Raw genomic sequence first — 56,983 nt, 5'->3', positions numbered from 1 at the left:
TTCGTCGACGTCAGTCACACCGTCGAGATCTTCGGCACCTGCCGCGAGTGCGCGGCCGCCGAGCCCGCGACCACCCGCTGAGCGGCCGACCCTCAGCGGCACCCGCAGCCGTCGCAACCGCACCCGCCCAGTAGATCGAGGGCCTCGTCGCCCGGCTCGTCGAACACGCACGCCCGCCCGCCGAGCCGCGTTGCGAGGTCGGGAGCCGACGGCACGAGTGCCGCCACCACCGCGACCGCGCGCGCCAGGTGCGCCGGCACCAACGGGTGCGCCGGGACGCGCTGCACCGCCGTCACCCGGTCCTGATGGAGCTCGAGCGTCGCGTCCGGCCACTGCGCCTGCAGGTCGACGAGAACCTCGGCCGCGCGGGTACGACCGGAGATCCGCTCCACGAGGTACGTCGTCAGCTCCACCACCCCGGCTCGTGAGTCGACGACGACGTAGGTGAGCACATCGTCGACCCAGATCGGCACGTCGCCGTCCGTGTCCGGTTCGATCTCCTCGGCGAGGACCGTCGACAGGACGCGCAGCACGGCCGCGCGCAGCGCGTCGTCGTCTCCGGTGGCGATCGGGAAGTCCCAGTCGAGTTCGCTCACTCGGATCCGCCCGTACCCGCGACGGCCGAACGCGCGTCGCCGGCGCCACCGAGCACGAGCAGCAGCATCGTCGTCAGGGGCGAATCGTCGAGGCCGGTGGCAGGAAAGGAGTACCGCAGCACCACGTCCGCCTCGGCGTCCCGCTCGACGAGATGGATCGACCCGAACTGCAGGGCGTCCGCTGCCGTGGCGACGCGCGTGCGCAACGCGTCGTCGAGGGGCAGGTCCCACGCGAGGATCCCGGTCAGCGACACCACGTCGAGACCCTCGGTGAGGGTCACCACCCGCACGGCGCAGGGCACGCCCGCGTAGTCGAATCCCAGCGCGTCGTCGCCGTTCGTCCTGGGTTCGTGCAGGGCGACGAACCCCGCCAGCGCGGACGCGATCCGCTCGCGCAGGCTCAGTCCGCTCGGGTCCGTCCCGCCGGGGTCGGGTACCCGGTCGCCCCGCCCGGTCCCGGCGTCCGTCACTTCACACCCCCGAATCGACGGTCGCGCGAGGCGTATTCCACACACGCGGCCCACAGGTCCCGACGGTCGAAGTCGGGGAACATCTTGTCCTGGAACACCATTTCGGCGTAGGCCGACTGCCAGAGCAGGAAGTTCGAGGTGCGCTGCTCACCGGACGGCCGCAGGAACAGGTCCACGTCCGGCATGTCGGGTTCGTCGAGATACCGCGCCACCGTGGCCTCGGTGACACGATCCGGGTCGAGCTGTCCGGCGGCCACCCGGTGCGCGATTTCCCTTGCAGCGTCGGCGATCTCGGCTCGGCCCCCGTAGTTCACGCACATGGTGAGAGTCATCACGTCGTTGTCGCGGGTCAATTCCTCGGCGATCTCGAGTTCCTTGACGACACTGCGCCACAGCTTGGGCCGTCGTCCGGCCCAGCGCACGCGCACCCCCATCTCGTGCATCTCGTCGCGCCGGCGCCGGATCACATCCCGGTTGAAGCCCATGAGGAAGCGCACCTCGTCCGGGCTGCGCTTCCAGTTCTCGGTGGAGAACGCATACGCCGAGAGCCACTTGACGCCCATCTCGATGCAGCCGCACACGGTGTCCATCAGCACCGCCTCGCCGCGTTCGTGGCCGGCGGTGCGGGGCAGGCCGCGTTCCTGTGCCCAGCGTCCGTTGCCGTCCATGACCAGGGCGACGTGCCGCGGGATCAGCTCGGGCTGCAGCCCCGGTGGGCGGGCGCCGGACGGATGCGGGTCGGGCGGCCGGATCTCGCGGTCACGCGATGGTTGCGGGGTGCGGCGTCGAATCACGCCCCCCATCCTGCCCGACCGTCTCCCCGTCCACAGCCACGGCATGGGGACGACTGCGTTCGATGAGTGGCAATGTCCGCAACTGCCGCTCCAGATGCCACTGCAGGTGGGCGGCGATCAAGCCACTGGCCTGCCCGCGCGTGGCCGCCGGCACCGTTTCGGTGCCCTCCCAGCGACCGTGGAACAACGCGTCCATCAGGTCCAGCACCCCCGCACCGGGGGTCGCGGCACCCGGCGGACGGCACTGCACGCACACCGCTCCCCCGGCCGCGACATGGAACGCGCGGTGCGGGCCGGGCTCGTCGCAGCGGGCGCAGCGGCCGATCGCAGGTGCCCAGCCGGCGTAGGCCATCGCGCGCAGCAGGTACGCGTCGAGAATCAGCTCCGGCGGCCGGATCCGGTCGGACAGCGCGCGGAGCGCACCGACGGTGAGGCGGTGCAGTTGCGGGACGGGGGCGCGTTCCTCACCGGCGAGCCGTTCGGCGGTCTCGAGGACGGCGCACGCGGTGGTGTAGCGGCCGTAGTCGTCGACGATGTCGGCACCGAACGCGTCGACGGTCTGGACCTGCGTGACGATGTCGAGGCTGCGGCCCGGATGCAGCTGCACGTCGATGTGCGCGAACGGCTCGAGCCGGGCCCCGAACTTCGAGCGGGTGCGCCGCACACCCTTCGCGACGGCCCGCACGAGTCCGTGGCGACGGGTGAGCAGGGTGACGATGCGGTCGGCCTCGCCCAGCTTGTGCTGGCGCAGCACCACCGCGTGATCCCGGTACAACCTCACGATCCGAGTCTGTCACGCCCGGCCGACACCCGCCGCACGCCACGTCCGGGTTCGCTCGGTCGGCTCAGGTGGCGCTGCGCTCGTCGGCACCCATCGCCCCGAGCACGGCCTGCCGGGTAGCGGGACCGCCGGTGATCCGGCGCTCGCCGGCGCCGTTGACGAGCAGCCGGCCCCAGCGCTGCTCGTCGAACTCGGCGGGGGCGGTGGAGCCGAGGAATTCCTCGACGACCCGGACGAACCGGATGGGGTCGTCGCGGAACGGGAAGTGACCGGAGTTGCGGAAGATCTCGAGCCGGGAATGCGGCATCGCCGAATGCGCCAGGTGCGCGTGCCCGACGGGGATCACGCTGTCGTGCTCACCCCAGATCAACTGCACGGGCAGGTCCTCGGTCAGGTAGCAGCGGTCGAGCATCGTCACCGCCTGACCACGCCAGTCCACGACGGCCCGCAGTGTGCGCAGAAACGCCTCGCACGCCGTGGGATCGGGCAGGCCCCCGAGAACCCGGATCAGGTCCGAGGTGTCGTGCAGCAGGACACCGGGACGCAGCGGCGTGTCGTGCCAGCGGCCCAGCAGACCCCCGGCGATCCGCACAGCGGGCATGGCGCCCGGGAGCCGCAGCAGCTTGAGCGCCTCGCTCAGTCCCGGCACGGACAGCAGCCGCAGGGCGGGGTGCACATCCTTGGTGACACCACCGGCCGAGACCAGCACGAGCCGCTCGACCAACTGCGGGAACTGGTACGCGAACTGCATCGCGACGCCCCCGCCGAGGGAATGCCCGACCACCGTGACGCGGTCGATGCCCAGCACCGACAGCAGATCTCGCACACCGTTGGCGTATCCGGCGACCGAGTAGTCGCTGCGGGGCTTGTCGGAGCGCCCGTGGCCGAGCAGGTCGGGCGCGATGACCGTGTACCTGCGGGCCAGGTGCGGGATGACCTCCCGCCAGGTCGAGGAGTTGTCGCCGATCCCGTGAATCAGCAGCAGCGCGGGTCCCTCACCGGCAATCCGGAACGCGCGGCGGTAGCCGTGGATGGTCCGGAAGACCACCCGCGTCTCCGTATCCGGTACGCGCCGGAGGTTGCGTGTGCGTGATGAACCCATGTGTAACTCCTGACAGCCGATCTCTACGACATCCCGGTAGGCGCCCGCGATATCCCCGGGGGCATACCCAGCGCCCCACCACACATGCCCTCAATGTGACGAGCATCACACTTCCGAACTCGAACACTCGACCTGACGTACTGGAACAAGTTACTGTTCGCTCGAACGAACAGCTACCGGAGGATGCCGCCGCATGACCACACCCCAGGCCGACACCCGAGCGCCGGGGCTCGCCGCCGAGGCCGCCGCGCTGGCCGCGGGCGCCACCACGTCCGTCGCCGCGACACGGGCGGCCCTGGACCGCATCGCGACCGCCGATCCCGCCCTCAACGCCTTTCGGAGCGTCCGCCGCGAGCAGGCCCTCGCCGAGGCCGAGCAGGCCGACCGGCGTCTCGCCGCCGGGGTCCGCCTCCCCCTGCTCGGCGTGCCGGTCGCGGTGAAGGACGACACGGACATCGCGCAGGAGGTCACCGCGTTCGGATGTGCCGGCGAGTTCACCGCCTGTGGGCAGGACGCGGAAGTGGTGCGACGACTGCGGGCAGCCGGCGCCGTGATCGTCGGCAAGACGAACACCCCCGAACTGGGCCAGTGGCCGTTCACCGGTGGCAGCGCCTTCGGGCACACCCGCAACCCGTGGCACCGCGACCACACCCCCGGCGGGTCCTCCGGGGGCAGCGCTGCGGCGGTGGCGGCGGGCATGGTGTCCGCGGCGCTGGGCTCGGACGGCGCCGGGTCGGTCCGTATCCCGGCCGCCTGGACCAACCTCGTGGGGATCAAGCCGCAGCGTGGCCGGATCTCGATGTGGCCCGACCCCGAGGCGTTCTACGGCCTGACCACGCACGGCACCCTCGCCCGTACGGTCGCCGATGCCGCGCTGTTGCTCGACGCTGTCGCCGGCGGCCACGTCGGCGACCTGCACGAAGCCGAGTCCGTCACGGTGTCCGACGCCGTGGGCCGCGATCCGGGCCGGCTCCGCATCGCGCTCTCGTTCGCCCTGCCGTACACCGCTACCCGCGCCCGCCTGCACGACGAGATCCGGGCGAGCGTCGAATCCCTCGCCGGCACCCTGCGCGCCCTGGGTCACGAGGTCACTCTCGCCGACCCCGCCTACGGAAAACTGCTGGGCCTGAACTTTCTGCCCCGGTCCATGGCGGGAATCGACGACTGGGTGCGGCGCCTGCCGGACCCCGCCCTGGCCGACCCCCGGACCCGCGCGAACGCGCGCACCGGCCGATTGCTCCGCGGCCGCCCGCTCCGTGCCGCGCGGGCCGCCGAACCACGCATACGCCGGCGCATCGGCTCGATCTTCGACCGGTTCGACGTCATCCTCGCCCCCACCACGGCCACTCCGCCGCCGACGGTGGACGCAATGGACGGTCTCGGCGGCTGGGCCACCGACAAGGTGATCACTGCCGCCTGCCCCTACACCTGGCCGTGGAACGTCCTGGGCTGGCCGAGCGTGAACATCCCGGCGGGCTTCACCGGAGCGGGCCTGCCGGTCGGCGCCCAGCTCATGGGGCACGAGAACGCCGAGCCCGTGCTGATCTCCCTTGCCTCGCAGCTCGAGTCGGAACTGCGCTGGGATCGTCACACGCCGCGGCGATGGTGGTGAGCTCGATGGGCACGGATGTCCGCAGCAGGATCGTCGCCGCGACCCTGCACCTGATCGGCACGGACGGCATCGCCGCAGTCACCAACCGCCGCATCGCCGCCCGGGCGGAGGTCTCGCTCGGGTCGATCACCTACCACTTCCCCACCCAGTCCGATCTGCTGCGCTCGGCGCTCACGACATTCGTCGCCGACGAGACCACACGACTGCGCGAGCTCGCACAGGAGTACCGGGGCCGGGATCCGAGCCTGGTCGACGCCGCAGCACTCACCGAGCAGGTTGCCGAGGACTTGTCGTTCTCGGCCGAACGGATCGCCCCGTTCGAGCTCTACATCCAGGCGGGCAGGGATGCCCGGCTGCGGGACGCCGCGGCACAGTGCTGGTCCGCCTACGATGCGCTGACCGCAACGATCCTCACCGAACTCGGCGTACCCCGAGCGGAATCGATCGCGCCGACGCTGGTGGCCACGATCACGGGCCTGCAGCTGCGGCGCCTCGCCACCGGCGGTGCGGTGGACATCGCGACCTCCGTGCTGCACCTGGTCCGCAGCGCGGTCTCCCCGGACACCGCGGGAGGTGACCCGGGCACCGGTCACACCACGGTGGCGACGACGAAGATCACGTAGGCCGCGAGGGCGCTCCGCACGACGACGTCGACCGACCGGCGCGGGGCCCGCACCGCGAACAGGACGGAGGCCGTCGCCAGCAGCGCCCAGCACGCCGGATGTCCGTAGCGGATCGCCGCTTCCTGCACACCGGTCGTGGTGCCGGCCTTCGCGGGCACCACGAACAGCCAGAGCACGGCGAGCCCGAGACACAATGCCGCCAGGACGACGCCGACGGCGACGCGATTCCGCGTCACCACCGCCCGTACACCGCTCGCCGAATCACCGTTCACGGCTGTCTCTTCCGCGTTCGCAGCCCGGGGCCGTGGCCCCCGAGACCTCTCGGGGACCACCGTAGATCAGAAGCCGAGGCGGCCGAGTTGCTTCGGATCACGCTGCCAGTCCTTGGCGACCTTGACGTGCAGATCGAGGTAGATCTTCACACCGAGCAGCTTCTCGATCTGCGACCGGGCGGCGGTACCGACCTCGCGCAGGCGCGCACCACCCTTGCCGATGACGATGCCCTTCTGGCTCGGCCGCTCCACGTACAGCAGCGCATGCACGTCGAGCAGTTCGCCCTGCTTCTCGGTTCGGCCCTCCCGCTCGGAGATCTCCTCGATCACTACCGCGAGCGAATGGGGCAGCTCGTCGCCGAGCCCCTCGAGCGCGGCCTCGCGGATCAGCTCGGCCATGAGCGTCTCCTCGGGCTCGTCCGTCAGCTCCCCGTCGGGGTAGAACGCCGGCCCGGGTTCCATGTGCGAGGCGAGAACGTCGACGAGGACCTCGAGCTGTTCCCCCGAGGTGGCGGACACGGGCACGACGTCCACGTCGGGCCCCAGCAGCTCGGACACGGCGAGCAGCTGCGGTGCGAGCCGTTCCTTGCCGACCTTGTCGATCTTCGTGACGATGCCGATCAGCTTCGTGCGGGGGGCGACCTGCCGCACCTGTTCGACGATCCAGCGGTCGCCGGGGCCGATCTTCTCGTCCGCCGGGATGCACACGCAGACGGCGTCGACCTCCGAATAGGTGTCGCGCACCAGGTCGTTGAGGCGCTGCCCGAGCAGGGTCCGCGGCCGGTGCAGGCCGGGAGTGTCGACGAGGATGATCTGTGCGTGTTCCCGGTGCACGATGCCCCGGATGGTGTGCCGGGTGGTCTGCGGGCGCGACGAGGTGATCGCGATCTTGCTGCCCACGAGCGCATTCGTCAGCGTCGATTTGCCGGTGTTGGGGCGGCCGACGAAACACACGAAGCCGGAACGGAAGTCGGGATCGGTCAATGCAGAGCTCCTCGTCTGTGGTGCCGCCGGACGGATCGGCACGGGGTGTGGGGCCTCGGCGACGAGGTCACCCGTCGACCGGCTCCTCGGCGACCGCGGCGGCCTCCTCGGTCGCGGGAACCCGTTGCACGTACACGGTGTTGATGCGGACCCGGCCGCGGGCGTCGCGGCCGCCCTCGCCGCGCAGCCGCAAGCCGTGGATCTCCACCTCCGAGCCCGGCAACGGTACCCGGCCGAGCACGAACCCGAGCAGTCCGCCGACGGTGTCGACCTCGAGATCGTCGAGCGCGACGTCGAACAGGTCACCGAGGTCCTCGACGGGCAACCGAGCGGAGACCCGGAAGGTGTCGTCGCCGAGATCCTCGACGGGGGCGATCTCTGCGGTGTCGTACTCGTCGGCGATCTCGCCGACGATTTCCTCGATGATGTCCTCGATGGTGACGAGACCGGCGATGCCGCCGTACTCGTCGACGAGCAGCGCCATGTGGTTGCGGTCGCGCTGCATGTCGGCCAGCAGATCGTCGAGACGCTTGGAATCGGGGACGAACACCGCCGGGCGCATCACCTCGGCCACGGTCACACTCCGGCCGCCGTCGCGTGAATAGTAGGTCTGCTGCACCAGATCCTTCAGGTACACGACGCCACGGATGTCGTCGACGTTCTCCCCGACCACGGGGATGCGGGAGTGCCCGCTGCGTACCGCGAGCGAGGTGGCCTGGCCGGCGGTCTTGTCCGCCTCGATCCACACCATCTCGGGACGCGGCACCATCACCTCGCGCGCGGTGGTGTCACCGAAGTCGAACACCGACTGGATCATTCGCCGTTCCTCGGCCGCGACGACGCCGCGCTCCTGGGCCATGTCCACCAGCTCGCGCAGCTCGATCTCGTTGGCGAACGGCCCGTTCCGGAATCCGCGACCGGGGGTGATCGCATTGCCGATCAGGATCAGCAGTCTGCTCAGCGGGCCGAGCAGCACACCGATCACGCGCAGCGGCACCGTCGCGCCCAGGGCGATGGAATACGCGTGCTGGCGGCCGAGGGTGCGCGGACCCACGCCGATCACCATGTAGTCCACGAGCACCATGACCACGGCAGCGGTGACCAGCGCCCAGGTGTGGTCCATCCGGTCGAGCAGCGCCGCCACCAGCACGACCGTCGCGGTGATCTCGCACAGAATGCGCAGCAGCACCATCAGGTTGACGTACCGGGGGCGGTCTCCGAGGATCACCAGCAGCTTCTGCGCGCTGGGCCGTTCGCCCTTCGCGAGTTCCTCCACCCGGGCCGGGGAGACGGTGTTCAGCGCCGAGTCGACCGCCGCGAACAATCCGCCGAGCGCCACCAGCACGACGGCGGCGACGACGAGCGCGGGGGCACTCATGCCGATGCTCCGAACACGACGCCGCTACCGCTCGGTCGGGTCGAAGAACCCGGCCTTGCCGAGGAGCTGCTGGTCGCGGGCGGCGAGCCGGGCCTCGTGCTCGGCGCGCCGCAGTTCCTCGTACCACTCCTCGAGGAGCTGATTCTGCAGACCGAACATCTCCTTCTCCTCGTCGGGTTCGGCGTGGTCGTAGCCGAGCAGGTGCAGAACGCCGTGGACCGTGAGCACGGCGAGTTCGTGCGCGAGTGAATGGCCGGCCTTGTCGGCCTGTTCCGCAGCGAAGGACGGGCACAGCACGATGTCGCCGAGCATGGAGGGGCCGGGCTCGGGAGCGTCGGGGCGGCCGCCGGGTTCGAGCTCGTCCATGGGGAAGGACATCACGTCGGTGGGGCCGGGCAGGTCCATCCAGCGCATGTGCAGATCGGCCATGGTGCCGGAGTCGACGAGCACCATCGACAGTTCTGCGGCCGGATGCACGTCCATCCGGGCGATGACGAACCGCGCGATGTCGATCAGGTCCTCCTCGGCGACGTCCATCCCCGATTCGTTCGAGATCTCGATGCTCATCTGTGCAGTTCCTTCTGGGCAGGTGCGGACACGGCGGGTGCGAGGCTGGAGGGGCCTTCGATCGCGGTCACCGGCGTGGCACCCGGTTCTGGGCCGCCGCCCGCCGTTGGGCGCGGTTGCCCATCGCCACGCCGGTCGGCCGATCGGCCTCGAAGCGCTCGTAGGCGTCGACGATGTCGGAGACGAGCCGGTGGCGCACGACGTCGCTGCTGTCGAGGACCGCGAAGTGGATTCCGTCGATGCCGTCGAGGATCTCGGCGGCGGCGGCCAGTCCGGAGCGGGCACCACCGGGCAGGTCCACCTGCGTGGTGTCGCCGGTGACGACGATCTTCGATCCGAAGCCGAGCCGGGTCAGGAACATCTTCATCTGTTCGGCGGTCGTGTTCTGGGCCTCGTCGAGGATGATGAACGCGTCGTTGAGGGTTCGCCCGCGCATGTACGCCAGCGGTGCGACTTCGATGACTCCGGCCTGCATGAGCTTCGGGATGGCTTCCGGATCCATCATGTCGTGCAGCGCGTCGTGCAGCGGGCGCAGGTACGGGTCGATCTTCTCGTGCAGCGTGCCGGGCAGGAAGCCGAGGCGCTCCCCCGCCTCGACGGCAGGACGGGTGAGGATGATGCGGGTGATCTGCTTCGATTGCAGGGCCTGCACGGCCTTGGCCATGGCGAGGTACGTCTTGCCGGTGCCCGCGGGCCCGATACCGAACACGATCGTGTTGGTGTCGATGGCGTCGACGTAGCGCTTCTGGTTGAGGGTCTTGGGCCGGATGGTCTTGCCGCGCCGGGACAGGATGTCGAGGCTCAGGACGTCGGCCGGCGCGTCGGACAGGCCCTGCGTGAGCATTCCCACGGTGCGGCGCACCGCGTCCGGGGTCACCGCCTGGCCGCGTCCGACGAGGGTGACCAGCTGCCCGAGCACCCGTTCCGCGAGCGCGACGTCCGCGGGCGCGCCGATGAGGGTGACGGAGTTGCCGCGTACGTGGATGTCCGCGCCGAGAGCCCGTTCGAGGGCGATGAGATTCTCGTCGGCCGAGCCGAGCAACGGTGCCGCAGCTTCGGGGGGCAGGTCCAAGTTGGAACGGACGGTGGTCCGTTCGGCGTTCCCGGTCTCTCGGGTGTCGTCTGGTTCACTCACGTGGACGGTACGGCCTGCTTTCGGTTCGGCTGGCGCACGACGGGCGTCGTGACGATGTCAGTCTAGCGCCGGGTGTCTCCGCGCCCCACCGCATTGCCGCCCGGGGCGGGTGCCCGGTGCCGATCCTGCTGCGTTCGCCGGGCCTGCTGGACGACGGCGACGGCACGCTCCGGCGGAACCCCCATCAGGACGAGGGCGGCGAGGGCGACGGATTCACCCGCGTCGTGCACCATGCCGCGGTTGGCCTGTTCGAGGGTGGCCATGGTGAGCCCCTCGAGCATTCCGACGAGGACGACGGGCGGCAGGTAGGCGGAGAACACCCCAGACCGCCGGCCCCGCTCCACGATCGCGAGGGTGCGGGTGCGCAGCGGGGCGATGAGCTCCCCGATGCGCTCGTCGCCGACCTCCTTGCGCGCGAAGGACAGCAGCACGCGGAAGCGGTCTCCGACGGGCCAGGTCATGAGGGCAGCGACGGCGAGCGCCAGGTCGGGTTCCTCGGGATCCGGCCGGTCGACGGCCGCCGCGAGCGCGGCGGCCGCCTCCTCCGCGATGCCGTCGACGAGCGCCTCGCGGCTCGGGAAGTGGGCGTAGACGGTGCGGCGCACCACGCCGGCAGCCTGGGCGACCTCGTCCATGCTGGCGTCCGGATCGGCGGCGAAACACCCCATGGCCGCCTCGAGGATCCGGGCTCGGTTCCCGCTCGTCCGCCGCCGCGGCCCCCGGATCGGTTCCGCCACGTGAACACCTTCTTCCACCGCCGAGTGTGACGTCCGTCAACTTTACTTGCACACTCGTGTGCAAATTTCTAACTTGCACATGGTTGTGCAAATAGTTGCCGATGTCCGCACGTGTGAGGAGCAGAGATGACCTCGAACCTGGTCCGCCCGACCACGGATCCCGCCCGCCCGTATCCGCGCCGGTGGGCCGGCCTCGCCGTGCTCTGCCTGAGCCTGCTGATCGTCGTGATGGCGAACACCGCGCTCATCGTCGCGGCCCCGAGCATGCTGCGCGAACTTCAGCTGACCAGCACCGACCTGCAGTGGGTGATCGACGGCTACACCGTGCCCTACGCCGCGCTGATGCTGCTCGCGGGCGTCCTCGGCGACCGCTACGGCCGGCGGCGCGCCCTCCTCACCGGGCTCGCCGTCTTCGCCGCGGGCGCCGTGTTCGGCAGCCTCGCCGGCACCGCGGCCGAGGTGATCGGCGCCCGCATCACGATGGGCGTCGGCGCCGCGGTGATCATGCCCGCGACCCTGTCCCTGCTCGTCGCCATGTTCCCCGCCGCGGAACGACCCCGCGCCATCGCCGCCTGGGCCGCGACGTCCGGACTGGCGATCGCACTCGGCCCCCTCCTCGCGGGGTGGCTGCTCGAACAGCACTCGTGGGGCTCGACGTTCCTCGTCAACGTGCCGATCGCGGCGTTCGCCGCCGTCGCGGCGCTCGCGCTGGTGCCGCCCTCCCGGGCCGAACACGTCACTCGCATCGACTGGGTCGGCGGCGCCCTGTCCGTGGCCGCCGTCGGCGCGCTCGTCGCCGGCATCATCGAGGGATTCCACTTCGGTTGGCACGCAACGGCGCTCGGCGCGCTGACGGTCGCCGTTCTCGCGGGCGGCGGCTTCGTCGCCTGGGAGCTGCGGCACCCGCAGCCGCTGCTGGCCCTCGGGCGCGTCGCCGACCGGTCCGTCGCAGGTGCGTGCCTGTCCGTGCTGCTGCTCTTCCTCACGTCGTTCGGGGCGATCTACTTCGTGGCGCAGCAGTTCCAGTTCGTGTTCGGCTACAGCCCGCTCGAGACCGGTCTGCGCCTGCTTCCGCTGGCCGCGGCCGTCTCGATCGGCTCGGCCGTGAGCGGCCGGCTGGCGCCACGTCTCGGGGCGCGCGTCGCGATCGGTGCCGGCACGGCCGCCGCCGCGATCGGCGTCCTCACCCTCACCCTGCTCGACGACGGTTCCGGATACCCGGTGTTCCTCGTCGCGCTCGTCCTTCTCGGCCTCGGCATCGGGCTGGCCGCCCCGCCGGCCACCGACCTCGTGATGAGCGGATTCCCCGAGGCCGAACTCGGCGCCGCGGGCGGCCTGAACGACACCGCGGTCGAGCTCGGCGGATCCCTCGGCATCGCCGTGCTGGGCTCGGTGCTGGCCACCACCTACCAGCGGGAGATCTCCGCGTTCCTCGCCGGACTGCCGCTCGCGGATCTCGACGGGCCGATGGCCGCGCAGGCCGACACGGCCGTCGCTGCGGCAGGCGATTCCGTGGGCGGTGCCGCGCTGGTCGCCGAGGAACTGGCGAAGAACCCGTTCGCCGCCTCCTACGCGCAGCCGCTTCTCGACGCGTCGGCCGACGCATTCTCGCGGGCGATCACGTCGGCGAGCCTCGTCGGCGGCGTCGCCCTGGCCGTCGGCGCGGTCGTCGTCACCGCGGTCCTGCCACCGCGCCGCTGAACCGTCAGCCCTCCGGACACACCTGCGAACCCAACGGCTCCGGGGCCAGCAGCAACTCGCGCGACAGCGTCCAGCTGCGGGTCCGCTTGTCGAGGAACGCGAAGTGATCCTCGCCGTCGACGACGTGCAGTGCCACCGGATCACCCGCGGCGACCGCCGCCTCGGCGTAGCGCTCGGCGACCCTCACCGGCACCTGTGCGTCCTCGGTGCCGTGGACGAGCGCGACCGGCACCCCGATCGGCACCCGATGCCGGGGCGACGCCGACCGGTACAACTGCGGGTCCGCATCGTAGGGCTGACCGAACAGATCCTCGATGTAGCCCACCCGGCGGCCACGTTCGCCCGCGGACGCGAGGTCCAGCGCACCCGCCTGGGAGACGACGAGTTCGGGACGCACCTGCGTTCGCTGGCCCGCGAGCCACACGGCGAGCTGACCGCCGGCCGAGTGCCCGACCATCCGCACCCGGCCCGGATCGAGTGCGACGCCTGCGGTCCGGGCCTGCTCGACCACGGCGGTGGCGACGGCGTCGAGGGCCGCGACGATGTCGGCCGACATCTCCGGCCACCGCCCGCCCGCACCGATCCGCCGGTACTCGACGTTCCAGGCCGCCACGCCGTGCGCAGCCAGTTCGAGCGAGAGTGGCGTACCGAGATTGAGGTGGTAGTCGCCGCTCCAGAAGCCGCCGTGGACGACCATCACCACCGGTACGGGCACGGCCGGGTCCGTGACGTCCGGCAGGTACAGGTGGCCGAACTGCTGCGGCTGCGGACCGTAGGCGATGCGCACTCGGGACATGTCCTCGAGTGTGTCAGTGGAGCGGTCGCGCATCCCAACGCGGGGTCAGCACGCCCACCGCCCCCAGCGCGACCGCCGCGGCCGTGGACGTTCGCAGCACCGTCGGCCCGAGCAGCACCGGCCGCGCTCCCGCCGTCGTCAGCGCCGCCAGCTCGGCGTCGTCGACGCCGCCCTCCGGTCCGACCACGAGCAGCAGTTCGGCGGCGTCGGCCAGGGACAGCGAGCCGAAGGGGTCGGTCGCGGACTCGTGCAGGACCGCCGCGACACCCCCGCGTGCGACCGTCGCGCGCACGGCCTCGGCGACGTCCGCGGTCCGGTGGACCGGCGCGACCTCGGGCACGTGAGGACGCCGGGACTGCTTGGCGGCCGCCACCGCGACGGCCTGCCATCGCCCGACACCCTTGGCGGCCTTCGGACCGTCCCACCGGGCGACGCACCGCGCGGCCTGCCACGGCACGAACGCGTCGGCGCCCGCCTCCGTGGCCAGTTCCACCGCCAGTTCGGAACGATCGGATTTCGGCAACGCCTGCACCACGGTGACCCGGGGACGCGGTGCGGGGACTTCCCGACGGGCCAGGACACGGGCCTCGAGCCGGTCCTTCGCGGTCGCCGTCACCTCCACGTCCGCGACGTGGCCGCGCCCGTCCGACAGGACGAGCCGCTCGCCCACCGCGATGCGCCGCACCGTCGCCGCGTGGCGACCCTCCTTGCCGTCGAGGACCGCGACCGCTCCCGCGTCGGGCAGGGGATCGAGGTAGAACAGCGTTGCGGCCACCGCGCGGCCTCAGCGCGCGCTGAACGCGTCGCGCAGCCGGGAGAAGAAGCCCCCGGCGTGCTGCGAGCCGGTGGTGACGACCTCGGGCACCTCGTGCTCGCGCTTGCGCCGGAACTCCTCGAGCAGCTTGACCTGCTTGCCGTCGAGCTTCGACGGGACGACGACCTCGAGGTGGGCGTGCACGTCCCCGCGCACCCCGGAACGCAGTTTGGGCATGCCGTGCCCGCGGAGCACCACCACCGACCCGGGCTGAGTGCCGGGATCGACGGTAATCTCGGCGGGCCCGTCGACGAGGGTGTCGAGCACGACGGTGGTGCCGAGTGCCGCGTCGACCATCGGGACCCGGATCGTGCAGTGCAGGTCGTCGCCGTCGCGCACGAACACGTCGTGCGCCTGCTCGATGATCTCGACGTACAGGTCGCCGGCGGGACCGCCGCCGGGGCCGACCTCGCCCTGCGCCGCCAGCCGGATACGCATGCCGTTGCTGACACCGGCCGGCACCTTGACCGTGATCTCCCGGCGAGCCCGCACCCGGCCGTCGCCGCCGCACTTGCGGCACGGGTCCGGGATCGTCTCCCCGGCACCGCGGCACGTCGGGCACGGCCGCGACGTCATGACCTGGCCGAGGAACGAGCGCTGCACCGACTGCACCTCACCGGCGCCGCCACACGTCTCGCAACGCACGGCCTTGGAGTCGCCGTGGGTGCCGGACCCGGCACACCCGTCGCACAGGATCGCGGTCTCCACGGCGATCTGCTTGGTGACACCGGTGGCGCACTCCTCGAGTGTCAGCCGGGTGCGCAGCAGCGAGTCCGCGCCGGGCTGGACGCGGCCGCGCGGTCCGCGGGAGGTGGTCGCCCCGCCGCCGAAGAACGCCTCGAACACGTCGCCGAGACCACCGAAGCCGGCTCCCGAGAAGCCCCCACCCGCACCCGGACCGGTTTCGAGCGGATCCCCGCCGAGATCGACGATGCGCCGCTTCTCCGGGTCGGAGAGCACCTCGTACGCTGCGGAGATCTCCTGGAACCTCTTCTGCGCCGCCTCGTCCGGGTTCACATCCGGGTGGTGCTCGCGCGCAAGCTTGCGGTACGCCCGCTTGATCTCCTGATCGGTCGCGTTCTTCGACACGCCGAGCGTCCCGTAGTAGTCCCGTGCCACGTGAGTTCTTCGTCCTTCTCTATTCGCACAGATGTTGTGTCGTCGGATGGTGCGTCGGCGCCGAGCGGCGCTCAGCGTTCGCCGAGCACCTCACCGATGTAGCGGGCAACCGCAGCCACCGACGCAATCGTCCCCGGATAGTCCATCCGGGTGGGGCCGAGCACACCGAGGCCACCGAAGACGGTGCCCGCGGCACCGTACCCGGTGGACACCACGGACGTGCCGCGCATCTGCTCGACCTGGGTCTCCTCGCCGATTCGCACCGTCACGCGCCCGGCGTCCTGGGTCGCCGCCAGCAGCTTGAGGACCACCACCTGTTCCTCGAGCGCCTCGAGCACGGTACGCAACGAGCCGGGGAAGCCGGCGTGCGCGTCGAAGTCGGCGGCGTTGCGCGTCAGGTTCGCCGTGCCGCCGAGCACGAGCCGTTCCTCGGGATGTTCGACGAGGGTTTCCACCAGCACGGTGGCGCACCGGATGACCGCATCGCGCAGGTCGTCGGGCGCGTCCCCGGCGAGCTCGCTCACCGCGATCGACGCCGCGGCGAGGCGCTTGCCGGTCAGCGCCGCCCCGAGCAGGTCCCGCAGCCGCGACAGGTCTTCTTCGCCGAGGACGTCACCGAGCTCGACGATGCGCTGGTCCACCCGCCCCGAGTCGGTGATGAGCACCAGCAGCAACCGCGCAGGTGTCAGCGCGACCACCTCGAGATGGCGGACCGAGGACGCCGACAGCGTGGGGTACTGCACCACCGCGACCTGCCGGGTCAGCTGCGCCAGCAACCGGACGCCGCGGCGCAGCACGTCGTCGAGGTCCACCCCCGACTCGAGGAACTGCAGGATCGCGCGGCGCTCGGCGCCCGAGAGGGGTTTGACGTCGGCGATCCGGTCGACGAACTGGCGGTAACCCTTGTCGGTGGGAACCCGGCCCGAGCTGGTGTGCGGCTGGGTGATGTAACCCTCGGCCTCGAGCACGGCCATGTCGTTGCGGACCGTCGCGCTGGACACACCCAGATTGTGGCGTTCGACGAGCGTCTTCGAACCGATCGGTTCCTTGGTGGACACGTAATCGGCCACGATCGCTCGCAACACCTCGAAGCGTCGTTCCTCGGTGCTCGACATCCCGCCCACCTCCGTCTCTGCAGTCGCACCCGGACGGCACGCATCACCGCAGGACGGTGCACTGCGTGCCGTTTCGCTCCAGTTTAGTCGCCGGGCCGGGGCGGCGAGCGGCGCGGCGCCCGTCGACGATGCGTCGTAAGTTGGTGCCATGATCTTCAAGGGCGTCCGGGACGGCAAGCCGTATCCCGACCACGGGCTCTCGCTGCGCGACTGGGCGCAGATCCCGCCCCGGCAGGTGCGGCTGGACCAGATCGTCACCACCACCAAGGTGCTCGAACTCGACCGGCTGCTGTCGGAGGACTCCACCTTCTACGGTGACCTCTTCCCCCACGCCGTCCAGTGGAAGGGCGTGCTGTACCTCGAGGACGGCCTCCACCGGGCCGTACGTTCGGCGCTGCGCAACCGCACGGTTCTGCACGCGCGGGTGTTCGACTACGACGTCCTGTTCCCGCCCACGACGGACACCGACACCGCCGAGTCGTAGACGACGCACGGCCGTAGGGCATGACACCACGCCGCCGCGCGATCAGGCGGCCCGCCGCCGCGCGATCAGGCGGCCCGCCGCCGCGCGATCAGGCGGCCCGCCGCCGCGCGATCAGGCGGCCCGCCGCCGCGCGATCAGGCGGCCCGCCGCCGCGCGATCAGGCGGCCCGCCGCCGCGCGATCAGGCGGCCCGCCGCCGCGCGATCAGGCGGCCCGCCGCCGCGCGATCAGGCGGCCCGCCGCCGCGCGATCAGGCGGCCCGCCGCCGCGCGATCAGGTCAGGATCGTGCGCACCACGGCGTCGGCGAGGAGCCTGCCCCGGTCGGTGAGCACGAGCCGGCCGGCGCGCAGTTCGGCGAGCCCGTCCGCAACGACCGTCTCGGCAGCGCGGCGTTCGTCCGGGGCGAGCACGTCCAGCGGCAAGCCGGTGCGCAGCCGCACCTCGAGCATCACCCGCTCGGTGTGGACGTCGTCGGCGGTGAGCAGTTCGCTGCCGCCGACGGGGAGGTCACCGGCGGCGAGCGCGTCCGCGTAGCGTGCCGGGTGTTTGACGTTCCACCAACGCACGCCGCCGACGTGGCTGTGGGCGCCCGGCCCGGCCCCCCACCAGTCGCCGCCGTCCCAGTAGCCGAGATTGTGGGCGCACCGTGCCGACGGATCGTCGGCACGAGCCCAGTTCGACACCTCGTACCAGGTCAGTCCGGCGGCCTCGAGCCGCGCGTCGATGCGCTCGTAGCGGGCCGCGAGAACGTCGTCGTCGGGAGCCGGCAGCTCACCCCGCCGCACCCGGCGGGCGAGCGCGGTGCCGTCCTCGACGATCAGCGCATACGCCGAGACGTGATCGACGCCCGCCGCGAGCACGGCATCGAGGGACGCGTCGAGGTCCTCGTCCCGCTCCCCGGGGGTCCCGTAGATCAGGTCGAGATTGACATGGCCGAACCCGGCGGCGCGTGCCTCGCCCGCCGCCGCGACGGCCCGGCCCGGGGTGTGAGTGCGGTCGAGTACCGCCAGCACGTGCGGGGCAGCCGACTGCATGCCCAGCGACACCCGCGTGTATCCGGCCGCACGGATGCGGTCGAAGAAGGCCGGGGACGTCGATTCCGGGTTGGACTCCGTCGTCACCTCCGCGCCGGGGGCGAGGCCGAAGCTCGATCGCACCGCGTCGAGCACCTGCCCCAGGCCGTCGGCACCGAGCAGCGACGGGGTGCCACCACCGACGAAGACGGTCTGCGCCGCCGGAGACCCGAGCAGCTGCGCCGCGGCATCGAGTTCGCGGCGCAGGCCCTCGAGCCACGACTGCGGGGACGCCGAGGTGCCGAGCTCCCCGGCGGTGTAGGTGTTGAAGTCGCAGTAGCCGCAGCGGGTCGCGCAGAACGGGACGTGCACGTACACACCGAACGGGCGGGAACCGACCCCGGCCAGCGCCGAAGCCGGCAGCTCGAGTCCTGCACCGACTCCGACACGCGTTCCGCTCACTCCCCCAGTGTTCCAGAAGCCCGCACGGGGCCCGTCGCTCCAACACGGTCCGGACACGCCACTCCGCGTCCGGCCCTGTCACCTCGGCATTTCCCCGATTTCCGGTGTAAATACCGCCACGTTTCGAGAACAGGGCCGTGACATGGCACAATGGTCCCCATGACCGGACCCGGAGTGCGACTCGTGGCGCGACGCCACGTCGACCTCAAGCGCGTCTGTGCATCGCGGTGTCTGTCCTGCACCGCCGGTTTCTGCGCCGACTGTCGATAGTCGGCCCACCCCCTCCGGCAGACCCCGATTCCTGCCGGGTCGAGGCATGTCCGCGCGGGCTCAGCCCCGCCCAGCCGACCCCCGATCCGGCCCCTCGCGAATTCCAGGAGTACCCGTATGTCGTCGACCACCGACGTCTCCCCCGCCGGCGATACCACCGACACCGCCGTGGCCCGCCCCCGCTCCACCCGCCCCGCCAAACGGCGCGCGGAGGGCCAGTGGGCACTCGGATACCGTGAGCCGCTCAATCCCAACGAGCAGGTCAAGAAGGACGACAACCCGCTCAACGTGCGTCGTCGCATCGAAGACATCTACGCGCACACCGGATTCGACGGCATCGACCGGACCGACCTGCGCAACCGGTTCCGCTGGTGGGGTCTGTACACCCAGCGCGAACAGGGCTACGACGGCACCTACACCGGCGACGAGAACATCGATCTGCTCGAGGCGAAGTACTTCATGATGCGGGTGCGCTGCGACGGCGGCGCCCTGAATCTCGCGCAGCTGCGCACCATCGCGGGGATCTCGACCGAGTTCGGGCGGAACACCGCCGACCTGTCGGACCGTGAGAACGTCCAGTACCACTGGATCGAGGTCGAGAACGTCCCGGAGATCTGGCGACGCCTCGAGTCCGTCGGCCTGAAGACGACGGAGGCGTGCGGCGACTGCCCCCGTGTGGTCCTCGGCTCCCCGCTCGCGGGCGAGTCCCTCGACGAGATCATCGACGGCACACCGGCGGTCGAGGAGATCGTCCGCCGCTACATCGGCGACCCGAAGTACTCGAACCTGCCGCGCAAGTTCAAGACCGCGATCTCCGGTCAGCAGGACGTGGTGCACGAGATCAACGACGTCGCGTTCGTGGGCGTGAACCACCCGGAGCACGGCCCCGGGTTCGACCTGTGGGTCGGCGGTGGCCTCTCGACGAATCCGATGCTGGCGCAACGGGTCGGCGCGTGGGTCCCGCTCGCCGAGGTACCCGATGTGTGGGAAGCCGTCGTGTCGGTCTTCCGCGACTACGGCTACCGCCGGCTGCGGTCGAAGGCGCGGCTGAAGTTCCTGGTCAAGGACTGGGGCGTGGAGAAGTTCCGCGAGGTTCTCGAAACGGAGTACCTGAAGCGGCCGATGCTGGACGGGCCCGCCCCGGAGAAGCCGACACGACCGATCGACCACGTGGGCGTGCAGAAACTGCGCAACGGACTCAACGCGGTCGGCGTCGCCCCCATCGCGGGCCGGGTCTCCGGCACGATCCTCGCCGCCGTCGCCGACGCGGCCGAGAAGGCCGGATCCGATCGCATCCGCTTCACGCCCTACCAGAAGCTCATCGTCCTCGACGTCGCCGACGAGAAGGTCGATCAGCTGATCGCCGACCTCGACGAGCTCGGCCTGCCCGCGAACCCGACGCCGTGGCGCAAGAACCTGATGGCCTGCACGGGCATCGAGTTCTGCAAGTTGTCGTTCGTCGAGACCCGCAAGCGCTCGCAGGCGCTGGTGCCCGAACTCGAGCAGCGCCTCGCCGACATCAACGCCCAGCTGGACGTTCCGGTGACGATCAACATCAACGGCTGCCCCAACTCGTGCGCCCGGTCGCAGGTCGCCGACATCGGCTTCAAGGGCCAGCTCGTCGACGACGGGGACGGCAACCAGGTGGAGGGATTCCAGGTGCACCTCGGCGGGACGCTCGGCATGGACGCGGCGTTCGGCCGGAAGCTGCGCCAGCACAAGGTGACCAGCGCCGAGACGGGCGACTACATCGAGCGGGTGGTGCGCAACTTCGTCAAGCACCGCAACGCGGGAGAACGCTTCTCGCAGTGGGTGTTGCGCGCGGACGAGGCCGATTTGCGATGACCGGGGAGCAGACGATCGAAGGACGGAACGTGACGACGACACGGACGACGGAGGAACTGCGGGAACTGGCCGCGCAGGGGGCGGCCACTCTCGAGGGCGCCTCGGCGCAGGATCTGCTGCAGTGGACCGAGGAGAACTTCGGCGACTCGTACATCGTGGCGTCGAACATGCAGGACGGGGTGCTCGTGCACCTCGCGGCGCAGGTGCATCCCAGCGTGGACGTGCTCTTCCTCGACACCGGCTACCACTTCGCCGAGACCCTCGGCACCCGGGACGCCGTCGCGCAGGTGTACGGCGTGAACCTGGTCGAGGCCAAGGCGCAGCAGACGGTGGCCGAGCAGGACGCCCTGCTCGGTAAGGACCTGTTCGCACGGGACCCCAACGAATGCTGCCGCCTGAGGAAGGTGGTGCCGCTGAAGCAGACCCTGGCGGGCTACCAGGCGTGGGTCACCGGCATCCGCCGGGTGGAGGCCCCGACCCGGGCCAACGCCCCGCTGATCTCTTTCGACGACGCCTTCGGGCTGGTGAAGATCAACCCGATCGCCGCGTGGTCCGACGAGGACATGCAGAACTACATCGACGAACACGGGATCCTCGTCAATCCCCTGGTCGACGAGGGCTACCCCTCCATCGGGTGCGCCCCCTGCACCGCCAAACCACTACCCGGAGCCGATCCGCGCAGCGGACGGTGGGCCGGCCGAGCCAAGATCGAATGCGGGTTGCACGCCTCATGACACTCATCGACACGAAATTCACCGAATCCCGGAACACGTCGGACGGCAGCAGGTTCGACACCCTCGACGCCCTCGAGTCGGAAGCGATCCACGTCTTCCGCGAGGTCGCCGGCGAGTTCGAACGTCCGGTGATCCTGTTCTCGGGCGGCAAGGACTCGACGGTCCTGCTGCACCTGGCGCTCAAGGCCTTCTGGCCGGCGCCCCTGCCGTTCGCGCTGCTGCACGTCGACACCGGCCACAACCTTCCCGAAGTGCTCGAGTTCCGCGACCACGTCGTCGAGAAGTACGGGTTGCGGCTGCACGTGGCGAAGGTCGAGGACTACCTCGCCGACGGCCGCCTCACCGAGCGGCCCGACGGGATCCGCAACCCGCTGCAGACGGTTCCGCTGCTCGACGCCATCGCCGACAACCGTTTCGACGCGGTGTTCGGCGGCGGCCGCCGCGACGAGGAACGCTCCCGTGCCAAGGAACGGATCTTCTCCCTGCGCAACGCGTTCGGGCAGTGGGATCCCAAGCGGCAGCGGCCCGAGTTGTGGAACCTCTACAACGGCCGGCACGCTCCCGGCGAGCATGTGCGGGTCTTCCCGCTGAGCAACTTCACCGAGCTCGACATCTGGCGGTACATCGCCCGGGAGGACATCGAACTCGCGAGCATCTACTACGCCCACCAGCGCCCGGTGTACCGGCGTGACGGCATGTGGATGACACCCGGCGTGTGGGGCGGCCCGGCCGAGGGTGAGGGACTCGAGGTCCGGTCGGTGCGCTACCGCACGGTCGGTGACGGCTCCACGACGGGCGCGATCCTGTCCGAGGCGGCCGACAACGAGGCGATCCTCGACGAGGTCGCCGCGTCGCGGCTCACCGAGCGCGGCGCCACCCGCGGCGACGACCGCGTGTCCGAAGCGGCCATGGAGGACCGCAAGCGAGAGGGATATTTCTGATCATGAGCGACCTCCCCGTGCACAGCACCCAGCTGCTCCGGCTCGCCACCGCCGGCAGTGTCGACGACGGCAAGTCCACCCTCGTGGGCCGGCTCCTGTACGACACCAAGTCCGTGCTCGCCGACCAGATCGACGCGGTCACCCGCGCCTCGGTCGACAAGGGTCTCGACACCCCCGACCTGTCGCTGCTCGTCGACGGCCTGCGCGCCGAGCGCGAACAGGGCATCACCATCGACGTCGCGTACCGCTACTTCGCCACTCCCCGGCGCAGCTTCGTGCTGGCGGACACCCCGGGACACGTGCAGTACACCCGCAACACCGTCTCGGGGGCGTCCACCGCCCAGCTCGTGGTGCTGCTCGTCGACGCCCGCAAGGGCGTGGTCGCGCAGACCCGCAAGCACGCCGCCGTGCTCGCGCTGCTCGGCGTGCCCAAGCTCGTGCTGGCGGTCAACAAGATCGATCTGGTCGACGACCCGGCAGCCGTGTTCGCCGACATCTGCGGTCGGTTCAACGAGCTGACCCGGTCGCTCGGCTGGTCGCCGGAGGACGTGCAGGAGATCCCGGTCTCCGCCCTGCACGGCGACAACGTCGCGGTCCGTTCGGAGAACACGCCGTACTACGACGGCCCGACCCTGATCGAGCACCTCGAGTCCGTCCCGGTCGACGCCGACGTCCACGGCCGCCACGAGATCGGGCTGCGGTTCCCGGTGCAGTACGTGATCCGGCCCCGCACCGCCGACTTCCCGGACTACCGCGGCTACGCCGGTCAGATCGCGGCGGGCACCGTCCGGCCCGGCGACGAGGTCGTGATCCTGCCCGCGGGCACCCGGACCACGATCGAGCGGATCGACACCGCCGACGGCGAACTCGCTCTCGCCCATGCCGGCCGCAGCGTCACCCTGATCCTCGCGGACGACGTCGACGTCTCCCGCGGGGACGTCATCGCCGCCCCGACTGCCGCCCCGGAACCGATCGATCAGTTCGAGGCGACGGTGTGCTGGCTGGCGGAGAAGCCGCTGCGGCCCGGCGCCCGGTTGCTGCTCAAGCACGGCACCCGCACGACCCAGGCGATCGTCGGGACGCTCGAGGAGCGTTTCGACGAGCAGAACCTGACCTCGGTTCCCGCCCCGGAGTCGATCGAGCTCAACGAGATCGCCCGCATCACCGTCCGGGTCGCCGAACCCATCGCGGCCGACGACTACAAGGTCAACCGCCGCACGGGCAGCTTCCTGCTGATCGACCCCGCGGGCGGGAACACCCTCGCCGCGGGCCTGGTGGGCAACAGCCTCGCCGAGGTCGAACTCGGGGACCGCGTCCCCGCATGATCCCGCTCGTCGCCGTCGCGCACGGCAGCCGTGACCCGCGCTCGGCGCGTGCCATGGCTGCCGCGCTGGCGGTGCTACGGGACCGCCACCCGGACCGGGACGTGCGGCTCGCGTTCCTGGATCTGAACACTCCCTCGGTGGGGCAGGTCGTCGATGCTGTCGCCGCCGAGGGGCACCGCCGCGTCGTGGTGGTTCCGTTGCTGCTGGGCAGCGCCTTCCACGCCCGGGTGGATCTGCCCGCGCTCCTCGCCGAGGCCCGCGTCCGGCATCCGCGTCTCGACGTGGTCCAGGCGGACGTCCTCGGCGCCGACGAGCGCCTCGTCGCGGCGGGCCGCGAGGCGATCGGTGCAGCCGGTGTCTCCCCGACGGACCCGACCGTGGGCGTCGCCCTGTGCGCGGTCGGATCCCGGCGCCGGGACGCCAATGCCGCCACCTCGGCGATCACGCCGCGTCTGCTGCGCGGCACGGCGTGGGGGTGGGGCCGCACGTGCTTCGCCACCGCCGCGGCACCGACCGTCGTCGACGCCCTGTCGGACCTGCGTGCCGCCGGTGCCACCACGCTCGTGCTCGCCCCCTGGATGCTCGCGCCCGGGCTGCTGTGGGACCGCGCCGTCGCCGCCGCGCAGGCGGAGTTCCCCGAGGTCGTCTGTTCCGGCACCCTCGCGGACTCCCCTGCCGTCGGGTTCGTGATCGACGAACGCTACCGGCAGTCGCTCGTGCACGCCGGGGCCGCATCGCGTCACACCGCCTGACATCCACCGATTGCCTCTGGCGCACTCCGGTCGTATCGGCACAGACTGGACTCGAGGCAAGGAGGCATCGTCATGGCCACAGCACCGATTCGGCACGGGATCGTCGTCGGGGTCGACGGTTCGGACGGCTCGTTCTCCGCGGCGCACTGGGCCGCGTCCGCCGCCCGGATCTTCGGTGAGCCGTTGCACCTGGTCAACGTGCTCCCCGATGCGCCGAGCGCAACCGGCAGATCCAGGGAGGAATTCGCCAAGCTCCTGCAGGCCGACAGCGAACGGCTGCTCGAACGTGCCCGCCGCGCGGCGCTCGACGGTCGTGCGGACGTCGAGGTCGAATGCAGCAGCCGACCGGGTCCCCCGGCGAAGACGCTCGTCGAACTGTCGAATACGGCCCGTCTGCTGGTGGTCGGACGAACCACGACCGGGGAACTGCGCTCGATGTTCGCCGGCTCCGACGTCGTCCGCGTCGCCAACCATGCCCGCTGCCCGGTCGTGGCGTGGCGGGGCGAAGACGACCACGAGGAGGTGGACACACGGCCGGTCGTCGTCGGTGTCGACGGCAGCGCGTTGAGCACCGCCGCCATCGAGCACGCGTTCGAGTTCGCCTCCTTCCTCGGCGTGCCGTTGATCGCGGTGCACGCGTGGACCGAACAGTCGACACTGCGCGGCTACGACGAGTCCGCGCGCTTCGTCGACTGGTCGACGTATGCGCAGCAGAAGGCGGCCGACCTCGCGGAGAGCCTGGCCGGGTGGCGCGAGCGGTATCCCGACGTCGAGGTGCGGCCGGAGCTCGAGCGCCGCGGCGCGATGGTGGCCCTCATCGAGCGTTCCGTCGACGCGCAACTCGTCGCGGTGGGCAGTCACGGTCGCAGCACGATCGCGTCGGCCCTCCTCGGCTCCACCGGTCAGGGGCTGCTCCACCATTCCCGCTGCCCGGTACTCATCTGCCGACAATGACACCCGGACCCGCGAATCCCGGTTCACGCAGGGCATTTCGGACGCGACCGTAGGTCGGCGCCCTCCTACCGTGTCGCCTCGGCGTAGATCACGGCGATGCTGCCGGTGCCGGGCCGGAACAGTTCGGCCTCGACCGCACTCCAGCCGCCGAGATCGTCGACGGTCCACAGCGTTTCGGGAGCCGGGAAGTCGTCGGCGAACTCCCGTGCGACGCCCGGGTCGGCCGGCCGGAATCCGGCTGAGGCCCAGATCCTCTGTGCCTGCGCGGTGTAGAGGAAGTCGTTGAACTCCTGGGCGGCCACCACGTCGGGCGCGTTGTCGATCACCACGGCGGGACTGTCGATCCGGAGGGTGGTGGCCAGGGGCACGCGCCGGACCGCGGCGCCGTCGCGTTCGAGCCGGACCGCGTCGCGTTCCGACAGCAGCAGCACGTCCCCGGCACCCTGCACGAACACCTCCACGGCCTCTTCGGGGCTCGCGGGCGAGGACTCGATGTGGTCACCGACGAGCGCCGCGAGGTAGTCCCGGCCCGCCTGCGGGTCGGCACCGCCGTTGCTCGTCGCGGCGTAGGCGGCGAGCAGGTTGAGCTCGCCCGCGCCGGAGGCCGTCGGGTCGGGCGTGACCACCTCGAGGCCCGGAGCGAGCAGATCGTCCCAGTCCGTCACGCCCCAGGGATTGCCCTCCCGCACGAGCATCGTCACGACGGATCCGTACGGGATCCCCCGGTACACCCCCGCGTTCCAGTCCGGGTCGACCAATCCGGCGTCGACGAGCCCGGACAGGTCCGGCACCGAGGCGAAGGTGACGAAATCGGCCGAGGCGCCGCCGACGACGGCGGCCGCCTGCTGCGCGGATGGACCGGACGTGACGTCGAAACGGACGTCCTCGCCGGCTTCGGTGGTGCCGAACGCGGCGATGACCTCGTCCAGCGCTGCCCTGGCGCCCTCGGCTGCGGACAGGTCGACGGTGGGGCCGGAGCCGGCCGCAGCATCGTCGTCGGCCCGCTGCCCGTCACCGGCCGAGCACGCCGTGAGCGCGGCGGCGGCAGCGAGCGCGACGAGGTGCGGGCTCGGACGGAATCTCACGACACACCTCCGGCGCGGATCACCGGGTCAGCAGCCAGGCCACGACAACGAGAACGAGCAGGGCGGCCAGGGCGAGGGTCACGCGTGAGCGCGGCATGTCAGCGATCCTCCGTCTTCGGTTCGGACGCGGCCGGCTCCCTGCGTCCGACGGCCGCGAGGACGCCCGCGAGGGCACGGTCGAGCAACCAGGCCACGCCGGCGCACACCGGCACCACGACACCCAGCACCAGCGCGACCTGCGGGACGAACGGGAGGCCGGCCAACCACAACTCGAAGCCGTCCCACCACGAAGCCACCCGATCCACGCCCCCACCCTAGTCGGCGCTCGTTCGGTGGACGCCGAGGGCCGGGTGCCGGGATCATGAGGTGATGGCACAGACGTTTGAAGGATCGGGCCTCTCCTCCGCGCATTCGCACCCCCCACACCGGAGCCCCTACCCGCCGATCGACGACTATGCGTTCCTGTCGGACTGCGAAACGACCTGCCTCATCGCCCGCAACGGGGCAGTCGAATGGATGTGCCTGCCCCGGCCGGACTCGCCGAGCGTGTTCGGGGCGATCCTCGACCGCAGTGCCGGCTACTTCCGCATCGGCCCGCACGACCGCACCGTCCCGGCGGCACGCCGGTACCTGCCCGGCGGACTGATCCTCGAGACCACGTGGCAGACCGAGACGGGCTGGATCGTGGTGCGCGACGCGCTGGTGATGGCGCCGTGGCATGCCGTCCAGGAGAGGTCGCGGACCCACACGCGGACGCCGACGGACTGGGACGCCGAGCACATGCTGCTGCGCACCGTCCGCTGCGTGAGCGGCACCGTGGAACTCGAGGTCAGTTGCGCCCCCGCGTTCGACTACCATCGCGCTCCGGCGCGGTGGGAGTACACGGGCAAGGTGTACGAGGAGGCCACGGCGTACTGCACCGCCGGCGAACCCGGAGAGCACCCCGAACTGCGGCTCACCACCGATCTCCGGCTCGGCCTCGAGGACGGCGAGGCGCGGGCACGAACCCGGATGAGCAAAGGTGACACGGCGTTCGTCGCCCTGTCGTGGTCGGACGTGCCGTGTCCGGGGACATTCGAGGAGGCCGCCGCGAAGATGGCCGAGACGGCGGACTTCTGGCGGGAGTGGATCACCACCGGTCGTTTCCCCGATCACCCCTGGCGCAGCTACCTGCAGCGCAGCGCACTGACCCTCAAGGGGCTGACGTACGCCCCCACCGGGGCACTGCTGGCCGCAGCCACCACATCCCTCCCGGAAACACCTGGCGGAGAAAGAAATTGGGACTACCGCTACGCGTGGGTGCGCGATTCGACGTTCGCGCTGTGGGGTCTGTACACCCTCGGGCTCGACCGGGAGGCCGACGCGTTCTTCGCCTTCATCTCCGACGCGTCCCGCAGCGAGGACGGCAAGTTGCAGCCGCTGCAGGTCATGTACGGCGTGGGCGGCGAGCGGGTGCTCACCGAATCGCAACTCGAGCACCTGTGCGGCTACGACGGAGCGCGTCCGGTGCGGATCGGTAACGATGCGTATCATCAAGTGCAGCACGATATCTGGGGTGCGATGCTGGATTCGGTATATCTGCACGCGCGGACCCGCCGGCACATGCCCCAGTCCTTCTGGCCGGCCGTGAAACGTCTCGTCGGGCAGGCCGAGCAGCACTGGAGCCTGCCCGATCGCGGGATCTGGGAGGTGCGCGGTGAGCCCCAGCACTTCACCTCGTCCAAGGTGATGTGCTGGGTCGCGCTCGACCGGGGCGCACGGCTGGCGCGCACGCACGGCCGTCCCGACTACGCGGTGCGGTGGGAGGCCGTCGCGGACGAAATCAAGGCGGACATCCTCGAGCACGGCGTCGACGAGCGCGGGGTGTTCACCCAGCGCTACGGTCACCCCTCCCTGGACGCCTCCGCACTGCTGGTGGTGCTGCTGCGGTTCCTGCCGGCCGACGATCCGCGGGTGCGGGCGACGGTCCTGGCGATCGAGGACGAACTGACCGAGGACGGACTGGTCCTGCGCTACCGCGTGGACTCGACCGACGACGGACTGACCGGCGAGGAGGGCACCTTCACGATCTGCTCGTTCTGGCTGGTCTCCGCCCTGGTGGAAATCGGCGAGGTGGAGCGGGCGCGCACACTGTGCGAACGTCTGCTCGGCTTCGCCAGCCCCCTCAAGCTCTACGCCGAGGAGATCGACCCGCGCTCGGGCCGGCACCTGGGCAACTTCCCCCAGGCGTTCACCCACCTGGCCCAGATCAATGCGGTCGTGCACGTGATCCGGGCGGAGGAGCAGATCGCGGCCGGGGAGTTCCAGCCCGCGCGCCGGGCGCCGTGACCCGCTACCAGGACCGGCGCAACAGTTCTTCCGCGCGATCGGCGATGTCCCGGACGATCTCGCCGGCAGGCCGCTGTTCCCGCACGAGTCCGGCGGCCTCCCCGGCGTAGACCACACCCCGCCGGGGGTCGGTCCCGTCGTACGCGGCGGCGAGGGTCTCCTCGTCGGCGCCGCGCCCGTGCCATTCGGCGGTGTAGTCGTTCGTCAGGGCCCGGCCACCCCATCGCACCGGCCAGGGCTGGTGCCGGGCCCGGTCGAAGACGTCCGTGTAGACGGTGTCGCTGCTGCTCGCCGCTACGAGCCGGTCCCGGGCGTACTTCGGACCCACCGTCTCGGGACTCGCCAGCAACGCCGTGCCGACGAGCGCGCCCTCCGCACCGGCCGCGAGCACCGCTGCCAGTCCCCGCCCGGACGCGATGCCGCCCGCGGCGAGCACCGGAAGCGACGTCGACTCGAGCACCTCCTGCAGGAGCGGCAGGGTCCCGATGTGCCCGGTGTGACCGCCGGCCTCGTGTCCCTGGGCGACGACGGCGTCGACCCCCGCGGCCTCGACGACCCGCAGGTCCTCGATCGTGTTGATCTGCGAGATCACGACGGCACCGGCCGCCCGCACGCGCGGCACATAGGGAGCCGGGTCGCCGAACGACAGCGACACCACGCGGGGCCGTTCGGCCAGCACCGCGTCGAGCAGACTGTCGTCGTCGGCGAGCGACCAGGTCATCAGCCCGAAACCGAGCGGCCCACCGCCGAGTTCGCGCGCCACCGCCGACTCGGCGGCCAGCCACTCCGCGGTGTTGTAGCGCGCGGCCCCGATCAGGCCGAGCCCGCCGGCCCGGGTCACCTCCCCGGCCAGGCGGCCGCCGGCGCGGCCGCCCATGGGGGCGCCGAGCAGCGGGACGGTGATGCCCAGGGTGCGGGTGAGCCAGGTCTCGAGCACGGTGGACTACTTCCCCTTCGGCTTGTCCGAGGACGCCTCGGACGAGAGCGCGGCCACGAACGCCTCCTGCGGGACGTCCACCCGGCCGATCGTCTTCATCCGCTTCTTGCCTTCCTTCTGCTTCTCGAGCAGCTTGCGCTTGCGGCTGATGTCGCCGCCGTAGCACTTGGCGAGCACGTCCTTGCGGATCGCACGGATGTTCTCCCGGGCGATGATCTTCGATCCGATCGCCGCCTGCACCGGCACCTCGAACTGCTGCCGCGGGATCAGCTCCTTGAGCTTGGTGGTCATCTTGTTGCCGTACGCGGCGGCCGCGTCCTTGTGCACGATCGCGCTGAACGCGTCGACGGCCTCGCCCTGCAACAGGATGTCCACCTTCACCAGTGCGGCCTCCTGCTCCCCGGCCTCCTCGTAGTCGAGGCTGGCGTAGCCGCGGGTGCGGGACTTCAGCGAGTCGAAGAAGTCGAAGATGATCTCGGCCATCGGCAGGGTGTAGCGCAGCTCGACCCGGGTCTCGGACAGGTAGTCCATGCCGCCGAGTTCGCCACGCCGCGACTGGCACAGCTCCATGATCGAACCGATGAACTCGCTCGGGGAGATGATCGTGCACTTGACGATCGGCTCGTAGATCGCGCGGGCCTTGCCTTCGGGCCAGTCCGACGGGTTGGTGACGATGTGCTCCTGCCCGCCTTCGAGGACCACGCGGTAGACCACGTTGGGGGCGGTGGAGATCAGGTCCAGGCCGAACTCGCGCTCGAGTCGTTCCCGGGTGATCTCCATGTGCAGCAGGCCGAGGAAGCCGCACCGGAACCCGAAGCCGAGGGCCACCGACGTCTCGGGTTCGTAGGTGAGCGCGGCGTCGTTGAGCTGCAGCTTGTCGAGGGCATCGCGCAGGACGGGATAGTCCGACCCGTCGACCGGATACAGGCCGGAGTAGACCATCGGGCGGGGTTCCCGGTAACCGGTGAGGGGTTCGGCGGCGCCGCCCCGCGCCGAGGTGACGGTGTCACCGACCTTCGACTGACGCACGTCCTTCACGCCGGTGATGAGATACCCGACCTCGCCGACCCCGAGCCCGGCGGTGGCCTTCGGCTCGGGCGAGACGATGCCCACCTCGAGCAGCTCGTGGGTGGCGCCGGTGGACATCATCTTGATCTTCTCGCGCGGCACGATCTTGCCGTCGACCACGCGCACGTACGTGACGACGCCACGGTAGGTGTCGTACACCGAGTCGAAGATCATCGCGCGGGCGGGCGCGTCGGGGTCGCCGACCGGCGGCGGCACCTGCCGGATCACCTCGTCGAGCAGCTCCCGCACGCCCACCCCGGTCTTGCCGGACACCCGCAGCACGTCGTCGGGCTCGCAGCCGACGATGTGCGCGATCTCGGCGGCGTAGCGGTCCGGGTCGGCCGCGGGCAGGTCGATCTTGTTCAGGACCGGGATGATCGTCAGGTCCTTGTCGAGAGCGAGGTAGAGGTTGGCGAGGGTCTGCGCCTCGATGCCCTGGGCGGCATCGACGAGGAGCACCGCGCCCTCACACGCCTCGAGCGCACGGGAGACCTCGTAGGTGAAGTCGACGTGCCCGGGCGTGTCGATGAGGTGCATGACGTAGTCCTCGCCCTCGACCTGCCACGGCAGCCGCACGTTCTGGGCCTTGATGGTGATCCCGCGCTCGCGCTCGATGTCCATCCGGTCGAGGTACTGAGCACGCATCTGGCGCTCCTCGACCACACCGGTGAGCTGCAGCATGCGGTCCGCGAGCGTCGACTTGCCGTGGTCGATGTGCGCGATGATGCAGAAGTTCCGGATCTTCGCGGGGTCCGTGAACGTGGTGTCGGCGAAGGTGCTGATGTCGGGCTCCTGACTCGGACGGGCAGCAGCCCTGGCGGGCCGCGGTCACCCCTGCAGAATATCCAAGTCGCGCCGGGTCCGGTCCCGCGGCCGCACCTGTACGGCAGCGGGCGCCGCTAAGCTCGCCGACGTGGCTGGCACATGGAAGAAACTCGGCAGACAACTGGGACGGATCGCGGTCGAGCAGGGGCCGCGGCTGCTCGAGCAGATGCAGCGCTCCGGCGCCCTCGACCGGGCCCGGACCGCCCTCGGCGCCGGGACAGCCGACGCCGCCCGGCCGGCCCCGAAGCCGGGCCGTCCGGTGGCCTCCCGTACCGCCCCCACCGCGCAGCGCGCCCGGCAGATCTCGTACTCCCCCGACCTCGACGGCCGCGCCGACCCGGGCGAGATCGTGTGGACGTGGGTGGCCTACGAGGAGGACGCGACCCAGGGCAAGGACCGGCCCGTGCTCGTCGTCGGACGCAACGGCGGAACCCTGCTCGGCCTCATGCTGTCGTCGAACGACGACCGGGACGGTCACCGGGACTGGCTGGCGCTGGGTAACGGCAGCTGGGACGCCGGCAACCGGCCCAGCTGGGTCCGCCTGGACCGCGTGCTCGACGTGCCCGAGGACGGCATCCGGCGCGAAGGCGCGGTGCTCGACCGGTCCCGGTTCGAGCAGGTCGCGGCGCGCCTGCGCGCCGACTACGGCTGGCGGTCGCTGCGCGTCCCGGCCCCGCTGGCGGTAGCTGCGCGTCCCGTCACCGCTGGCGGTAGCTGCGCGTCCCGTCACCGCCGGCGGTAGCCGGTCGTCCCGTCACCGCCGGCGGACGCCTGCGGCGGCGTCATGGACGGCCGCAGTCCGGCGAACCGGCCGAACAGCGAGCGGTAGACGAGCGCACCGAGGGCGCCGCCGATCAGCGGGAACAGGATGAACAGCCAGAGCTGCGCGAGCGCGCCGTCCTGGTACGGAGCGACCGCGATGCTCCGCGCCGGGTTGACCGAGGTGTTGTCGATCGGGATCGCGACCAGGTGGATCACCGCCAGGGTGAAGCCGATCGACACCCCGGCCAGCAGCACGTCCGACGCCTGGTCCGTCGCGGCGAGCACGACGAACACCAGGAGCGCGGTCAGCAGCACCTCCACGATCATGGTCGCCCCGATGCCGTAACCGTCGATGAGCACCCCGCCGAGCGGGCCCTCCACCGCCGACGGGCTGTGCGGTCCCCAACCGTTGGCGCCGAGCCCCTGCACGGCCCGGTCGTAGGTCGGCAGCGACTGCGCCACCGAGTAGATCGTCACGCCCGCGACGAGCCCGCCGAAGACCTGGGCCACGATGTAGAACACCGCCCGCTTGGCCGTGACCCGCCCGATCGCGAGCTGACCGACCGTCACCGCCGGGTTCACGTGGCAACCGGAGATCGGCCCGATGGCGTAGACGAGGAAGAGCAGGGTCAGCCCGAACGCCAGTGCGACGCCCAGATTGCCGACCTTGCTTCCGGCGAAGACCGCCGTGCCGACCGCGGAGAACACGAGCACGAACGTGCCGATCGCCTCCGCTGCGTACTTCTTCGCGTCCGAGAATTCTTCCTTCTCGACGGCTTCGAGCGCGGTCTCGTGTTCGGCCGCGCCGGGTGCAAGGTCCGCCGTCCGGTCTTCCGCCCGGTCCTTGCGGCCCGTCTCGTGTTCGTTCGTCATGCGCCCACCTCGCGTCGTGCGATCCCGGAGGACCGGATCCGATGTGTCGAACATCCGCACTGGCGAACACCGCGGGTCGAAGAGGGGCCCACCGGCCGCACAGCACTACCGCAACAGAACACAGCGGACACTACGCAAGCCGGGTGACGTCCACAACAACATCCGGTGACGCCGAGGACCGTTTCCGGCAGGGGCGGCAGGCAGCGAGCGCAAAGACATCCGGTGTACGGTCCCGGACACCTGGTTTGGGGTTCCGCCGGGCCGCTGGTATCGTGGTCCGTCGGTGCCGTAGTGCGCCCAGAGCTTTCCGACCAACTACCAGCAAGACGACAGGATTTTACGCGTGGCCAACATCAAGTCCCAGGTGAAGCGGATCCGCACCAACGAGCGCAACCGACTCCGCAACCAGTCGGTCAAGTCCTCGCTGCGCACGGCGATCCGTTCCTTCCGCGAGGCCGCGGCCGCCGGTGACAAGGACAAGGCCACCGAGCTCCTCGTCTCCACCAGCCGCAAGCTCGACAAGGCAGCCAGCAAGGGCGTGATCCACGCCAACCAGGCCGCCAACAAGAAGTCCGCTCTGGCCAAGGTCGCCAACGGACTCTGAGGTAGAACGCAAGCTCTGCTCCGGAAGCCGCCCGGTCCTCGGACCGGGCGGCTTCCGTCGTCTAACGGCTCCGGCCGGCCAGCCCGGCGACACGGCGCACGGCACGCTCGACCGCGTAGTCGGCGTCCGCCGCCGCGCCTTTGACGTCGGCGTTGAGGTCGGCCACCACCCGCAGCGCCGTCCCGATCGATCCCGGATCCCACGCGCGTGCCTGCGCCTGGGCCTTCTTCACCTTCCAGGGCGGCATGCCGAGTTCGGACGCCATCTTGAACGGGTCGCCACGCCCGGCCGAGCCGACGCGCGCGATCGTGTGGACGGCGTCGGCGAGAGCATCGGCGAGCAGGACGTGCGCGACGCCACGATGCGTCGCCCACCGCAGCGATTCCAGCGCCCCGGCTTCGTCACCCGCGACAGCCTTCTCCGCCACCTCGAACCCCGTGACCTCGGCCTTGCCGGAGTAGTAGCGCTGCACGGCGGCGGCATCGATCTTGCCGCCCGTGTCGGCGACGAGCTGGCTGCACGCCGCCGCCAGCTCTCGTAGGTCGGAGCCGACGGCGTCGATCACGGCCTGCACGACCTCCGGAGCGACCCGAACGCCGGCCGTGCGGAACTCGGCCCGCACGAAGTCCACCCGCTCGGCCGCCTTGGTGATCCTGGCGCACTCGTGGGTCTCGGCGCCGCACTTCTGCAGTTCGCCCACCATGGCTTTCGCGCGGCCGCCGCCGCTGTGCAGGACGACGAGGGCCACCCCCTCGGGTGGGTCGGTCGCTGCGTCGACGATCAGTGCGACGGCGTCCTTGCCGGCCTCCGCGGCGGATTCGAGGACGACCACCCGGTCCTCGGCGAACAACGACGGGCTCAGCAGCTCGGCGAGTTCGGCGGCGCCGGCGTCCCCGGCGCGCAGCCGCGAGACGGGCAGCTCGGCTCCCGCCCCCGTCCGCTCCCGGACGGCACCGACGATCCGCGCGACGGCCCGTTCGACGAGAAGGTCTTCGTCACCGAGCACGAGATGCAACTGCGGGTTGGTCACCGATCGATCGTGCCACGCCCTTCGGACATCACCGTCGGTGCCCCGGCCGGGCGTCCGCGCCGTAGCCGCGGCAGGTAGCCGGCAGCGACGAGCCCGCCGACGACGGCGACCGCTCCGCCCACGCCCGCCGGGACGGGCACCTCGGCCAGGGGCAGGGCCGCGGCACGCGCCGCCACTTCGAGGATCCACCACAGCATGGGCGCGGTCCCACGAGCGAGCAGTTCCGCCGCGGCCGGCGACACCGCGGAGACCGCCGCGACGGTCGTACCGAGCACGGTCAACGGCGGAATTACCGGTGCGACGAGGATGTTGGCCGCGATCGCCACGACGCTGACGGTGCCGGACAGCGCGGCGACGATCGGTGCGGTCACGACGAATGCGGCCGCCGATACGGCGAATACCTCGGCCGCCGCGCGGGGCCACCCGCGGGCCCGCAGCCGGGTCACCCAGGCCGGCGCCACCAATACCAGGCCGGCCGTGGCCGCGACCGACAGGGCGAACCCGGTGTCCGTCGCGAGTTCGGGTGCGGCGACGAGCAGCACCCCGACCGTGGCCGCCAGGGCGGGCAGCCCGTTCCGTCGCCGGCTCGTCACGAGCGCCAGCAATCCGATCGCACCCATCGCGGCGGCACGCAGCACGCTCGGCGACGGGCGCACGACGACGACGAACGCCACCAGCGCGACAGCCGCAAGCGCGACGCCCGTGCGGGGACCGAGGCCGAGTCCCCGCACGGCGAGCAGCACCGCGCCGAGAACGATGCTGACGTTGGCGCCGGACACCGCGGTCAGGTGGGTCAGGCCCGCGACCCGGAAACTCTCCCGGACGCCGTCGGGCAGCTGTGAGGTGTCGCCGACGACGAGACCCGGCAGGAGCCCGGCCGCAGCGGGCGGGAGCACCGCCCCCGACGCCGAGGCGAGACGCTCGCGGATCCGTCCTGCCTCCTGCTGCACCCGCGACGGCGCCTGCACCGATCGGGGTGGGCCGTCGGCTCGGACCACGGCCACCGTCAGGTCCGCGCTGTCCGGGTCGGCGAGCCGCCCGCGCAGGGTCACCCGCTGCCCCGGCAGCAGTTCCGCCCACGCGTCTGCGGGGGCGAACACCACGACGGCACCGCCGCCGGTGTACCGGCCGGCACCCAGCTCGGCGCGGTGCAGCCTCGCCGGGACCAGCACCTGATCTCCTCCGAAGACACTGTCCCCCAACTTCTTCGGATCCTCCGTCGGTTCGACCACCAGCGTGGCCCAGCCCTCGCGCGCGGCCGCCGCGGCGACCGGATGCGTCTCGACCGCCCACATCCGAAGCGCGACTGCCGCAGAGAACCCGGCGGCGACGACGAGAGTCGCGAGCAGTGGCGCGGCCGCGGCGCGAAACCGCCGTCGGCGTCTTGCCACGACCGTGGCCGCCGCGCACAGGGTGGCGATCGCTGCCAGCCCCAGCGCGACCTGCCAGCCGGCGTGCAACCCGAGCGTGGTTGCGGCCCACGCCGCGACCGCGGCCGGCACCAGGCGTGCGTCGTCACAGCCGGCTTCGGTCATACCGTCACCAGCGTTCGCAGGCGCGCCAGCCGAGCGGGGCCGATCCCGTCTACCTCGGCGAGTTGTTCGACGTCGGTGAACGGACCGTTGTCCCGGCGCCACGCGACTATCGCGGCGGCGGTCACGGGACCGACGCCGGGCAGCGCATCGAGGGCCGCCTCGTCGGCGGTGTTGAGGTTCACCGGTCCCCCTGTCTCGGGCGCGCCGGACACTCCGGTTTCGCCCGCACCTGCGGCGCCGGAGATGCCGCTCACCGGCGGGACCGGCGGCAGGGTGCCGACCATGATCTGGTCGCCGTCCGCGAGCCGTTGCGCCAGATTCAAGCCCGTCAGGTCCGCCCCCTCGAGGGCGCCGCCCGCGGCGGTGAGGGCATCGGCAACCCTCGAGCCGGGCGCAATTCGCACGAGGCCAGGCTTGCCCACCAGGCCCACGACACTGACCACCACCTCCTCCGGCGCCGAGTCCTGCTGGGGCGCGACGGGATCCGCCGTCGGTGCTGCGACCTCCACCGCCGGCAGCGGCGGGACCGGTTCCGCGACGGGACGATCGCGCCAGGTCACGACGAGGGTGACGAGCACGACCACGACACCGACCACCGCCAGGGCCCCGGTCCCGCGGCGGCCGGTCTGCCAGCGGGCCGCGCGCAACCGCTCGATCGGGCCCGGTGGATCGGCGGTTCCGGCCGCGTCGTACCACGGGTACGGGTCGTCGTCCGCCGGGACCGTCGGCGCCACCGGGGGACGGTCGCCGGTGGACCGGGCGATCGCGTCGAGCCGGCTGCGCACGAGGTCGTGCTCGTCGCTGCTGCCCATGGCGCGACGCTAACCGGACAGGACCGCTGTCGCCGCGAAGGCTGGGACGAGCCGTCGAATCTGTGGATGAACTGTCCGCCTGTGGACAACTCCTACGCCCGGGAGACGACCACCCCGACGGCGCCGGGCCCGACGTGGGCGCCGAGGACCGCGTCGAGTTCCGATACCGACAGCGGAATCCCGGCGGGCAGCCGTTCGGCGAGTTCTGCGGCGAGCCGCTCGGCACGCTCGGGGGCTTCGCGGTGGTGCACGGCCACCGCGGTCACCGGCTCCGCGGAGTCGACGACGCCGTCGACCAGTTTCGTCATCGCCTTGGTCATGGTGCGAGTCTTCTCCCGCAACACCAGCCGGCCGTCGACGAGGTGCAGCACGGGTTTCATCGCCAGAGCGGTGCCGAGCAGCGCTGTGGCGGTGCCGATACGTCCGCCGCGGCGCAGATGGTCCAGCCGGTCGACCACCAGCAGGGTTCGGCTGTGGGCGGCGACCTCCACCGCCCGGTCGTACACTTCCCGCACGCTCGCACCGGACCGGGCCGCTTCCGCGGCTGCCAGAGCAGCGAATCCCAGACCCATTGCGGTGGTTCGACTGTCGACCAGCTGCACTCGGTCACCGAGGGCGTCGGCAGCATAGCGGGCGGCCGACCAGGTACCCGACAGTTCACGGGACAGGTGCACGGCCACCACCCCGTCGCCGCCACTGTCGGACAGCGCGTCGGCGTACGCTTGCGTCAATTCCGCCGGGGAAGGGCCGGAAGTCGTGACGCCGGAGAGGTCGGCGGGCAGGTCGTCCACGCCCTCGCGCAACTCGACACCGTCGGCGATCACGTGCAGCGGCACGACACGGATGTCGTAGCGCTCCACCAGTTCCGGGTCGAGACAGCACGACGAGTCGGTCACCACTACTACAGACACGCCGCCTACCGTATGTCCTCCGCGGCGAGGCGCGCATCCCGGCGCACCATCCGTACCGCCTCGGCCATCGCGGCGGCAACCTCGCTGTGCCCGTTCCAACCCCAGTGGATGCCGTCCGGGTTCGCGTCCCCGGAATGGATATCCGCGTGCACGGCCTCGCCGAGATCGACCAGCGGGACCGATTTCTCGGAGGCCCACCGGTTGATTGCCCGGGCGGCAGCGGGTCGACCGCGGTGCACCGCGCGGTACTGCTCGCTGCGGTGCACCGACGGCAGCGTGGCGACGACCGGAAGGTCCGGCCGCATGTACGCCAGCGACTCGCGGATGGTCTCGAGGTAGTCCACACTGACCCGGGGCGGCAGGGCCACCGGCCAGCCGAGCGGGGACAGCCGGGGCTGCAGCCACCCGTAGGTCTCCCGTACGACACGGCGCAACCGCGGTGGGCGCACGTAACGCAGCGTTTCGCGTAGCGCCGTCGGCAGCGGGGACGGCAGCGTGTCCATGCCGCCGACGGCCAGCACGACAGCACCTGCCCGCGGAATCGTCGCCCATACGCGCGGATCCTGGGTCATGGCCCACCACGCGTCGCGCGTCGTCCACCCGATCCGCGCGACGAGCTCCACGTCCCAGTCGAGTTCGCGCGCCACGATATTCGGCCAGATTCGCGGATGGTCCGCCGGGAGCCCGCCCTTCGGGCCGTAGTAGCTGAGGGAGTCCCCGATCACCAGCAGCGTCGGCCGCTGCGGACCGGCCGTCGGCTGTGGCTCAGAGGACGTCATCGGCCGCCACCGTCGCCGTCGCGTTCCACACGTCGAGGCGCCACGAGGGGCGGTCGCCGTATCCGCTGAGCTGGACCCAGCCGGTGTTGCCGAGTCCGCCGAGGACCGGCCACCGGTCGACCGGGAGATCGAGCAGGGCGGCCGTGAGCGCCGCGATCAGTCCGCCGTGCGCGACGACGATGATCGGGCGGTGCACCCACTGCTCGTGCTTGTCGAGCAGTTCCTGGATCACCGGTGCGCTGCGCCGCGCCACGTCGACCCGGCTCTCACCCTCGGGAGGGGCCCAGGTCGCGTCGGCCCGCCACGCCGCGCGGGCCCCCGGGGACACCGCGTCCACGTCGTGGTGGGTCAGGCCCTGCCAACGGCCGAGGTGGGTCTCGCGCAGACGCGGATCGATTTCCACCGGCAGCCCGGCCTGGTCACCGAGTTCGACGGCGGTGTCGTAGGCGCGCCGCAGGTCGGACGAGACGATGGCGACGGGACTGTGCTCGACGAGGACCCGGGCGGCGGCCACGGCCTGCCGCCGCCCCAGCGCGGACAGCTCGGTGTCGAGCTGCCCCTGCATGCGACTGGTGGCGTTGTACTCGGTCTGGCCGTGGCGTACCAGGATCAGCCGCCGGACCGGTACCGCGTGGGTCACCGGTCCCCCGGCGCGTCGTCCGGGGCGGGGGTGGTGCCTGCACCCGTGCCGGCGTCGCCGGCCGACGGGGCCGCGTCCGTGTCGCCCGCCGGCGCGGGCGCGCCGATGCCGTCGACGCTGATCACCGGGCAGTCCTTCCACAACCGGTCGAGTGCGTAGAAGTTGCGTTCGTCGTCGTGCTGGATGTGCACCACCACGTCGACGTAGTCCAGCAGGGTCCAACGACCCTCGCGGGTGCCCTCGCGCCGCACGGGCTTGTGCCCGGCGAGCCGCAGCTTCTCCTCGACGTTGTCGACGATCGCGTTGACCTGGCGCTCGTTGGCCGCGGAGGCGATCACGAAGCAGTCGGTGATGACCAGTTGCTCGGACACGTCGAGCACCACCACGTCGGTGGCCAGTTTCTCGTCGGCCGCGCGGGCCGCGATGCGTGCCATCTCGATGGCTTCTGCAGTTGCCGTCACTGCGTGGTCTTCCTCTCGGGGTGGGGATGGGACTCGGGATGGGTCACCGGGTGGGGGTGGGGCTCAGCGTGGGGGGTGAGACACGGTCGTCGTGCCGTCGGGGCGCCGCGAGTTCGCGGGCCGATACAGGTTGCGCTTGCTGATGTACTGCACCACCCCGTCCGGCACCAGGTACCAGATGGGTCTGTGCTCACGCACCCGCGTCCGGCAGTCGGTCGACGAGATCGCCAGCGCCGGGATCTCGACGAGGCCGACGGTGTCGGCCGGCAGCTTCGCGAGATGCTCGGCGAGGTGCTCGACGTGCAGGTCGTAGCCCGGACGCGACACCCCGACGAACCGGGCCAGCTCGAACAGCTCGGCCCAGTCCTGCCACGACAGAATGGATGCCATCGCGTCGGCGCCGGTGATGAAGTACAACTGGGTGTCGGGCATCAGTGCGCGCAGGTCGCGCAGCGTGTCGACGGTGTAGGTGGCCTTCTCGCGTTCGATGTCGACCCGGCTGACGGAGAACCGTGGATTCGAGGCGGTCGCGATGACCGTCATCAGGTAGCGGTCCTCTGCCGTGCTGACCTCGCGTCCCGACTTCTGCCAGGGGTGTCCGGTGGGCACGAACACGACCTCGTCGAGGTCGTACCGGTCGGCCACTTCGCTGGCCGCGACGAGATGCCCGTGGTGGATGGGGTCGAAGGTTCCGCCCATGACACCGACGCGCCGGCGCGGCGGGGAATTCGGGACGGATGGCTCGTGCACGATGGTCCAGCTTACGGGTTCACACCGGCAGCAGGGCCGCCACCACCTGCGCCAGCTGCTGTGCGGACCGGCACTCGTGCATCGTGATGGCCTCGCTGTACACCTCGGCTGCCGAATCACCGGTTCCCCACTGGCCGCGTGGTTCCGGGTTGAGCCAGTGGGCGTGCCGGGCAACGGCCACCAGGTGTTCGAGCGCTGCGAGGTTGGGATCGCGGTAATTGGTCCGGGCGTCGCCGAGCACGAGCAGGGAGCTGCGGCTGGTGAGACTGTGCGCGTACCGCTCGGTGAACACGCCGAGCGCGTGACCGTAGTCGGAGTGGCCGTCGTAGGCGATCAGTTCGGCCTCCCGCAGCATTCGTGACATGGCGACCCCGAGGTCCGCGCCGGCGGAGAAGTGGTGGGTGACCTCGTCGGTGCTGTCGATGAAGGCGAACACCCGGACACGGGAGAACTGCTCGCGCAGGGCGTGCACGAGCAGCAGGGTGAAGTGGGAGAAGCCGGCGACCGATCCGGAGACGTCGCAGAGCACCACGAGCTCCGGACGGGCGGGACGTGGTTTGCGGTTGACGAGGTCGATCGGCACCCCGCCGGTGGACATCGACTTGCGCAGGGTCCGGCGCAGGTCGATCGCCCCCGCGCGGGCCCGCCGTCGTCGCGCGGCGAGCCGGCTCGCGAGCAGCCGCGCCAGTGGGGTGACGCTGCGGCGCAGCGCGGTGAGCTCGGCGTCGGTGGCCCGCAGGAAGTCGACCTCCTCGGCCAGTTTGGGCACCCCGTAGGTGGCGACGCGGTCGCGTCCGACCTGTTCGGCCGTGCGTCGCCGCGTCTCGCGTTCGACCATCGCCCGGAAGTCCGCCACCCGGCGCGCGGCGGTGCGGCGGGCCACTTCGGTGGCGTACTCGGTGTCCTGGTCCCGTTCCTCGGCGCCGGCGTTGCCGAGCAGTCCCTCGAGGATCTTCGACACCAGTGTCTCGGGCGAGACCTGGCGCAGGGCCTGGTACGCCGAGAACGACGACTTGTCACCCGAGGTGTACTGGCCCAGCTCCTCGACGATCTGCGCGGTCAGCAACTCGACGAGTTCGAACGCCTCGGCGGAGTCGTCGGCCAGCATCTCGGCGATCAGGTCCCGCAGCGCCTCGAAGTCGATCTCGCCGTCCGGGGTGCGCGGCAGGGTCGGATCGATCCCGCCGGCCTCGCGGCGTCCGACCGCGGCCGGGAACCACAGGTCGAACAGGGCGTCGAACGTCGGCCGATGAGTGGGCCGTCGCAGCAGCGCGCACGCCAGCCCCTCGCGGAGGGCGTCCCGGTCGAGCAGGTCGAGCACCGAGACGACCCGGCCGGCGTCGACGGTCTCCGACGGTCCTACGGGGATGCCGCGACGGCGCAGCGCCTCGACGAACCCGACGAGGTGGCCGGGCAGCCCGTGCGGCGCCGACGGCCCGTGGTCCCGCAGCGGCGGGCGTGCCCCGGCCATCTCAGTTCAACCGCAGCTCGGCCGCGGCCCGAAGCTGATCGGACTGGTGTTTGAGGATGACGCCGAGGGTCGCCCGCACGGCCGCGTCGTCGAGGGTGTCGAGGCCCAGGGCGAGCAGCGTGCGGCCCCAGTCGATCGTCTCCGCCACCGACGGCAGTTTCTTGAGCTGCATGCCGCGCAGTACCCGGACTGTGCGCACGAGCTGCTCGGCGACCGCCTCGGGCAACTCCGGAACCCGGCTCGCCAGGATGCGGCGCTCGAGGTCGGCATCGGGGAAGTCGAGATGCAGGAACAGGCAGCGCCGCTTGAGTGCCTCGGACAGCTCTCGGGTGGCGTTCGAGGTGAGCACCGTGAAGGGTTTGCGGGTGGCGCTGATGGTGCCGAGTTCGGGCACGGTGACCGCGAAATCGCTGAGCACCTCGAGCAGCAGACCCTCGATCTCCACGTCGGCCTTGTCGACCTCGTCGACGAGCAGCACCGTCGGGTCCTCCCGGCGGATGGCGGTCAGCAGCGGGCGCGGCAGGAGGAACTCCTCGGAGAACACGTCCTGCTTGGTCGCGTCCCAGGAATGGTCGGTGCCGGCCTGGATCCGCAGGATCTGCTTGGCGTGGTTCCACTCGTAGAGTGCCCGCGACTCGTCGACACCCTCGTAGCACTGCAGCCGCACCAGCTCGGCGCCGGATGTCTGCGCCACCGCGCGGGCCAGCTCGGTCTTGCCCACTCCGGCGGGGCCTTCGATGAGCAGCGGTTTGCCGAGGCGATCGGCGAGGAACACCGCGGTGGCAGTGGCCTTGTCGGCGAGGTATCCGGTCTCGGCGAGGCGGTCGATCACCTCGTCGACGTCGGCGAAGATCGGCGGGGTGGTCGGCAGCGCACGGTCCACGCTGTGTCCTTTCGTCGGGGCGGGCCGGTCGGGGTGCGGATCTCGTCGAGCGCTGTCGGGCGCCGACCTCAGGCCGGCCGGGTGTGGCCGTCGCCCCAGACCACCCATTTGGTGGAGGTGAGTTCCGGCAGTCCCATCGGGCCGCGGGCGTGCAGCTTCTGGGTGGAGATACCGATCTCGGCACCGAACCCGAACTGCTCCCCGTCGGTGAACGCCGTCGAAGCGTTGACCATGACGGCTGCGGCATCGACCCGCGCGGAGAACTCACGGGCCGCCGCGAGGTCGGAGGTCACGATGGCCTCGGTGTGTCCGGTGCCGTACCGGTCGATGTGCGCGACGGCCGCATCGAGGTCGTCGACGACGGCGAGCGCGACGTCGAGACTCAGGTACTCGTCGGCCCAGTCCGATTCGGTGGCAGGTTCGAGGCCGGGCAGGTCGCCGTGCACGGTGACGCCGTGGCTGCGCAGCACCTGCAGCAGCCGGGGCACGACGTCGTCGGCGACGGCCTTGTCCACCAGGATCGTCTCGGCGGTGTTGCACACACTGGGCCGGCGGGTCTTGGCGTTGACCACGATCTTCTCGGCCATCTCCGGATCGGCCGACGCATGCACGTAGACATGGCAGTTGCCCACGCCCGTCTCGATGGTGGGCACGGTCGCGTCGCGGACGACGGCGGAGATCAGTCCGGCACCGCCGCGCGGGATTACGACGTCGACGAGTCCGCGGGCCTGGATGAGGTGCGTGACCGAGGATCGGTCCGCGCTGGGCAGCAGTTGTACGGCGTCCTCGGGCAGTTCCTGCGTTGCGAGGGCGCCGCGCAGGGCCTCGACGAGGGCCGCGTTGGAGCGGGCGGCGGACGAGGACCCGCGCAGCAGGGCCGCGTTGCCGGATTTGAGGGCCAGACCGAAGGCGTCGACCGTGACGTTCGGCCTGGCTTCGTACACCATGCCGACGACGCCGAGCGGCACCCGCAGCTGCCGGATCTCGAGGCCGTTGGGCAGGGTCGAGCCGCGGACCACCTCGCCGATCGGGTCGGGCAGCCCCGCAACCTGGCGCAACCCCGCCGCGATGCCCTCGACTCGGGCCTGGGTGAGACGGAGCCGGTCGAGCAGGGATTCCTCGGTGCCCGCCGCGCGGGCGGTCTCGATGTCCTCGGCGTTGGCCGCGAGCACCGCGTCGGACGCGGCGAGCACCGCGTCCGCGGCGGCATGCAGGGCGGCGTCCTTCTGCGCGGTGGTGAGCAGAGCGAGCCGGCGGGAGGCGACGCGGGCGCGACGGGCCGCGGCGTGCACGGCCTCGCGGGTGTCCCCGGCGCCGGTCGCCCGGACGTCCCCGGAAACGCTCGCAGATGAGTCAGGGGTCACGGCAGTCATGGCCTCCAGACTAGTCCGCATCCGGACCGCTCAGCGCAGCCCGGTCCCCCGGGCCAGGGCGGTGTCGACCAGGGTGGAGAGCAACGTGCGGTATTCGAGGCCGCTGGCCTCCCACATGCGCGGGTACATCGAGATCGACGTGAACCCGGGCATGGTGTTGATCTCGTTGATCACCGGCCCGTCCTCCGTGACGAAGAAGTCGACCCGGGACAGGCCCTGGCAGTCGAGGGCGCGGAAGGCGCGGACCGCGAGGTCCCGGATCCGGTCGGAGACGTCGTCGTCGAGCTTGGCAGGCACGTCGAATTCGCACACGTCGTCGAGGTACTTGGTGTCGAAGTCGTAGAACGCCTCGTGATCGCCGGACGGGTCGGGCATCCGGATCTCGGCGACGACGCTGGCACGCACATCGCCGTCGGGGAACTCGAGCACCCCGCATTCGACCTCGCGGCCGACGATCGCGGATTCGACGATCACCTTCGGGTCGTGCCGACGGGCCTTGTCGATCGCCGCATCGAGCGCCGCCCAGTCGGCGACCCGGCTGATCCCGATGGAGGACCCGCCGCGGGCGGGCTTGACGAAGACGGGGAGGCCGAGGCGCTGTTTCTGCTGCTCGGTGACGGTCGCGGTACCGGGCCGCAGCACGACCTGGAAGCCGACGGGCAGACCCTCCGCGGCCAGCAGTTTCTTGGTGAACTCCTTGTCCATCCCGGCAGCGCTGGCGAGGACCCCCGGTCCCACGTACGGGACGCCGGCGAGTTCGAGCAGCCCCTGGATGGTGCCGTCCTCGCCGTACGCACCGTGCAGCACCGGGAACACGACGTCGACGGAGGCGAGCACCTTGCCGAACTCGCCCTCGGCGAGGGCGACGATGTCGCCCGCCCGGGTGGGGTCGGCGGTGAGCACCAGCGCCGAACCGTCCGCGTCGACGGTCGGCAGTTCGCGGCCCGCCTTGGCGAGCCGTTCCGGGTCCGTGTCGGCGAGCACCCAGGCGCCGTCGGTGGTGATGCCGATCGGGACGGCCTCGTAGCGTTGCGGGTCGAGGTGGCGGAGGATGCTACCTGCCGAAACGCAGGAGACGGAGTGCTCGTTGCTGCGGCCACCGAAGACGACGGCCACCCGGATTCGGGGTGTGCTCACGGCACAAACCGTACCGGTGCCGCCGGCCCGGCCGGTATCCGAGTCCTGCTCAGCGGCGGGCGAGCGCGCGGTCGAGATCGTCGAGCAGGTCGGCGGTGTCCTCGATCCCGCAGGACAAGCGCACGAAGCCGGGCGGTACGGGATCACCCCAGCGGGCACGCCGGTCCGCGGTGGTGTGGATGCCCCCGAAACTGGTCGCCGCGGTGACGAGCTCGCTTGCCGCGACGAACCGGTGGAACTGCTGTTCGTCGTCGAGCCGGAACGTCACCAGCGGCCCGAACCGGCGCATCTGCGCCGCGGCGACGGGGTGCGCGGGATCGTCGTCCAGGCCGGGGTATCGGACGCTACCGACCGCGGGATGTTCGCGCAGCATCGTGGCCACGGCGAACGCGTTGGCGCACTGCCGGTCGAAGCGCAGCCCGGCGGTGCCCAGGCTGCGGTGTGCCAGCCACGTCTCGAACGGCCCGAGGACGGCGCCGGAGAGCAGGCGCTCCCGATCGAGGGGTGGCACGAGGGCGCCGTCGGCCACGGCGAGATACCCCATCAGCAGATCGCTGTGCCCGCTGAGCGATTTCGTGCCGCTGGCGACGACGACGTCCGCGCCCAGCGCGAGGGGCTGCTGCCCCAGCGGGGTGGCGGCGGTGTTGTCCACCACGAGCAGGGCGCCCGCCGTCCGGCACAGCGCCGCGGTGGCGCGCAGGTCGACGACGTCCAGTCCCGGGTTGGACGGGGTCTCGGCGAGTACGAGCGCGCCCTCTCCGGCATCGGCGAGGACCGCGCGGAGGCCACCGTCGCCGAACTGGGCACAGGTGAGTTCGTGAACCGTGATACCGAGGGGTTCGAGGCGTTCCCGCGCGTAGGCCCGCACCTGGTAGTACCCGTCGGCGGGGACGACGACGGTGCCACCGCCACGGCTCAGCGACCGCAGCGCGACGGTGACCGCGGACATGCCGGATCCGACGACGCGGGCTGCCGCCGCGCCCTCGAGCGCGGCCAGCGCGGATTCGAGGGCCCGCCAGCCAGGATTGGAGGCGCGGGCATAGGTGTCGGTTTCGGTGCCTTCCGCGCCGAGCTGGTAGGGAGCCGCGAGAACCGGGCCGGGTTGCAGTGGAGCCCCGGGAACATGTTCGGCAGCAACCGCTTTCACACAACGCGTCGAGTCGCCCGGCACGCTCTCACTCCGGTTTGACTCGACGGCCGAGAAGCAGTCCGATCGCCTCGGGCACCGACATGCCCTCGTAGCAGACACGGTGCACGGCGTCGGTGAGCGGCATCTCCACGTCGTAGCTGGCCGCCAGCGCCCGGACGGAGGTGCACGACTTGACCCCCTCGGCCACCTGGCCGTGGGTGGCCTCCTGCGCACTCTCGAGTGTCCCTCCTCGCCCCAGCCGTTCGCCGAACGACCGGTTGCGCGACAGGGGTGAGGTGCACGTGGCCACCAGGTCGCCCACGCCCGCGAGCCCGGCCAGCGTGGCCGGCTTGGCACCGAGGGCAGTTCCCAGCCGGGTGATCTCGGCCAGGCCGCGGGTGATGATGGAGGCGACGGTGTTGTCGCCGAGTCCGACACCGGCCGCCATGCCGCACGCGAGGGCGATGACGTTCTTGCACGCGCCACCGATCTCGCAGCCGATGACATCGGTATTCGTGTAAGGCCTGAAATAACCTGTCGCACATGCTCTTTGAATCTCGAGCGCGCGAGTGGAGTCGGAACATGCGATCACCGTGGCGGCGGGCTGCCGATCGGCGATCTCACGGGCGAGATTCGGTCCCGACAGCACCGCGATGCGGTCGTGCTCGGCGCCGGTCACCTGAGCGATCACCTGGCTCATCCGCATGAGGGTGCCGCTCTCGATGCCCTTCGCCAGGCTCAACAGGGTCGCCTCGGGACCGATGTCGTCGCGCCACGACTCGAGATTCGCGCGCAACGTCTGCGACGGCACCGCGAGGACGAGGAAGTCCACTCCGTCGAGAGCGACGCGATGATCCGCGGTGGCGCGCACCGTAGCGGGCAGTTCGACGCCGGGCAGGTAGTCCGGGTTCTCGTGCCGGGTGGCGATCGCCTCGGCCACCTCCGCGCGCCGCGCCCAGATCGTCACGTCCGTGCCGGCCTCCGCCAGCACCTTTGCGAAGGCCGTTCCCCACGACCCCGCCCCCAACACCGCAGCCTTGCTCACGCAGTCCCCTTACTCGTGTCCGATCCCGTCCGCAGACCAGCGCCGCGGTTGCTCCAGTATCGCCTACCGCCGCGCCCGCGACCCCCGTCGCCGCCGACTGGCAGAATCGACGACCATGACCACCGCGCACGCGCTGATTCCCGTCAAGGCCCTGGGCCTGGCGAAGTCGCGGCTCGCGCATGTTCTCGATCCCGGCGACCGAGCCGCGCTGGTGCTCGCGATGCTCGCCGACACCCTGCACGCGGCGCTGGCGGTCGAGGGGCTCGCCGTCACCGTCATCACCACCGACGCCGACGTCGCCGCGCTCGCCCTCGGCGCGGGGGCGCACACGCTCGCCGATCCCCCGGTCGCCGACACGGCCGGCGCCTCCGTGGGTCCCGGCCCCTCCGATCCCCCATCCCTCGATCCCGCCTCTCTCGATCCACTGAATGCAGCGCTCTCCGCCGCCGCCCACCGGGTGCGCTCCCGCGAGCCGGGCGTGGATCTGATCGCGCTGCACGCGGACCTGCCGGCGCTGCGGCCCGCCGAACTGTCCGCGGCGCTCTCCGCGGCCCGCGAGGCCGGCCGGGCGGTCGTCGTGGACCACACCGGCACCGGCACCTCGGCGCTGCTGCACTGCACGCCCGAACCACTCGACCCGCTGTTCGGCCCCGATTCGGCGCACCGTCACGTGCGGGCGGGCGCCCACCCCCTGACCGGGGACTGGCCCGGACTGCGGCTCGACGTCGACACCGTCGCCGACCTCGAGGCCGCGACGGCACAGGGTGTCGGGTCCGCGACGGCGTCGGTGCTGGCACGGATCGGATGGCCGATGCCTGTTCGTCATCCCGACTTCGGGTGACGGACGCCGACGGATTGTCCGCCGTTCCGAAACTGAGGGATGATCGACGTGTGAACCACGGCGATTCCACGGACCAGCGCATCGACACCGACCCTCCCGGGTTCGCCGGGGCATCCGGCGACGGCGGAGGCGGCCTCGACGGTGCGACCGCTACCCGTTCGGCCTCGGCGCCGAGCGCCCCACCTGCCGCCACGACGCTGCAGGCCGTCGCCGACAGTCTGCCCGCGGACCGCTACCTCAATCGCGAACTGAGCTGGCTCGACTTCAACGCGCGGGTGCTCGCGCTGGCCGAGGACACGTCCCTGCCGCTGCTCGAACGCGCCAAGTTCCTCGCCATCTTCGCTTCGAATCTCGACGAGTTCTACATGGTGCGTGTCGCCGGCCTCAAGCGCCGCGCCGAGACGGGATTGTCGGTCCGCTCCGCCGACGGGCTGTCGCCACGAGCGCAACTCGCGCTCATTGCGCGCAGCACCCAGGAGATCGCGCGCCGCCACTCCCTCGTCTTCCTCGACTCGGTCCTGCCCGCCCTGACTGCCGAAGGTATTTCGATCATCCGGTGGGACGATCTGGCGGACGACGAGAAACAGCGTCTGACCGCGTACTTCGCCGAACAGGTGTTCCCGGTTCTGACCCCGCTCGCGGTCGATCCGGCGCACCCGTTCCCGTACATCAGCGGACTGAGCCTCAACCTTGCTGTCACCGTGAAGGATCGCCAGTCCGCCGGCGAGCACTTCGCCCGGGTCAAGGTGCCCGACAACGTCGACCGCTTCGTGCGGGTCCGCCGGGACGAGTCGCCGGAGGGGATCGACGCGTTCCTTCCGCTCGAGGAACTCATCGCGGCCCACCTCGACGTGCTGTTCCCCGGCATGGAAATCGTCGAGCACCATGCCTTCCGGGTCACCCGCAACGCCGACTTCGAGGTCGAGGAGGACCGCGACGAGGACCTCCTGCAGGCACTCGAGCGGGAACTCGCCCGTCGCCGTTTCGGTTCCCCGGTGCGCCTCGAGGTCGCCGACGACATGACCGAGCACATGCTCGAACTGCTGCTGCGCGAACTGGACGTCGATCCCGCCGACGTGGTGCAGTTGCCGGGACTGCTGGACCTGTCGAGTCTGTGGCAGGTGCACGGCGTCGACCGGCCCGACCTCAAGGACCGGCCGTTCGTGCCGGCCACCCACCCCGCCTTCGGCGAACGCGAGACCCCCAAGAGCGTGTTCTCGACGCTGCGCGAGGGCGACGTGCTGGTGCACCACCCCTACGATTCCTTCTCCACCAGCGTGCAACGGTTCATCGAGCAGGCCGCAGCCGACAGCCAGGTGCTCGCCATCAAGCAGACTCTCTACCGCACCTCGGGTGACTCCCCCATCGTCAACGCGCTGATCGCCGCGGCGGAAGCCGGCAAGCAGGTGGTGGCACTGGTGGAGATCAAGGCCCGCTTCGACGAACAGGCGAACATCAAGTGGGCCCGCAAGCTGGAACAGGCCGGCGTGCATGTGGTGTACGGCCTGGTGGGACTCAAGACCCACTGCAAGACGTGTCTCGTGGTCCGCCGTGAGGGCTCGCTCATCCGCCGCTACTGCCACATCGGCACCGGCAACTACAACCCGAAGACTGCGCGCCTGTACGAGGACGTCGGTCTGCTCACCGCCGCACCGGAGATCGGCGCGGACCTGACCGATCTGTTCAACACGCTCACCGGGTACTCGCGCAAGGCGAAGTACCGCAACCTGCTCGTCGCCCCGCACGGGGTGCGGTCGGGCATCATCGAACGGATCGACACCGAGATCGAGCACCACGAGGCCGGACGCGACGCCCGGATCCGGCTGAAGGCCAATGCGCTCGTCGACGAACAGGTCATCGACGCGCTGTACCGCGCCTCCCGGGCCGGGGTACCGGTGGAGATCGTCGTGCGCGGCATCTGCGCGCTCAAGCCCGGAGTGCCGGGCCTCAGTGAGAACATCACGGTGCGCTCCATTCTCGGGCGGTTCCTGGAGCACTCGCGCATCCTGCATTTCCGGGCGGCCGACGAGATCTGGATCGGCAGCGCGGACATGATGCACCGCAATCTCGATCGCCGGGTGGAGGTGATGGCCCAGGTGAAGGACCCCCGGCTCGCTGCGCAACTCGACTCGATCTTCGAGTCGGCGCTCGATCCGGCGACCCGGTGCTGGACGTTGCGGGCCGACGGCACCTGGCTCGCGTCGCCGGCACCGGGAACCGCCGCCCGCGACCACCAAGAAGAGTTCATGCGTAGCCGCAGCTCCTGATCGGAAGGATGTCGGTGTCCCCCGTTTCCGACAACGCAATGCGAGCCAACATCTTCGCCGCCGGAGCCGTCCTGTGGCGGAGGAACCCGACCGCCCGGAACCGTTTCGAAGTAGCCGTCGTGCACCGGCCGCGATACGACGACTGGTCCTTCCCCAAGGGCAAACTCGATCCCGGCGAGACAGCCGTCGTCGCCGCCGTACGCGAGATCGAGGAGGAGACCGGCATTTCGGCACGCCTCGGCCGGTATCTCGGCAAGGTCACCTACCCGGTTCCGGGGCACCGGAAGCTCAAGCGGGTGGACTACTGGGCCGCCGCGGAACGCAGCGGCCGGTTCGTCCCCAACGACGAGGTCGACGAGCTGCGCTGGCTCGCACCCGACGACGCCTTCGCGGCCCTGTCGTACCCGATGGACCATACGGTGCTGCGGCGCTTCCAGACCTTGCCGCCGGACACGGCGACGGTGCTGATCGTGCGGCACGGGAAGGCCGGCAGCCGCAAGAACCATCGCGGCGACGACCGGCACCGGCCTCTCGACGCGGCGGGCCGCGCCCAGGCCCAGGCCCTCGTTCCCCAACTGCTCGCGTTCGGCGCGGACAGTGTGGTCGCCGCGGACCGGGTGCGCTGTGTGCAGACCGTGCAGCCGCTCGCGGACCGGCTCGGGGTCGAGATCGCCGTCGAGACCTCCCTGACCGAAGAGGAATACGGCGCCGACCCGCAACTCGGACGCAAGCGAGCGCTCGAACTCGCCCAGCGCGGCGGCGTGCCGGTGATCTGCAGTCAGGGCAAGGTGATTCCGGACCTCGTGCGATGGTGGGCCGAGCACGACGGGGTGGTCGCGCCGAACACGCGCAACCGGAAGGGCAGCACCTGGGTCCTGTCGCTGGCCGGCGACCGGCTCGTCGCAGTGGACCACATCGACAGTCCACTGCCCCCTACCCCCGCCTGAACGCACGTCGGCGGCCATCGAGGGAAAACCCCCGATGGCCGCCGAACGGACGGATCCGGGCGGTAGCGCCACGCTCGGCGGCGCCCCTTCTCGGCGACGGTCTTCCGGACCCGCGCCGTGCCGGAATTGCTACTTCTTGGCGGCGGTCTTGCGGGCCGGCGCCTTCTTGGCCGCGGTGGTCTTCTTGGCCGCCGTGGTCTTCTTCGCCGCGGTGGTCTTCTTGGCCGCGGTGGTCTTGGCCGGAGCCTTGGCCGCCGTGGTCTTCTTCGCCGCGGTGGTCTTCTTGGCCGCGGTGGTCTTGGCCGGAGCCTTGGCCGCCGTGGTCTTCTTCGCCGCGGTGGTCTTCTTGGCCGCGGTGGTCTTGGCCGGAGCCTTGGCCGCCGTGGTCTTCTTCGCCGCGGTGGTCTTCTTGGCCGCGGTGGTCTTGGCCGGAGCCTTGGCCGCCGTGGTCTTCTTCGCCGCGGTGGTCTTCTTGGCCGCGGTGGTCTTGGCCGGAGCCTTGGCCGCCGTGGTCTTCTTCGCCGCGGTGGTCTTCTTGGCCGCGGTGGTCTTGGCCGGAGCCTTGGCCGCCGTGGTCTTCTTCGCCGCGGTGGTCTTCTTGGCCGCGGTGGTCTTGGCCGGAGCCTTGGCCGCCGTGGTCTTCTTCGCCGCGGTGGTCTTCTTGGCCGCGGTGGTCTTGGCCGGAGCCTTGGCCGCCGTGGTCTTCTTCGCCGCGGTGGTCTTCTTGGCCGCGGTGGTCTTGGCCGGAGCCTTGGCCGCCGTGGTCTTCTTCGCCGCGGTGGTCTTCTTGGCCGCGGTGGTCTTGGCCGGAGCCTTGGCCGCCGTGGTCTTCTTCGCCGCGGTGGTCTTCTTGGCCGCGGTGGTCTTGGCCGGAGCCTTGGCCGCCGTGGTCTTCTTCGCCGCGGTGGTCTTCTTGGCCGCGGTGGTCTTGGCCGGAGCCTTGGCCGCCGTGGTCTTCTTCGCCGCGGTGGTCTTCTTGGCCGCGGTGGTCTTGGCCGGAGCCTTGGCCGCCGTGGTCTTCTTCGCCGCGGTGGTCTTCTTGGCCGCGGTGGTCTTGGCCGGAGCCTTGGCCGCCGTGGTCTTCTTCGCCGGAGCGGCCTTGGCGGCAGTCTTCTTCGCCGCCGCGGTCTTCTTGGCGGCCGTCTTCTTCGCCGCCGCGGTCTTCTTGGCGGCGGCAGCCGCGCCGCGCTTGACGGCCGGACCCGTCGCGGGGAGCTTCTGCGAACCGGCGATGACCGCCTTGAACTGTGCGCCGGGGCGGAATGCCGGCACCGACGTCGGCTTGACCTTCACGGTCTCGCCCGTACGCGGGTTGCGGGCGACCCGGGCGGCGCGGCGGCGCTGCTCGAAGACACCGAATCCGGTGATGGTGACGCTCTTGCCCGAGTGCACTGCACGCACGATCGCGTCGACCATGTGCTCCACGGCCGCCGTTGCTGTGCGCCTGTCCGAACCGAGTTTCTCGGTCAGAACATCGATCAGCTCTGCCTTGTTCATTGCATTCCTCCGCACATTACGGTCCACCGTCAGACCGACTCGAGTCCACGGTAGACCCGCAAACGGGCAAGAGTCTATGTGCCACGCCAATTCTCATGCAAATTACCGGCGGGCCGGATCCGGGCGTCCGCCGGATCCGGCCCGCCGAGGCTCGATTCGAAGGCTCGATCAGGGTGCCGGGAGGGTGCGTGGTTTCCAAGAAGGCCTTGCGTTTTCGTACTCGGAAATCGCGTCTACCTGGCGCAACGTGAGTCCGATGTCGTCGAGACCCTCCAACAGCCGCCACCGGGTGTAGTCGTCAATGCCGAACGGCACCACGGTGGTTCCGGCGGTCACGGTACGAGCTTCGAGATCGACCTCGAGCTCCAGCCCCGGCTGCTGTTCGATGAGCTTCCAGAGCAATTCGACGTCCGGTTGTTCGACCTGAGCGGCCAGCAATCCGGCCTTGCCGGCGTTGCCCCGGAAGATGTCGGCGAAGCGGGACGAGATGACGACGCGGAAACCGTAGTCGGACAGCGCCCACACGGCGTGCTCGCGCGAGGACCCGGTGCCGAAGTCCGGCCCGGCCACCAGGACGCTGCCCCGGTCGAACGGCGGGGTGTTCAGCACGAAAGCCGGATCCGTGCGCCAGGCGGCGAACAGGCCGTCCTCGAATCCGGTTCGAGTGACCCGCTTCAGGTACACCGCGGGGATGATCTGATCGGTGTCGACGTTCGACCGGCGCAGCGGAACGCCGATTCCCTTGTGAGTGGTGAAGGCTTCCATCGAAAATTCTCCTTCGGTCCCGTGACCTAGTCCAGATCCGCCGGAGCGGAGAGAGTGCCGCGCACCGCAGTCGCCGCCGCGACCTGAGGCGAGACGAGGTGGGTGCGTCCGCCCTTGCCTTGGCGGCCTTCGAAGTTCCGGTTCGAGGTCGAAGCGCAGCGCTCACCCGGCGCCAACTGGTCCGGGTTCATGCCCAGGCACATCGAGCAGCCCGCCTGGCGCCATTCCGCCCCTGCGGCCGTGAATATCTCACCGAGACCTTCGGCTTCGGCTTGGGCACGAACGCGCATCGATCCGGGCACGACGAGCATTCGGACTCCGTCGGCGACCGTGCGGCCCCGCAGGACGTCGGCGACGGCCCGCAGATCCTCGATCCGGCCGTTGGTGCACGACCCGACGAAGACGGTGTCGACGGGCACCTCCCGCAGCGGGGTCCCGGGCTCGAGTCCCATGTACCGCAGTGCCTTCTCGGCCGCGTGACGCTCGCTCTCGTCTGCCATCGCCGCCGGATCGGGCACCGACGAACCGAGGGGCGCGCCCTGACCCGGGTTGGTGCCCCATGTGACGAAGGGCGTCAGGGCCGACCCGTCGATGCGGACCTCGGCGTCGAAAACCGCATCCTCGTCGGTCTTCAACTGTTCCCATGCCGCTACCGCGGCGTCCCAGTCCGCGCCCTGGGGCGCGTGCGGACGACCCTCCAGGAACTCGTAGGTGGTCTCGTCCGGTGCGATCATCCCGGCCCGGGCGCCCGCTTCGATGGACATGTTGCAGATGGTCATCCGCGCTTCCATCGAGAGCTTCCGGATGGCCTCGCCGCGGTACTCGAGCACGTAGCCCTGGCCGCCGCCGGTGCCGATCTCGGCGATGACCGCGAGAATCAGGTCCTTGCTCGAGACGCCGGGGGGCAGTTCGCCGTCGACGGTGATCGCCATCGTCTTGAACGGGCGCAGCGAAAGCGTCTGGGTCGCCAGCACATGCTCGACCTCACTGGTGCCGATACCCATTGCCAGGGCACCGAAGGCGCCGTGGGTGGAGGTGTGGCTGTCGCCGCACACCACGGTCGTGCCCGGCTGTGTCAGTCCGAGTTGCGGTCCGACGACATGGACGATGCCCTGCTCCACGTCCCCCATCGGGTGCAGCCGGATGCCGAACTCCTCACAGTTGCGGCGCAACGTCTCGACCTGGGTGCGTGAGACGGGGTCGGCGATGGGCTTGTCGATGTCGACCGTGGGGACGTTGTGGTCCTCGGTCGCGATGGTCAGGTCCGGGCGCCGCACGGGCCGATTCGCCAGCCGCAGGCCGTCGAACGCCTGCGGGCTCGTGACCTCGTGCACGAGATGCAGATCGATGTAGATCAGGTCCGGCTGCCGTGCCGCACCCTCTCCCGTACCGCGCACGACCACATGCTGGTCCCACACCTTCTCCGCCAGAGTCTTTCCAGCCATCTTCTCCACCTGTCGTACGTGACGAACGCGGTTCCCGTTCTCGGGCTGTCCCGGGCCGCGAATACTGTCGTCCCCGCCGGTTTCCGCGTGGGCTATGCTTCCCATTATGCGAGACGGAGGTATCGACCTATGAGACAGCATAGCGGGATCGGAGTGCTGGACAAAGCCATGGCGGTCCTCCACGCGGTGGCCCAGCAACCGTGCAACCTGACCGAACTGTGCGCTCGCACCGGACTACCCCGCGCCACCGCGCACCGCCTCGCGGTCGGGCTCGAAGTGCACCGGCTGCTCGCGCGCGACGGTGACGGCCAGTGGCGCCCGGGCCCCGGCCTGGCCGAACTGTCCGCGGGCGCGGGCGACCCACTCGTCGATGCCGCCTCGCTCGTTCTCCCACGGCTACGCGAGATCACCGGCGAGAGCGTGCAGTTGTACCGGCGGGAGGGCACGCACCGGGTGTGCGTCGCCGCCCTCGAACCACCGACCGGTCTGCGCGACACCGTCCTCGTGGGCGCGAGACTGCCGATGACCGCCGGGTCCGGCGCGCGGGTCCTGCTCGCCTGGGCCGACGCCGCGACGCAGCGGGCGATCCTGCCGGAGGCGGCATTCGGCGAGCGGGTGCTCGCCGAGGTGCGTCGGCGCGGCTGGGCGCAGAGCGTCGCCGAGCGAGAACCCGGCGTGGCCTCGGTGGCCGCACCGGTACGCGATGCCTCCGGCTCGGTCGTCGCCGCGATCTCCGTCTCGGGACCCGTCGACCGGATGGGCCGCCGGCCCGGAGCACGGTGGGCCGCGGATCTGCTCGCGGCCGCCGACGCCCTGCACAAGCGACTCTAGAAGGCTGTCGCATCCGCCGACTCCTGTGCCACAGTGCACGCATGGGAACCCACCAGCGCGCACAGATCACGATGACCGACGCCGAGATCGGCGACTTCCTCGAACGCAGCCGCGTCGCGACAATGGCGACGGTCGGCCCCGGCGGCCTCCCCCACCTGGTCGCGATGTGGTACGCGGTGCTCGACGGCGAGATCTGGTTCGAAACCAAGCTGAAGTCGCAGAAGGCGGTCAATCTGCGGCGGGACAACCGGATCAGCGCGCTCGTCGAAGACGGCCACACGTACGACACGCTGCGCGGGGTCTCGCTGGAGGGACACGCCGAAACGGTCGAGGACCGGGACGTGCTGTTCGAGGTGTGCCGCAGCGTGTGGGAACGCTACACCGGCCCCTACACCGCGGAACTGCGACCCGCGATCGAGCAGATGATGCACAAGCGCGTTGCGGTGCGAGTCGTCGCGGAACGGGTCCGGTCCTGGGACCATCGGAAACTCGGACTGCCGGCGATGCCGATCGGCGGCAGCACCGCGCCGTACCTCCTCGAGGAGCTGGAAAACCGGACGACAGACGTAGGACTGC

Annotated in this window: 56 protein-coding genes and 1 pseudogene (2 of these 57 cut by a window edge); 19 read left to right on the top strand and 38 right to left on the bottom strand. The window is 70.9% G+C overall.

The genetic code is table 11. The features are described 5' to 3' along the window. A protein-coding gene (locus QYS60_RS03855) for a Fur family transcriptional regulator (RefSeq protein WP_003937054.1) crosses the window boundary here: on the top strand, positions 1 to 81 show its end. Its footprint begins 348 nt before the window's first position; only the last 81 of its 429 coding nucleotides appear in the window; the start codon falls outside the window, past its left edge; the stop codon is at positions 79 to 81. Positions 82 to 92: 11 nt separating this feature from the next. Here the strand turns inward: QYS60_RS03855 and QYS60_RS03850 are convergent, their stop codons facing one another. The 5 genes from QYS60_RS03850 to QYS60_RS03830 all read right to left on the bottom strand — a co-directional run bounded on the left by QYS60_RS03850 (position 93) and on the right by QYS60_RS03830 (position 3,743). Continuing rightward, on the bottom strand, positions 93 to 596 hold the full coding sequence (locus tag QYS60_RS03850) for a hypothetical protein (protein WP_289380802.1): 504 nt from the start codon (positions 594 to 596) through the stop codon (positions 93 to 95). Continuing rightward, positions 593 to 1,066, bottom strand: coding sequence for a hypothetical protein (locus tag QYS60_RS03845; protein ID WP_003937052.1), 474 nt, complete (start codon positions 1,064 to 1,066; stop codon positions 593 to 595). Before QYS60_RS03845 ends, QYS60_RS03850 begins: the two co-directional genes overlap by 4 nt. Further along, on the bottom strand, positions 1,063 to 1,860 hold the full coding sequence (locus QYS60_RS03840) for an isoprenyl transferase (protein ID WP_003937051.1): 798 nt from the start codon (positions 1,858 to 1,860) through the stop codon (positions 1,063 to 1,065). The genes QYS60_RS03845 and QYS60_RS03840 overlap by 4 nt, the downstream gene beginning before the upstream one ends. Beyond that, a complete protein-coding gene (recO, locus tag QYS60_RS03835) occupies positions 1,826 to 2,641 on the bottom strand; it encodes a DNA repair protein RecO (RefSeq protein WP_081608744.1) in 816 nt (271 codons plus the stop codon). Before recO ends, QYS60_RS03840 begins: the two co-directional genes overlap by 35 nt. Positions 2,642 to 2,705: 64 nt before the next feature. Beyond that, entirely contained in the window at positions 2,706 to 3,743 is a 1,038-nt protein-coding gene (locus tag QYS60_RS03830) for an alpha/beta fold hydrolase (protein WP_054372468.1), read from the bottom strand. Positions 3,744 to 3,936: 193 nt separating this feature from the next. Here QYS60_RS03830 and QYS60_RS03825 point away from each other — a divergent pair, with 193 nt between their 5' ends. Further along, the gene (locus QYS60_RS03825) at positions 3,937 to 5,355 is read left to right on the top strand and encodes an amidase (RefSeq protein WP_371382481.1); all 1,419 of its coding nucleotides are present in this window, start codon (positions 3,937 to 3,939) and stop codon (positions 5,353 to 5,355) included. Next, positions 5,346 to 5,978 (top strand): TetR/AcrR family transcriptional regulator, encoded by a 633-nt coding sequence (locus QYS60_RS03820; RefSeq protein WP_371382480.1) that lies wholly within the window; start codon positions 5,346 to 5,348, stop codon positions 5,976 to 5,978. Before QYS60_RS03825 ends, QYS60_RS03820 begins: the two co-directional genes overlap by 10 nt. Here the strand turns inward: QYS60_RS03820 and QYS60_RS03815 are convergent. From QYS60_RS03815 to QYS60_RS03790, 6 genes are all read right to left on the bottom strand, one after another. After that, positions 5,945 to 6,250 (bottom strand): hypothetical protein, encoded by a 306-nt coding sequence (locus tag QYS60_RS03815; protein ID WP_371382479.1) that lies wholly within the window; start codon positions 6,248 to 6,250, stop codon positions 5,945 to 5,947. The genes QYS60_RS03820 and QYS60_RS03815 overlap by 34 nt on opposite strands. 66 nt (positions 6,251 to 6,316) lie before the next feature. Continuing rightward, on the bottom strand, positions 6,317 to 7,234 hold the full coding sequence (gene era, locus QYS60_RS03810; RefSeq protein WP_371382478.1) for a GTPase Era: 918 nt from the start codon (positions 7,232 to 7,234) through the stop codon (positions 6,317 to 6,319). Between the two features lie 67 nt (positions 7,235 to 7,301). Continuing rightward, positions 7,302 to 8,612, bottom strand: a complete 1,311-nt coding sequence (locus QYS60_RS03805) for a hemolysin family protein (RefSeq protein WP_003937045.1) — start codon at positions 8,610 to 8,612, stop codon at positions 7,302 to 7,304. A 24-nt stretch (positions 8,613 to 8,636) separates the two neighbouring features. Continuing rightward, positions 8,637 to 9,179 carry an rRNA maturation RNase YbeY gene (gene ybeY / locus QYS60_RS03800; protein WP_003937044.1) on the bottom strand — a complete coding sequence of 181 codons (543 nt, stop codon included), beginning with the start codon at positions 9,177 to 9,179 and terminating at the stop codon, positions 8,637 to 8,639. A 67-nt stretch (positions 9,180 to 9,246) separates the two neighbouring features. Beyond that, positions 9,247 to 10,314, bottom strand: a complete 1,068-nt coding sequence (locus QYS60_RS03795) for a PhoH family protein (protein WP_371382477.1) — start codon at positions 10,312 to 10,314, stop codon at positions 9,247 to 9,249. A gap of 62 nt (positions 10,315 to 10,376) precedes the next feature. After that, a complete protein-coding gene (locus QYS60_RS03790) occupies positions 10,377 to 11,051 on the bottom strand; it encodes a TetR/AcrR family transcriptional regulator (protein ID WP_003937042.1) in 675 nt (224 codons plus the stop codon). A 126-nt stretch (positions 11,052 to 11,177) separates the two neighbouring features. On the opposite strand from QYS60_RS03790, the gene QYS60_RS03785 reads away from it, so the two are divergent. Continuing rightward, the gene (locus QYS60_RS03785; RefSeq protein WP_371382476.1) at positions 11,178 to 12,752 is read left to right on the top strand and encodes an MFS transporter; all 1,575 of its coding nucleotides are present in this window, start codon (positions 11,178 to 11,180) and stop codon (positions 12,750 to 12,752) included. 4 nt (positions 12,753 to 12,756) lie between these two features. On the opposite strand, the gene QYS60_RS03780 is transcribed toward QYS60_RS03785, so the two are convergent. The 4 genes from QYS60_RS03780 to hrcA all read right to left on the bottom strand — a co-directional run bounded on the left by QYS60_RS03780 (position 12,757) and on the right by hrcA (position 16,596). Next, entirely contained in the window at positions 12,757 to 13,548 is a 792-nt protein-coding gene (locus tag QYS60_RS03780) for an alpha/beta hydrolase family protein (RefSeq protein ID WP_371382475.1), read from the bottom strand. A gap of 13 nt (positions 13,549 to 13,561) precedes the next feature. Further along, on the bottom strand, positions 13,562 to 14,323 hold the full coding sequence (locus QYS60_RS03775; RefSeq protein WP_048770821.1) for a 16S rRNA (uracil(1498)-N(3))-methyltransferase: 762 nt from the start codon (positions 14,321 to 14,323) through the stop codon (positions 13,562 to 13,564). Positions 14,324 to 14,332: 9 nt separating this feature from the next. Then, complete coding sequence (gene dnaJ / locus QYS60_RS03770) at positions 14,333 to 15,481, bottom strand: molecular chaperone DnaJ (protein WP_003937038.1); 1,149 nt, start codon at positions 15,479 to 15,481, stop codon at positions 14,333 to 14,335. Positions 15,482 to 15,552: 71 nt separating this feature from the next. Further along, positions 15,553 to 16,596: a heat-inducible transcriptional repressor HrcA gene (hrcA, locus tag QYS60_RS03765; RefSeq protein WP_003937037.1), complete on the bottom strand. Its 1,044-nt coding sequence runs from the start codon at positions 16,594 to 16,596 to the stop codon at positions 15,553 to 15,555. 148 nt (positions 16,597 to 16,744) lie between these two features. Between hrcA and QYS60_RS03760 the strand changes: the two genes are divergently transcribed. Then, on the top strand, positions 16,745 to 17,080 hold the full coding sequence (locus QYS60_RS03760) for a type II toxin-antitoxin system VapB family antitoxin (protein ID WP_371382474.1): 336 nt from the start codon (positions 16,745 to 16,747) through the stop codon (positions 17,078 to 17,080). Between the two features lie 272 nt (positions 17,081 to 17,352). Here QYS60_RS03760 and hemW read toward each other — a convergent pair whose 3' ends face one another. Beyond that, a complete protein-coding gene (gene hemW, locus QYS60_RS03755) occupies positions 17,353 to 18,555 on the bottom strand; it encodes a radical SAM family heme chaperone HemW (RefSeq protein WP_371382473.1) in 1,203 nt (400 codons plus the stop codon). Between the two features lie 387 nt (positions 18,556 to 18,942). Here hemW and QYS60_RS03750 point away from each other — a divergent pair, with 387 nt between their 5' ends. From QYS60_RS03750 to QYS60_RS03725, 6 genes are all read left to right on the top strand, one after another. Next, the gene (locus QYS60_RS03750; protein WP_371382472.1) at positions 18,943 to 20,670 is read left to right on the top strand and encodes a nitrite/sulfite reductase; all 1,728 of its coding nucleotides are present in this window, start codon (positions 18,943 to 18,945) and stop codon (positions 20,668 to 20,670) included. Beyond that, the gene (locus tag QYS60_RS03745) at positions 20,667 to 21,404 is read left to right on the top strand and encodes a phosphoadenylyl-sulfate reductase (protein ID WP_371382471.1); all 738 of its coding nucleotides are present in this window, start codon (positions 20,667 to 20,669) and stop codon (positions 21,402 to 21,404) included. The genes QYS60_RS03750 and QYS60_RS03745 overlap by 4 nt, the downstream gene beginning before the upstream one ends. Continuing rightward, entirely contained in the window at positions 21,401 to 22,345 is a 945-nt protein-coding gene (gene cysD, locus QYS60_RS03740; RefSeq protein WP_371382470.1) for a sulfate adenylyltransferase subunit CysD, read from the top strand. Before QYS60_RS03745 ends, cysD begins: the two co-directional genes overlap by 4 nt. 2 nt (positions 22,346 to 22,347) lie before the next feature. Continuing rightward, positions 22,348 to 23,670: a sulfate adenylyltransferase subunit 1 gene (locus QYS60_RS03735; protein ID WP_003937031.1), complete on the top strand. Its 1,323-nt coding sequence runs from the start codon at positions 22,348 to 22,350 to the stop codon at positions 23,668 to 23,670. After that, entirely contained in the window at positions 23,667 to 24,422 is a 756-nt protein-coding gene (locus QYS60_RS03730) for a sirohydrochlorin chelatase (protein ID WP_371382469.1), read from the top strand. The genes QYS60_RS03735 and QYS60_RS03730 overlap by 4 nt, the downstream gene beginning before the upstream one ends. 72 nt (positions 24,423 to 24,494) lie before the next feature. Further along, a complete protein-coding gene (locus QYS60_RS03725) occupies positions 24,495 to 25,376 on the top strand; it encodes a universal stress protein (protein WP_003937029.1) in 882 nt (293 codons plus the stop codon). Between the two features lie 65 nt (positions 25,377 to 25,441). Here QYS60_RS03725 and QYS60_RS03720 read toward each other — a convergent pair whose 3' ends face one another. Next, positions 25,442 to 26,461, bottom strand: a complete 1,020-nt coding sequence (locus QYS60_RS03720; RefSeq protein WP_371382468.1) for an extracellular solute-binding protein — start codon at positions 26,459 to 26,461, stop codon at positions 25,442 to 25,444. Between the two features lie 98 nt (positions 26,462 to 26,559). Next, entirely contained in the window at positions 26,560 to 26,766 is a 207-nt protein-coding gene (locus QYS60_RS03715; RefSeq protein WP_003937027.1) for a hypothetical protein, read from the bottom strand. A 64-nt stretch (positions 26,767 to 26,830) separates the two neighbouring features. Between QYS60_RS03715 and QYS60_RS03710 the strand changes: the two genes are divergently transcribed. After that, positions 26,831 to 28,789 carry a glycoside hydrolase family 15 protein gene (locus QYS60_RS03710; RefSeq protein WP_003937026.1) on the top strand — a complete coding sequence of 653 codons (1,959 nt, stop codon included), beginning with the start codon at positions 26,831 to 26,833 and terminating at the stop codon, positions 28,787 to 28,789. Positions 28,790 to 28,793: 4 nt separating this feature from the next. Here QYS60_RS03710 and QYS60_RS03705 read toward each other — a convergent pair whose 3' ends face one another. Then, positions 28,794 to 29,726 carry an NAD(P)H-dependent flavin oxidoreductase gene (locus tag QYS60_RS03705; protein ID WP_371382467.1) on the bottom strand — a complete coding sequence of 311 codons (933 nt, stop codon included), beginning with the start codon at positions 29,724 to 29,726 and terminating at the stop codon, positions 28,794 to 28,796. A gap of 6 nt (positions 29,727 to 29,732) precedes the next feature. Beyond that, positions 29,733 to 31,520: a translation elongation factor 4 gene (lepA, locus tag QYS60_RS03700; protein ID WP_235157362.1), complete on the bottom strand. Its 1,788-nt coding sequence runs from the start codon at positions 31,518 to 31,520 to the stop codon at positions 29,733 to 29,735. Positions 31,521 to 31,707: 187 nt separating this feature from the next. Here lepA and QYS60_RS03695 point away from each other — a divergent pair, with 187 nt between their 5' ends. After that, a complete protein-coding gene (locus tag QYS60_RS03695; protein WP_371382466.1) occupies positions 31,708 to 32,361 on the top strand; it encodes a type II toxin-antitoxin system PemK/MazF family toxin in 654 nt (217 codons plus the stop codon). Here QYS60_RS03695 and QYS60_RS03690 read toward each other — a convergent pair. Further along, entirely contained in the window at positions 32,346 to 33,254 is a 909-nt protein-coding gene (locus QYS60_RS03690) for an aquaporin (RefSeq protein ID WP_371382465.1), read from the bottom strand. The two genes, QYS60_RS03695 and QYS60_RS03690, sit on opposite strands and share 16 nt — an antisense overlap. A gap of 343 nt (positions 33,255 to 33,597) precedes the next feature. Here QYS60_RS03690 and rpsT point away from each other — a divergent pair, with 343 nt between their 5' ends. After that, positions 33,598 to 33,858 carry a 30S ribosomal protein S20 gene (rpsT, locus tag QYS60_RS03685; protein ID WP_003937021.1) on the top strand — a complete coding sequence of 87 codons (261 nt, stop codon included), beginning with the start codon at positions 33,598 to 33,600 and terminating at the stop codon, positions 33,856 to 33,858. Between the two features lie 61 nt (positions 33,859 to 33,919). Here the strand turns inward: rpsT and holA are convergent, their stop codons facing one another. The 14 genes from holA to QYS60_RS03615 form a co-directional block, all read right to left on the bottom strand. Continuing rightward, positions 33,920 to 34,888, bottom strand: a complete 969-nt coding sequence (gene holA / locus QYS60_RS03680; protein ID WP_054373728.1) for a DNA polymerase III subunit delta — start codon at positions 34,886 to 34,888, stop codon at positions 33,920 to 33,922. After that, positions 34,885 to 36,423, bottom strand: coding sequence for a ComEC/Rec2 family competence protein (locus QYS60_RS03675; protein WP_371382464.1), 1,539 nt, complete (start codon positions 36,421 to 36,423; stop codon positions 34,885 to 34,887). The genes holA and QYS60_RS03675 overlap by 4 nt, the downstream gene beginning before the upstream one ends. After that, positions 36,420 to 37,235: a helix-hairpin-helix domain-containing protein gene (locus QYS60_RS03670; RefSeq protein ID WP_371382463.1), complete on the bottom strand. Its 816-nt coding sequence runs from the start codon at positions 37,233 to 37,235 to the stop codon at positions 36,420 to 36,422. Before QYS60_RS03670 ends, QYS60_RS03675 begins: the two co-directional genes overlap by 4 nt. Positions 37,236 to 37,327: 92 nt before the next feature. Next, positions 37,328 to 38,146 carry a DegV family protein gene (locus QYS60_RS03665; RefSeq protein ID WP_040782625.1) on the bottom strand — a complete coding sequence of 273 codons (819 nt, stop codon included), beginning with the start codon at positions 38,144 to 38,146 and terminating at the stop codon, positions 37,328 to 37,330. A gap of 5 nt (positions 38,147 to 38,151) precedes the next feature. After that, positions 38,152 to 38,925 carry a diglucosylglycerate octanoyltransferase gene (gene octT / locus QYS60_RS03660; protein ID WP_289380832.1) on the bottom strand — a complete coding sequence of 258 codons (774 nt, stop codon included), beginning with the start codon at positions 38,923 to 38,925 and terminating at the stop codon, positions 38,152 to 38,154. Next, a complete protein-coding gene (locus QYS60_RS03655; protein ID WP_003937015.1) occupies positions 38,912 to 39,565 on the bottom strand; it encodes a histidine phosphatase family protein in 654 nt (217 codons plus the stop codon). The genes octT and QYS60_RS03655 overlap by 14 nt, the downstream gene beginning before the upstream one ends. Continuing rightward, a complete protein-coding gene (gene rsfS / locus QYS60_RS03650; protein ID WP_371382462.1) occupies positions 39,562 to 40,026 on the bottom strand; it encodes a ribosome silencing factor in 465 nt (154 codons plus the stop codon). Before rsfS ends, QYS60_RS03655 begins: the two co-directional genes overlap by 4 nt. Positions 40,027 to 40,089: 63 nt before the next feature. After that, positions 40,090 to 40,725 (bottom strand): nicotinate-nucleotide adenylyltransferase, encoded by a 636-nt coding sequence (nadD, locus tag QYS60_RS03645; RefSeq protein WP_371382485.1) that lies wholly within the window; start codon positions 40,723 to 40,725, stop codon positions 40,090 to 40,092. A gap of 70 nt (positions 40,726 to 40,795) precedes the next feature. Next, positions 40,796 to 42,247: a VWA domain-containing protein gene (locus tag QYS60_RS03640; protein ID WP_371382461.1), complete on the bottom strand. Its 1,452-nt coding sequence runs from the start codon at positions 42,245 to 42,247 to the stop codon at positions 40,796 to 40,798. Position 42,248: 1 nt separating this feature from the next. Further along, complete coding sequence (locus QYS60_RS03635) at positions 42,249 to 43,130, bottom strand: MoxR family ATPase (protein ID WP_003937011.1); 882 nt, start codon at positions 43,128 to 43,130, stop codon at positions 42,249 to 42,251. A 68-nt stretch (positions 43,131 to 43,198) separates the two neighbouring features. After that, a complete protein-coding gene (locus tag QYS60_RS03630) occupies positions 43,199 to 44,503 on the bottom strand; it encodes a glutamate-5-semialdehyde dehydrogenase (RefSeq protein ID WP_371382460.1) in 1,305 nt (434 codons plus the stop codon). Positions 44,504 to 44,533: 30 nt separating this feature from the next. Beyond that, entirely contained in the window at positions 44,534 to 45,640 is a 1,107-nt protein-coding gene (locus QYS60_RS03625) for a D-alanine--D-alanine ligase family protein (RefSeq protein WP_193788789.1), read from the bottom strand. Positions 45,641 to 45,689: 49 nt separating this feature from the next. Then, complete coding sequence (locus QYS60_RS03620; protein ID WP_371382459.1) at positions 45,690 to 46,811, bottom strand: cystathionine gamma-lyase; 1,122 nt, start codon at positions 46,809 to 46,811, stop codon at positions 45,690 to 45,692. A 4-nt stretch (positions 46,812 to 46,815) separates the two neighbouring features. Then, positions 46,816 to 47,814: an NAD(P)H-dependent glycerol-3-phosphate dehydrogenase gene (locus QYS60_RS03615; protein WP_371382458.1), complete on the bottom strand. Its 999-nt coding sequence runs from the start codon at positions 47,812 to 47,814 to the stop codon at positions 46,816 to 46,818. Between the two features lie 115 nt (positions 47,815 to 47,929). On the opposite strand from QYS60_RS03615, the gene cofC reads away from it, so the two are divergent. Genes cofC through QYS60_RS03600 form a run of 3 tightly spaced genes read left to right on the top strand, consistent with a single transcriptional unit; the run spans position 47,930 to position 51,869 of the window. Continuing rightward, the gene (gene cofC, locus QYS60_RS03610) at positions 47,930 to 48,655 is read left to right on the top strand and encodes a 2-phospho-L-lactate guanylyltransferase (RefSeq protein ID WP_371382457.1); all 726 of its coding nucleotides are present in this window, start codon (positions 47,930 to 47,932) and stop codon (positions 48,653 to 48,655) included. Between the two features lie 50 nt (positions 48,656 to 48,705). After that, the gene (locus QYS60_RS03605) at positions 48,706 to 50,922 is read left to right on the top strand and encodes an RNA degradosome polyphosphate kinase (RefSeq protein ID WP_289380758.1); all 2,217 of its coding nucleotides are present in this window, start codon (positions 48,706 to 48,708) and stop codon (positions 50,920 to 50,922) included. Positions 50,923 to 50,930: 8 nt separating this feature from the next. Then, the gene (locus tag QYS60_RS03600; protein WP_289380757.1) at positions 50,931 to 51,869 is read left to right on the top strand and encodes a bifunctional NUDIX hydrolase/histidine phosphatase family protein; all 939 of its coding nucleotides are present in this window, start codon (positions 50,931 to 50,933) and stop codon (positions 51,867 to 51,869) included. Between the two features lie 723 nt (positions 51,870 to 52,592). On the opposite strand, the pseudogene QYS60_RS03595 reads toward QYS60_RS03600, so the two are convergent. The 3 genes and pseudogenes from QYS60_RS03595 to leuC all read right to left on the bottom strand — a co-directional run. Continuing rightward, positions 52,593 to 53,366: pseudogene (locus QYS60_RS03595) on the bottom strand (HU family DNA-binding protein); the annotation flags it as partial. 168 nt (positions 53,367 to 53,534) lie between these two features. Then, entirely contained in the window at positions 53,535 to 54,131 is a 597-nt protein-coding gene (gene leuD, locus QYS60_RS03590) for a 3-isopropylmalate dehydratase small subunit (RefSeq protein WP_003937002.1), read from the bottom strand. 26 nt (positions 54,132 to 54,157) lie between these two features. Then, the gene (gene leuC / locus QYS60_RS03585) at positions 54,158 to 55,585 is read right to left on the bottom strand and encodes a 3-isopropylmalate dehydratase large subunit (RefSeq protein ID WP_371382456.1); all 1,428 of its coding nucleotides are present in this window, start codon (positions 55,583 to 55,585) and stop codon (positions 54,158 to 54,160) included. Positions 55,586 to 55,705: 120 nt separating this feature from the next. Between leuC and QYS60_RS03580 the strand changes: the two genes are divergently transcribed. Beyond that, positions 55,706 to 56,407 carry an IclR family transcriptional regulator gene (locus QYS60_RS03580; RefSeq protein ID WP_003937000.1) on the top strand — a complete coding sequence of 234 codons (702 nt, stop codon included), beginning with the start codon at positions 55,706 to 55,708 and terminating at the stop codon, positions 56,405 to 56,407. A 41-nt stretch (positions 56,408 to 56,448) separates the two neighbouring features. Further along, a protein-coding gene (locus QYS60_RS03575) for a pyridoxamine 5'-phosphate oxidase family protein (RefSeq protein WP_003936999.1) crosses the window boundary here: on the top strand, positions 56,449 to 56,983 show its 5' portion. It continues 8 nt past the right edge of the window; 535 of the gene's 543 nt are visible here — the first part of the coding sequence; the start codon lies at positions 56,449 to 56,451; its stop codon lies beyond the right edge, outside the window.

Source organism: Rhodococcus sp. GXMU-t2271 (assembly GCF_041414735.1).
In the GTDB taxonomy this organism is placed as follows: domain Bacteria; phylum Actinomycetota; class Actinomycetes; order Mycobacteriales; family Mycobacteriaceae; genus Rhodococcus; species Rhodococcus indonesiensis.
The sequence above is the reverse complement of the archived record's forward strand: the minus strand, read 5'-3'. Positions and strand labels throughout refer to the sequence as shown.

What these genes read in the sequence shown, in the direction of transcription:
- QYS60_RS03825 (WP_371382481.1), top strand. Translation starts at nt 3,937, where the DNA reads ATGACCACACCCCAGGCCGACACCCGAGCGCCGGGGCTCGCCGCCGAG.
- QYS60_RS03675 (WP_371382464.1), bottom strand. Translation starts at nt 36,423, where the DNA reads ATGACCGAAGCCGGCTGTGACGACGCACGCCTGGTGCCGGCCGCGGTC.
- QYS60_RS03725 (WP_003937029.1), top strand. Translation starts at nt 24,495, where the DNA reads ATGGCCACAGCACCGATTCGGCACGGGATCGTCGTCGGGGTCGACGGT.
- ybeY (WP_003937044.1), bottom strand. Translation starts at nt 9,179, where the DNA reads ATGAGCATCGAGATCTCGAACGAATCGGGGATGGACGTCGCCGAGGAG.
- QYS60_RS03630 (WP_371382460.1), bottom strand. Translation starts at nt 44,503, where the DNA reads ATGACTGCCGTGACCCCTGACTCATCTGCGAGCGTTTCCGGGGACGTC.
- QYS60_RS03805 (WP_003937045.1), bottom strand. Translation starts at nt 8,612, where the DNA reads ATGAGTGCCCCCGCGCTCGTCGTCGCCGCCGTCGTGCTGGTGGCGCTC.
- nadD (WP_371382485.1), bottom strand. Translation starts at nt 40,725, where the DNA reads ATGGGCGGAACCTTCGACCCCATCCACCACGGGCATCTCGTCGCGGCC.
- leuD (WP_003937002.1), bottom strand. Translation starts at nt 54,131, where the DNA reads ATGGAAGCCTTCACCACTCACAAGGGAATCGGCGTTCCGCTGCGCCGG.
- QYS60_RS03600 (WP_289380757.1), top strand. Translation starts at nt 50,931, where the DNA reads ATGTCGGTGTCCCCCGTTTCCGACAACGCAATGCGAGCCAACATCTTC.
- cysD (WP_371382470.1), top strand. Translation starts at nt 21,401, where the DNA reads ATGACACTCATCGACACGAAATTCACCGAATCCCGGAACACGTCGGAC.
- QYS60_RS03580 (WP_003937000.1), top strand. Translation starts at nt 55,706, where the DNA reads ATGAGACAGCATAGCGGGATCGGAGTGCTGGACAAAGCCATGGCGGTC.
- QYS60_RS03690 (WP_371382465.1), bottom strand. Translation starts at nt 33,254, where the DNA reads ATGACGAACGAACACGAGACGGGCCGCAAGGACCGGGCGGAAGACCGG.
- QYS60_RS03760 (WP_371382474.1), top strand. Translation starts at nt 16,745, where the DNA reads ATGATCTTCAAGGGCGTCCGGGACGGCAAGCCGTATCCCGACCACGGG.
- hrcA (WP_003937037.1), bottom strand. Translation starts at nt 16,596, where the DNA reads ATGTCGAGCACCGAGGAACGACGCTTCGAGGTGTTGCGAGCGATCGTG.
- QYS60_RS03820 (WP_371382480.1), top strand. Translation starts at nt 5,346, where the DNA reads ATGGTGGTGAGCTCGATGGGCACGGATGTCCGCAGCAGGATCGTCGCC.
- QYS60_RS03830 (WP_054372468.1), bottom strand. Translation starts at nt 3,743, where the DNA reads ATGGGTTCATCACGCACACGCAACCTCCGGCGCGTACCGGATACGGAG.
- QYS60_RS03710 (WP_003937026.1), top strand. Translation starts at nt 26,831, where the DNA reads ATGGCACAGACGTTTGAAGGATCGGGCCTCTCCTCCGCGCATTCGCAC.
- QYS60_RS03735 (WP_003937031.1), top strand. Translation starts at nt 22,348, where the DNA reads ATGAGCGACCTCCCCGTGCACAGCACCCAGCTGCTCCGGCTCGCCACC.
- QYS60_RS03785 (WP_371382476.1), top strand. Translation starts at nt 11,178, where the DNA reads ATGACCTCGAACCTGGTCCGCCCGACCACGGATCCCGCCCGCCCGTAT.
- cofC (WP_371382457.1), top strand. Translation starts at nt 47,930, where the DNA reads ATGACCACCGCGCACGCGCTGATTCCCGTCAAGGCCCTGGGCCTGGCG.
- QYS60_RS03640 (WP_371382461.1), bottom strand. Translation starts at nt 42,247, where the DNA reads ATGGCCGGGGCACGCCCGCCGCTGCGGGACCACGGGCCGTCGGCGCCG.
- QYS60_RS03750 (WP_371382472.1), top strand. Translation starts at nt 18,943, where the DNA reads ATGTCGTCGACCACCGACGTCTCCCCCGCCGGCGATACCACCGACACC.
- QYS60_RS03780 (WP_371382475.1), bottom strand. Translation starts at nt 13,548, where the DNA reads ATGTCCCGAGTGCGCATCGCCTACGGTCCGCAGCCGCAGCAGTTCGGC.
- QYS60_RS03730 (WP_371382469.1), top strand. Translation starts at nt 23,667, where the DNA reads ATGATCCCGCTCGTCGCCGTCGCGCACGGCAGCCGTGACCCGCGCTCG.
- QYS60_RS03670 (WP_371382463.1), bottom strand. Translation starts at nt 37,235, where the DNA reads ATGGGCAGCAGCGACGAGCACGACCTCGTGCGCAGCCGGCTCGACGCG.
- QYS60_RS03745 (WP_371382471.1), top strand. Translation starts at nt 20,667, where the DNA reads ATGACCGGGGAGCAGACGATCGAAGGACGGAACGTGACGACGACACGG.
- octT (WP_289380832.1), bottom strand. Translation starts at nt 38,925, where the DNA reads ATGACGTCCTCTGAGCCACAGCCGACGGCCGGTCCGCAGCGGCCGACG.